The 57,671-nt window shown below is 60.6% G+C and carries 47 protein-coding genes, 1 tRNA gene and 1 pseudogene (1 of these 49 running past the window's edge); 22 read left to right on the top strand and 27 right to left on the bottom strand.

The genetic code is table 11. The features are described from left to right. The 6 genes from pmrB to GRH90_RS24050 all read right to left on the bottom strand — a co-directional run. Positions 1 to 431: the beginning of a two-component system sensor histidine kinase PmrB gene (pmrB, locus tag GRH90_RS24075; RefSeq protein WP_162368525.1), read on the bottom strand. Its footprint begins 655 nt before the window's first position; 431 of the gene's 1,086 nt are visible here — the first part of the coding sequence; its start codon is at positions 429 to 431; its stop codon lies off the left edge, out of view. Then, positions 428 to 1,105 (bottom strand): two-component system response regulator PmrA, encoded by a 678-nt coding sequence (pmrA, locus tag GRH90_RS24070; protein ID WP_162368524.1) that lies wholly within the window; start codon positions 1,103 to 1,105, stop codon positions 428 to 430. The genes pmrB and pmrA overlap by 4 nt, the downstream gene beginning before the upstream one ends. Then, positions 1,102 to 2,754: a phosphoethanolamine transferase EptA gene (gene eptA / locus GRH90_RS24065; protein ID WP_162368523.1), complete on the bottom strand. Its 1,653-nt coding sequence runs from the start codon at positions 2,752 to 2,754 to the stop codon at positions 1,102 to 1,104. The genes pmrA and eptA overlap by 4 nt, the downstream gene beginning before the upstream one ends. 194 nt (positions 2,755 to 2,948) lie before the next feature. Beyond that, positions 2,949 to 4,124 carry a DUF418 domain-containing protein YeiB gene (yeiB, locus tag GRH90_RS24060; protein WP_246236224.1) on the bottom strand — a complete coding sequence of 392 codons (1,176 nt, stop codon included), beginning with the start codon at positions 4,122 to 4,124 and terminating at the stop codon, positions 2,949 to 2,951. A 45-nt stretch (positions 4,125 to 4,169) separates the two neighbouring features. Beyond that, the gene (gene folE, locus GRH90_RS24055; protein ID WP_162368522.1) at positions 4,170 to 4,835 is read right to left on the bottom strand and encodes a GTP cyclohydrolase I FolE; all 666 of its coding nucleotides are present in this window, start codon (positions 4,833 to 4,835) and stop codon (positions 4,170 to 4,172) included. Positions 4,836 to 4,994: 159 nt separating this feature from the next. Beyond that, positions 4,995 to 6,119, bottom strand: coding sequence for a YbfB/YjiJ family MFS transporter (locus GRH90_RS24050; protein ID WP_162368521.1), 1,125 nt, complete (start codon positions 6,117 to 6,119; stop codon positions 4,995 to 4,997). A 102-nt stretch (positions 6,120 to 6,221) separates the two neighbouring features. Between GRH90_RS24050 and ptrR the strand changes: the two genes are divergently transcribed. Further along, positions 6,222 to 7,136, top strand: coding sequence for a putrescine utilization regulator PtrR (gene ptrR / locus GRH90_RS24045; protein ID WP_162368520.1), 915 nt, complete (start codon positions 6,222 to 6,224; stop codon positions 7,134 to 7,136). Continuing rightward, the gene (gene fghA / locus GRH90_RS24040; protein WP_162368519.1) at positions 7,136 to 7,984 is read left to right on the top strand and encodes an S-formylglutathione hydrolase; all 849 of its coding nucleotides are present in this window, start codon (positions 7,136 to 7,138) and stop codon (positions 7,982 to 7,984) included. Before ptrR ends, fghA begins: the two co-directional genes overlap by 1 nt. 161 nt (positions 7,985 to 8,145) lie before the next feature. On the opposite strand, the gene GRH90_RS24035 is transcribed toward fghA, so the two are convergent. The 3 genes from GRH90_RS24035 to yieE form a co-directional block, all read right to left on the bottom strand. Next, complete coding sequence (locus GRH90_RS24035) at positions 8,146 to 9,246, bottom strand: oxidoreductase (RefSeq protein WP_162368518.1); 1,101 nt, start codon at positions 9,244 to 9,246, stop codon at positions 8,146 to 8,148. 180 nt (positions 9,247 to 9,426) lie between these two features. Then, positions 9,427 to 10,959, bottom strand: a complete 1,533-nt coding sequence (locus tag GRH90_RS24030) for an amino acid permease (RefSeq protein WP_162368517.1) — start codon at positions 10,957 to 10,959, stop codon at positions 9,427 to 9,429. A 165-nt stretch (positions 10,960 to 11,124) separates the two neighbouring features. Next, complete coding sequence (gene yieE, locus GRH90_RS24025) at positions 11,125 to 12,009, bottom strand: DNA-binding transcriptional regulator YeiE (protein WP_162368516.1); 885 nt, start codon at positions 12,007 to 12,009, stop codon at positions 11,125 to 11,127. Positions 12,010 to 12,155: 146 nt separating this feature from the next. Here yieE and GRH90_RS24020 point away from each other — a divergent pair, with 146 nt between their 5' ends. Together GRH90_RS24020 and nfo are read left to right on the top strand one after the other, a co-directional pair. After that, on the top strand, positions 12,156 to 13,232 hold the full coding sequence (locus GRH90_RS24020; RefSeq protein WP_246236226.1) for a YeiH family protein: 1,077 nt from the start codon (positions 12,156 to 12,158) through the stop codon (positions 13,230 to 13,232). A 75-nt stretch (positions 13,233 to 13,307) separates the two neighbouring features. Beyond that, positions 13,308 to 14,165 carry a deoxyribonuclease IV gene (gene nfo, locus GRH90_RS24015; RefSeq protein WP_162368514.1) on the top strand — a complete coding sequence of 286 codons (858 nt, stop codon included), beginning with the start codon at positions 13,308 to 13,310 and terminating at the stop codon, positions 14,163 to 14,165. 218 nt (positions 14,166 to 14,383) lie between these two features. Here the strand turns inward: nfo and narI are convergent, their stop codons facing one another. From narI to GRH90_RS23990, 5 genes are all read right to left on the bottom strand, one after another. Beyond that, positions 14,384 to 15,061, bottom strand: a complete 678-nt coding sequence (gene narI / locus GRH90_RS24010) for a respiratory nitrate reductase subunit gamma (protein WP_162368513.1) — start codon at positions 15,059 to 15,061, stop codon at positions 14,384 to 14,386. Between the two features lie 2 nt (positions 15,062 to 15,063). Further along, positions 15,064 to 15,849, bottom strand: a complete 786-nt coding sequence (gene narJ, locus GRH90_RS24005; protein WP_162368512.1) for a nitrate reductase molybdenum cofactor assembly chaperone — start codon at positions 15,847 to 15,849, stop codon at positions 15,064 to 15,066. After that, positions 15,842 to 17,383 (bottom strand): nitrate reductase subunit beta, encoded by a 1,542-nt coding sequence (narH, locus tag GRH90_RS24000; protein ID WP_162368511.1) that lies wholly within the window; start codon positions 17,381 to 17,383, stop codon positions 15,842 to 15,844. The genes narJ and narH overlap by 8 nt, the downstream gene beginning before the upstream one ends. Next, on the bottom strand, positions 17,380 to 21,162 hold the full coding sequence (locus GRH90_RS23995; protein WP_162368510.1) for a nitrate reductase subunit alpha: 3,783 nt from the start codon (positions 21,160 to 21,162) through the stop codon (positions 17,380 to 17,382). Before GRH90_RS23995 ends, narH begins: the two co-directional genes overlap by 4 nt. A 99-nt stretch (positions 21,163 to 21,261) precedes the next feature. Beyond that, the gene (locus GRH90_RS23990) at positions 21,262 to 22,686 is read right to left on the bottom strand and encodes a NarK family nitrate/nitrite MFS transporter (protein ID WP_162368509.1); all 1,425 of its coding nucleotides are present in this window, start codon (positions 22,684 to 22,686) and stop codon (positions 21,262 to 21,264) included. 320 nt (positions 22,687 to 23,006) lie between these two features. Here GRH90_RS23990 and narX point away from each other — a divergent pair, with 320 nt between their 5' ends. Both narX and narL read left to right on the top strand, forming a co-directional pair. Then, positions 23,007 to 24,764 carry a nitrate/nitrite two-component system sensor histidine kinase NarX gene (gene narX / locus GRH90_RS23985; protein WP_162368508.1) on the top strand — a complete coding sequence of 586 codons (1,758 nt, stop codon included), beginning with the start codon at positions 23,007 to 23,009 and terminating at the stop codon, positions 24,762 to 24,764. Positions 24,765 to 24,776: 12 nt separating this feature from the next. Further along, entirely contained in the window at positions 24,777 to 25,427 is a 651-nt protein-coding gene (gene narL, locus GRH90_RS23980) for a two-component system response regulator NarL (RefSeq protein ID WP_162368507.1), read from the top strand. Positions 25,428 to 25,532: 105 nt separating this feature from the next. Here narL and fruA read toward each other — a convergent pair whose 3' ends face one another. The 4 genes from fruA to GRH90_RS23960 are packed head-to-tail and all read right to left on the bottom strand — an operon-like array spanning position 25,533 to position 29,647. After that, positions 25,533 to 27,230 carry a PTS fructose transporter subunit IIBC gene (gene fruA, locus GRH90_RS23975; RefSeq protein ID WP_162368506.1) on the bottom strand — a complete coding sequence of 566 codons (1,698 nt, stop codon included), beginning with the start codon at positions 27,228 to 27,230 and terminating at the stop codon, positions 25,533 to 25,535. Further along, the gene (fruK, locus tag GRH90_RS23970; RefSeq protein WP_162368505.1) at positions 27,227 to 28,183 is read right to left on the bottom strand and encodes a 1-phosphofructokinase; all 957 of its coding nucleotides are present in this window, start codon (positions 28,181 to 28,183) and stop codon (positions 27,227 to 27,229) included. Before fruK ends, fruA begins: the two co-directional genes overlap by 4 nt. Further along, complete coding sequence (gene fruB, locus GRH90_RS23965; RefSeq protein ID WP_162368504.1) at positions 28,180 to 29,313, bottom strand: fused PTS fructose transporter subunit IIA/HPr protein; 1,134 nt, start codon at positions 29,311 to 29,313, stop codon at positions 28,180 to 28,182. The genes fruK and fruB overlap by 4 nt, the downstream gene beginning before the upstream one ends. After that, positions 29,306 to 29,647: a hypothetical protein gene (locus tag GRH90_RS23960; RefSeq protein WP_162368503.1), complete on the bottom strand. Its 342-nt coding sequence runs from the start codon at positions 29,645 to 29,647 to the stop codon at positions 29,306 to 29,308. The genes fruB and GRH90_RS23960 overlap by 8 nt, the downstream gene beginning before the upstream one ends. Between GRH90_RS23960 and GRH90_RS23955 the strand changes: the two are divergent. The 10 genes and pseudogenes from GRH90_RS23955 to yejF all read left to right on the top strand — a co-directional run. Next, a pseudogene (locus GRH90_RS23955) lies at positions 29,642 to 30,817 on the top strand (sugar efflux transporter); the annotation flags it as partial. The gene GRH90_RS23960 and the pseudogene GRH90_RS23955 sit on opposite strands and share 6 nt — an antisense overlap. A gap of 105 nt (positions 30,818 to 30,922) precedes the next feature. Continuing rightward, the gene (gene yeiP / locus GRH90_RS23950; RefSeq protein WP_162368501.1) at positions 30,923 to 31,495 is read left to right on the top strand and encodes an elongation factor P-like protein YeiP; all 573 of its coding nucleotides are present in this window, start codon (positions 30,923 to 30,925) and stop codon (positions 31,493 to 31,495) included. 35 nt (positions 31,496 to 31,530) lie between these two features. Continuing rightward, on the top strand, positions 31,531 to 33,021 hold the full coding sequence (locus GRH90_RS23945) for a mannitol dehydrogenase family protein (RefSeq protein ID WP_162368500.1): 1,491 nt from the start codon (positions 31,531 to 31,533) through the stop codon (positions 33,019 to 33,021). Continuing rightward, complete coding sequence (locus GRH90_RS23940) at positions 33,018 to 33,998, top strand: CobW family GTP-binding protein (RefSeq protein ID WP_162368499.1); 981 nt, start codon at positions 33,018 to 33,020, stop codon at positions 33,996 to 33,998. Before GRH90_RS23945 ends, GRH90_RS23940 begins: the two co-directional genes overlap by 4 nt. A gap of 53 nt (positions 33,999 to 34,051) precedes the next feature. Beyond that, positions 34,052 to 34,783 (top strand): phosphatase PAP2 family protein, encoded by a 732-nt coding sequence (locus GRH90_RS23935; protein WP_162368498.1) that lies wholly within the window; start codon positions 34,052 to 34,054, stop codon positions 34,781 to 34,783. 389 nt (positions 34,784 to 35,172) lie between these two features. Beyond that, on the top strand, positions 35,173 to 35,778 hold the full coding sequence (gene mepS, locus GRH90_RS23930) for a bifunctional murein DD-endopeptidase/murein LD-carboxypeptidase (protein ID WP_162368497.1): 606 nt from the start codon (positions 35,173 to 35,175) through the stop codon (positions 35,776 to 35,778). Positions 35,779 to 36,539: 761 nt separating this feature from the next. Next, positions 36,540 to 38,351 (top strand): extracellular solute-binding protein, encoded by a 1,812-nt coding sequence (locus GRH90_RS23925; RefSeq protein ID WP_162368496.1) that lies wholly within the window; start codon positions 36,540 to 36,542, stop codon positions 38,349 to 38,351. A 77-nt stretch (positions 38,352 to 38,428) separates the two neighbouring features. After that, positions 38,429 to 39,523 (top strand): microcin C ABC transporter permease YejB, encoded by a 1,095-nt coding sequence (locus tag GRH90_RS23920; RefSeq protein ID WP_162368495.1) that lies wholly within the window; start codon positions 38,429 to 38,431, stop codon positions 39,521 to 39,523. After that, on the top strand, positions 39,520 to 40,545 hold the full coding sequence (locus tag GRH90_RS23915; RefSeq protein WP_162368494.1) for an ABC transporter permease: 1,026 nt from the start codon (positions 39,520 to 39,522) through the stop codon (positions 40,543 to 40,545). Before GRH90_RS23920 ends, GRH90_RS23915 begins: the two co-directional genes overlap by 4 nt. Before the next feature lie 3 nt (positions 40,546 to 40,548). Continuing rightward, positions 40,549 to 42,138, top strand: a complete 1,590-nt coding sequence (yejF, locus tag GRH90_RS23910; RefSeq protein WP_162368493.1) for a microcin C ABC transporter ATP-binding protein YejF — start codon at positions 40,549 to 40,551, stop codon at positions 42,136 to 42,138. A gap of 32 nt (positions 42,139 to 42,170) precedes the next feature. Here yejF and GRH90_RS23905 read toward each other — a convergent pair whose 3' ends face one another. The 6 genes from GRH90_RS23905 to rsuA form a co-directional block, all read right to left on the bottom strand. Then, positions 42,171 to 42,512, bottom strand: a complete 342-nt coding sequence (locus GRH90_RS23905) for a YejG family protein (RefSeq protein ID WP_162368492.1) — start codon at positions 42,510 to 42,512, stop codon at positions 42,171 to 42,173. A gap of 479 nt (positions 42,513 to 42,991) precedes the next feature. Continuing rightward, positions 42,992 to 44,230, bottom strand: coding sequence for an iron uptake transporter deferrochelatase/peroxidase subunit (gene efeB, locus GRH90_RS23900; RefSeq protein ID WP_178113359.1), 1,239 nt, complete (start codon positions 44,228 to 44,230; stop codon positions 42,992 to 42,994). A 55-nt stretch (positions 44,231 to 44,285) separates the two neighbouring features. Beyond that, positions 44,286 to 45,422: an iron uptake system protein EfeO gene (gene efeO / locus GRH90_RS23895; protein ID WP_162368490.1), complete on the bottom strand. Its 1,137-nt coding sequence runs from the start codon at positions 45,420 to 45,422 to the stop codon at positions 44,286 to 44,288. 37 nt (positions 45,423 to 45,459) lie between these two features. Further along, entirely contained in the window at positions 45,460 to 46,290 is an 831-nt protein-coding gene (gene efeU / locus GRH90_RS23890; RefSeq protein ID WP_162368489.1) for an iron uptake transporter permease EfeU, read from the bottom strand. Positions 46,291 to 46,515: 225 nt separating this feature from the next. After that, positions 46,516 to 47,718 carry a Bcr/CflA family multidrug efflux MFS transporter gene (locus GRH90_RS23885; protein WP_162368488.1) on the bottom strand — a complete coding sequence of 401 codons (1,203 nt, stop codon included), beginning with the start codon at positions 47,716 to 47,718 and terminating at the stop codon, positions 46,516 to 46,518. 68 nt (positions 47,719 to 47,786) lie between these two features. Further along, positions 47,787 to 48,497 carry a 16S rRNA pseudouridine(516) synthase RsuA gene (gene rsuA, locus GRH90_RS23880; RefSeq protein WP_162368487.1) on the bottom strand — a complete coding sequence of 237 codons (711 nt, stop codon included), beginning with the start codon at positions 48,495 to 48,497 and terminating at the stop codon, positions 47,787 to 47,789. A gap of 207 nt (positions 48,498 to 48,704) precedes the next feature. Between rsuA and radD the strand changes: the two genes are divergently transcribed. Beyond that, positions 48,705 to 50,465: a DNA repair helicase RadD gene (gene radD / locus GRH90_RS23875; RefSeq protein WP_162368486.1), complete on the top strand. Its 1,761-nt coding sequence runs from the start codon at positions 48,705 to 48,707 to the stop codon at positions 50,463 to 50,465. Positions 50,466 to 50,593: 128 nt separating this feature from the next. Beyond that, a complete protein-coding gene (gene rplY / locus GRH90_RS23870) occupies positions 50,594 to 50,878 on the top strand; it encodes a 50S ribosomal protein L25 (protein ID WP_162368485.1) in 285 nt (94 codons plus the stop codon). A 116-nt stretch (positions 50,879 to 50,994) separates the two neighbouring features. Here the strand turns inward: rplY and yejK are convergent, their stop codons facing one another. Then, positions 50,995 to 52,002: a nucleoid-associated protein YejK gene (gene yejK / locus GRH90_RS23865; protein WP_162368484.1), complete on the bottom strand. Its 1,008-nt coding sequence runs from the start codon at positions 52,000 to 52,002 to the stop codon at positions 50,995 to 50,997. A gap of 179 nt (positions 52,003 to 52,181) precedes the next feature. On the opposite strand from yejK, the gene GRH90_RS23860 reads away from it, so the two are divergent. The 4 genes from GRH90_RS23860 (at position 52,182) to GRH90_RS23845 (ending at position 55,814) form a co-directional block, all read left to right on the top strand. Continuing rightward, on the top strand, positions 52,182 to 52,409 hold the full coding sequence (locus GRH90_RS23860; protein ID WP_162368483.1) for a YejL family protein: 228 nt from the start codon (positions 52,182 to 52,184) through the stop codon (positions 52,407 to 52,409). A gap of 24 nt (positions 52,410 to 52,433) precedes the next feature. After that, positions 52,434 to 54,209 (top strand): LPS biosynthesis-modulating metalloenzyme YejM, encoded by a 1,776-nt coding sequence (gene yejM, locus GRH90_RS23855; protein WP_162368482.1) that lies wholly within the window; start codon positions 52,434 to 52,436, stop codon positions 54,207 to 54,209. 78 nt (positions 54,210 to 54,287) lie between these two features. After that, positions 54,288 to 54,364 (top strand) — tRNA-Pro (locus GRH90_RS23850). A gap of 217 nt (positions 54,365 to 54,581) precedes the next feature. After that, positions 54,582 to 55,814 (top strand): integrase domain-containing protein, encoded by a 1,233-nt coding sequence (locus GRH90_RS23845; protein WP_162368481.1) that lies wholly within the window; start codon positions 54,582 to 54,584, stop codon positions 55,812 to 55,814. Positions 55,815 to 56,409: 595 nt separating this feature from the next. Here GRH90_RS23845 and GRH90_RS26755 read toward each other — a convergent pair. Further along, positions 56,410 to 56,577 (bottom strand): DUF1367 family protein, encoded by a 168-nt coding sequence (locus GRH90_RS26755; protein ID WP_162368480.1) that lies wholly within the window; start codon positions 56,575 to 56,577, stop codon positions 56,410 to 56,412. 466 nt (positions 56,578 to 57,043) lie between these two features. Beyond that, a complete protein-coding gene (locus GRH90_RS26640; protein WP_312857218.1) occupies positions 57,044 to 57,538 on the bottom strand; it encodes a DNA cytosine methyltransferase in 495 nt (164 codons plus the stop codon). Positions 57,539 to 57,671: the final 133 nt, after the last annotated feature.

Below are 57,671 nucleotides of genomic sequence, written 5' to 3'. Positions count from 1 at the left end.
TGCTGCAGGGTGGCATTGAGGCGGAACAACAGTTGGTTCAGGCTGCGGGTGACGGCAATCACCTCGCGGATATTGCCGTGTTCCGGCAGCGGCTCGAAGCTTTCCGCGCTGCGGGAGCCAAGCGCATCCTGCAGGCGCGAGAGCGGCAGGGTTATCCAGTTCACCGCCTGGAAGCAGAAGAACAGCGTGAAGATGATCATCATCAGCGCCGGCACGCTCAGCGCGGCGATGGCTTCGCGTATCTCCTGGTTGACGTGCTCGTTGCGCACATTTTCCGCCAGCGTACGGTTGACCAGCAGGTCGATTTGCTCTTTGCTTTCATGCCATAACCAGATAACGGTAATCAGCTGGCAGCAGAGCAGGATAATGCCCAGCACCACGATAAGACGCCAGCGCATACTGGCCATCGGTCCGTCGGCGGGGGTTTTCATGACGGCTCGCCTTCGGCGGTTTTGGTCAGCAGGTAACCGAAGCCGCGCAGGGTACGGATACGCTCCTTGCCGATTTTCGCCCGCAGGTTATGGATATGCACCTCGAGCGAGTTGGATGACGGATCGTCATCCCAGTTGTAGAGATCCTGGTGCAGGATTTCGCGATGGATACGGTGCCCCGCCCGCAGCATCAGCCGGGAGAGAATGGCGAATTCCTTCGGCGTCAGTTCGATGATTTTGCCGTCCAGCGTCACTTCGTGGCTGGTTAAATCGAGGGAAATATTATCCACCCACAGCTGGTTATTACTTTTGCCCTGGTGACGGCGGATAATGGCCCGCACCCTGGCCAGCAGCTCGCTAAGGGCAAAGGGTTTGACCAGGTAATCGTCCGCCCCGAGGTTCAGGCCGCGCACCCGCTCGTCGACGCCGTCGCGCGCGGTCAGGATCAGCACCGGCACGTCGTTGCCCGCCCTGCGCCAGAGATTCAGCAGCGACATTCCGTCGCCGTCCGGCAGGCCCAGGTCGAGGATTGCCAGGCTGTAGGCGGTGCTGGCCATGAAATTTTCCGCCTCGCGCAGGTTGCCGGCGCTATCGCTGGCGTAGCCCTCCTGCTGCAGCGCCATCCGCAGGCCGTCCCGCAATAATTTGTCGTCTTCTATGATCAGTATTTTCATTGCTGCGCATCCCGGCAGGGTTGTAACACATCAAGATCCGGCTGATAGAGCTGCGTTTTGACGTCCACGAGTCCAAGCAACGTTGAGAAGAGATTATCTTGTGAGTAGGCCTGTCGTTTTGCCCGGTCTCGCAGGCAGTCTTCCCGGACGGCATGCGACTGGAGGTAGCCAGGCGACAACCATATCAGCATCGGGATATGGGTTTGCTGGGCCGGCGCCACGGCGTAAGGCATGCCGTGCAGATAGACGCCGTTCTCGCCCAGGGATTCGCCGTGATCGGACAGATAGACCAGGGCGGTATTGAACTTATCATTGTGAGCTTGCAGCAATTTTATGGTCTTATCAAGCATGTCGTCTATATAGACAATAGTATTGTCATAAGTGTTAACCAGCGCCTGGTTTGAGCAGGTTTGAATCTCATTGGTGTCGCAGGCCGGCGTAAAAGCGGCGGCGGTCTTCGGGTAGCGCTGATAATAGGCCGGGCCGTGGCTGCCGACGGTATGCAGCACAATGACCTGGTCGTTGTCGTGCGCGCCGATATAACCGTCCAGGTTGCGCAGCATGGCTTCATCCAGGCATACGCCTTCGGCGCAGAGTTCGGGCAAATGCCAGGTGCCGAGCTGCTCGGTGGGCACCCGCAGGCAAACCCCTTTGCAACCGCCGTCGTTTTCCCGCCACAGGACATCCACCCGCGCCCGCTGGATAATATCCAGCGCATTGCTCTGGCTGTCGGCCTTTGCGCCGTCGTAGCGCCGGCGCGTCATGCCGGAAAACATGCAGGGCACCGATACCGCGGTGGCGGTGCCGCAGGACGAGGTGTGCGGAAAATAAATCACGTTGTCCGCCGCCAGTTTGGGATTGGTCAACTTGCCATAGCCGCCCAGCGAGAAATCCTGCGCCCGGGAGGTCTCGCCCACCACCAGGATGATCAGGTTCTTTTTGTGATTATCATGGGCGGGGGGAACTTTACGCGCGTCCAGGCCGCGCTCGGCGAAGGGCATTTTTTGGACGTAATCATGTTTGTAATAGGAATAACTGCCGAGCACCATATCGCTGGGGACCAGGTTTTTGACCAGTTGCTGGTTATTCCTCATCAGCGAGGCATAGTCCTTATAAAAGAAGGTCGCCACCAGCGCGATAATGCACAGGGATAACAGAACATTCAGGATATGCAGCCCGATATTTTGCCAGGTGGGCGCCGTGGGTTTGACCTTGATCCACAGCACCAGCAGCGAGGGCAGGATGGCGAAAACCAGGAAGAACAGCGCCAGCCGCGGCGTCAGCAGCGTCACGCTCTCCACCAGCGTGGTATCGAGCGTGTTTTGGATCATGCCCCGATCGATGATGATGCCGTAGGTCTGCATAAAATACTGCGCCAGGGCGTCACAGATAAAAAACAGGATAACGATGGGCTTGCGTATATAAGGCAACAGGATCACGCTGAAGACCACATTCAGCGCGAACAGCAGGGTAAGCGGCATGCTGATAAAAAACAGCAGATTATCACCGACCGATATATCAACTAATTTTAAAACGTTTTTAAAATAGATGACATTTTGGAAAAACGTAATCACCAGCGCCACGATAATATTGAAAAACCACGGACTGACCGTCGGCCGCGGCGCGACTTTAGCAATGTTGAACCACATATTCAGGTTAGCTCTGGAAAATATTAGCGCCAGTTAACCATGATTGTATTAACCAAACCTTAAGCGCGGGCAAGCGCCTGATCTCTACCGCTGAATAAAAACCGTGGTGACGGGGTTCAACGGCCCGGGCCGGCGTTAAGCGGCCGCGGCCATAGGCGGCCGGGCCAGGTGTTCAACGCGAAGCGGCGGCGGCGTCAGCCGGCGGCGGGCATCGCGGCGCCGCCGGTCAGCCGGGTAAGCCGGCGCCATACCCACTCCATCGGCCCCTGTTTGAAAAAGCGCAGCCACAGGGCGGAAAACAGGATATTGGCCAGCCAGACGGGCGGCACCAGCAGCAGCAGGCCGGCGCGGCCAAAGGACAGAAACAGGCCGAACTGGTTAAACACCAGGGTGCATAACAGCGTTTGCAGCAGGTAATTGCTCAACGCCATGCGTCCGACGTTGCCGACCCAGCCGGCGGCGCGCAGGCCGCCGATGGCCGGCCAGAAACCATAGCACAGCGCCACGTAGCCGATCGCCTGGAACGGCGCGCCCAGCTCGCGGGGAATTTGCAGCAGGAACGCGCACCAGTGATAGGCCCAGCCCGACTGCCACTGCGCGACTACCGACGGCAGGTTGATCAACAGCCCAAGCGGGATAAGCCAGGCCGCCATACGCCGATAATGCGCGGGGCTTCTTTTGCCCGCCAGCCAGCCGCTGCGCATCAGCCCGGCGCCGATCAGCATGGCCCCGGCCAGCAGCCAGCCGTACTGCGCCGCCAGCGACATAAGGCTCGCCTGCAATAAATCCAGGCGTATCGCCCAGGCCTCGGGGCCGCCGGTGGTTTGCCAGTAATATTCGTAAATCCGGTCGGCCACGCCGGGCAGCCAGAAGCGCCCAGGCGGCGCGTCGGCCAGCATCGCCTGCATCAGCAGCAGGATGCCGAGGCCGATGGCGTACAGGGCGATGCCGGCGCCGATCAGGCGCCCGGGCGGTAGATCGTGGCGGATGGCGCCCAAACAGAGCAACCCCACCAGGCCGTAGTCCAGCAGGATATCGCCGTCCCAGAAGAAGATGCCGTGGATAAGCCCGAACGCCATCAGCCACAGCAGCCGCGAGCGTATCCAGCGACCACCGCGCGGGATAAGCATTTGCAGGCCGGCGCCGAAGAGCAGCGCGAACAGGGTCAGGAACTTGACCTGCGCCACCATATCCATCACCGCCCAGGTCCAGGCGTCGGCCAGGGACGGCGCGCCCATAAAGGCCGGATTGAGGTAGGCCGCCTTCGGCAGGCCGAAGGCGGTGATGTTCATCAGCAGGATGCCGAGAATCGCCATCCCCCGCGCGCAGTCCAGCATGGCGATGCGCTCGCGCATGGGCAACCTCTTCATTCAAACGGCGCGATCCGCGCCGCAACGTCTTAAGCCAGCGCCGCATCAGCCGTTGTGGTGGCGTACGGCCCGTAAAAATTCCTGGCGGGTATTCTGGCTGGATTTAAACAATCCGCCAAGCGAGGTGGTGGTGGTGGCGCTGGTGGCGTCGCGGATGCCGCGCGCTTTTACACAGTAGTGCACCGCGTCGATGGAGACCGCCACGTTCAGGGTGCCGAGCAGGGTTTGCAGCGCGACCAGGATTTGCTGCGTCAAACGCTCCTGCACCTGCGGGCGCTGGGCGAAAAACTGTACGATGCGATTGATTTTCGACAATCCGATCACGCTGTCCTTCGGGATATAGGCCACGGTGGCCTTGCCGTCGATAATCACAAAGTGGTGTTCGCAGGTGCTGGTCAGGGTGATATCCCGTACCGTAACCATTTCATCCACCTTCATCTTATTTTGAATCAGGGTGATTTTGGGGAAATTGGCGTAATCCAGGCCGGAAAAAATTTCATCAACATACATTTTGGCAATCCGATGCGGCGTTTCCGCCAGGCTGTCGTCGGATAGATCCAGGTTAAGCAAATTCATAATGGCGGTCATGTGCTCGGCAATCTGCCGTTTGCGGGTTTCCCCGTCCAGCACTTCGCCGCGCAGGGGCGTTTCGAGGCCGCGCGTCATTAAGGCTTCATGCACCAGTGCGGCTTCAGTTGTCAGCGATAGCATACTTTTTCTCCGGCAGGCCTATCTGCTCTTGATCTCATCGCGTCAAGATGCGCCCCCACTCTAGTGGAGAGCGCCGCGTTTATCCAGTGATTGTGTTTCATGTTGGATGAAATTGTCGCAGGTTTGGCCTGGTTGTCGCCGTTAAGCCCCCCACCCGGCTCAGGGCTGGCGCCATACCAGCGCGCCGGCCAGCGCCAGCGCCGCCGCCGCCGCCACCAGGGCCGGCTCCAGCCGGCCGGTCAGGGCGCTGGCCAGCGACGAAAGCATGGGGCCGGCCAACTGCCCCAGCGCGTAACCACAGGTCAGCAGGCCGGCCATATAGCGCATATGATCCGGCGCCTGGCGGCGGGCGCAGACCAGCGTCAGCTGCACCACGCTTAAAAACCCGCCGCCGGTGAGCAGCGCGCCGGTCATCAGTCCGCCGACGCCCGGCATGGCGATCATCAGGACGACGCCGATCGTTTGCGCCCACAGGGTCAGCGCCAGCCGTTTACCGGCGCTGAGGCAATGGCGGGTCAGGATGCCGACGCCGATGCCCGCCATGCTGGCGGCGCCGAACACCGGCCAGACCCAGTGGCCGGTTTCGCTGCCGGGAAAACGCGCGGCCGCCATCTGCGCCAGGAAGGTCGCAGGCAGGATATACCCGAAGCCCGCCAGCGAGTAGCTCCAGACCAGGTTTTTCAGCGCCGGGGTGAGCGCCGGCATGGCGTCGCGCGGTCCCCGGCGCGTCAGTTCGCCGCCGCGCGGCAGGTGGGGGCTGATGGCCGCCACCAGCACCAGCGCGGTGACGCCGTAGACCAGCCAGGCGTCGGCGACGTTAACGCCGAGACGATGCATGACCAGCGCCAGCAGGCCGCTGGCCAGGATGCCGGCGCCGGGACCGGCGAATACCGCCGCGCCGAGCGCCGGGCGGCGCAGCTGTACCAGCCGGTCGTTGGTCCAGGCCGCCACCAGCACCATGGCCCAGCCGCTGGCCGCGCCTATCAGCAGGCGCAGCAGGCCGTGCGCCAGCAGGCTATGGGTCTGGGCCGAAAGCAGCGTCAGCGCCACCGCGCCCCACAGCCCGATCCACAGCCGTTTTTCCAGTCCGTTCGCCGAACGCATGGCGTCGAAGGCGCCCAGCAGGTATCCCAGGTAATTACAGGTCGCCACCACCCCCGCCCCGGTAAGGGTCAGCTGCCCCGCGCCTATCATCAACGGCACCTGCGGCGTAAAGGCAAAACGCCCGATGCCCATCGCCACCAGCAGCGCCAGGAAGCCGCTCAGGGCCGCTTTTATTGCCATATCCTCTCCGGATGGTAGATTAATATTGCCAATAGCATGCACGATCAATAAACTCACTAAAAATGAATAATTAAGACCAAGTTAATTACAAATAGAGAACACATGGATCTGACCCAGCTGAAAATGTTCTGCGCCACCGCCGGTACCGGTTCGCTGGCGCGCGCCGCCGAGCTGTTGCACCGCGTGCCGTCCAACCTGACCACCCGGCTGCGCCAGCTGGAGCGGGAGCTGGGCGCCGATCTGTTTATTCGGGAAAAACAGCGCCTGCGGCTGTCGCCGATGGGGCATAATTTCCTGGGCTACGCGACGCGCATCCTGGCGCTGAGCGAGGAGGCCATCAGCATGACCCACGCCGGGGAGCCGACCGGCAATTTTGCCCTCGGCGCGATGGAAAGCACGGCGGCCATCCGCCTGCCCGCGCTGCTGGCCACCTACCATCAGCATTTCCCCCGGGTGTCCCTGTCGCTGGTGACCGGTTCCTCGGGGGATATGCTGGACGGCGTGCGCGCCGGGACCCTGGCCGCCGCCCTGGTGGACGGGCCGGTCAACTATCCTGAAATCAGCAGTTGTTTTAGCTTTGCCGAGACGTTGGTGCTGATTGCCGCGCTCGATCAGCCGCCGATTGACGGCCCGGCGGATATCGGCGGCAAGACGTTGTTTGCCTTTAGCCCCAGTTGCTCTTACCGCCGGCGCTTTGAAGGGTGGTTCCAAAATGAGGGGGTCGCCCCCGGGCCGATCCTGGAAATCCAGTCGTACCATACCATGCTGGCCTGCGTTGCCAGCGGCGCCGGCGTCGCCATGTTGCCGCTGGCGGTGTTGCGGCAGTTGCCGGACCGACAGCGGGTGTCGGTGCATGAGCTGCCGGCGGAAACCGCCGCGGCGGCTACCTGGCTGATCTGGCGCGCCGAGGCCTTTAGCCCCAACGTGGCGGCGCTGAAAAAATTCATTATGGAACAACAGCCGGCCGCGGCCGGGAACGGGTTTGCGCACAACGAGGTAATACTGGAGAATGTGTAATGGATGATAGGCCTGAGTGTATTGATGAGCATCTGCTGTTCGGCGGCCGGCAGTGTCGTTTTCGCCATCGCTCGGCGAGCACCGGCGGGCTGATGACCTATAGCCTGTTCGTCCCGCCCGCCGATCGGCACGCGGCGCCGCCGCATGTGGTGTTCTGGCTGTCGGGGCTGACCTGTAGCGATGAGAATTTTAGCCAAAAAAGCGGTGCCCAGCGGTTGGCCGCCGAGCTTAACCTGTTGTTGGTGATGCCGGACACCAGTCCGCGCGGCGAGGGGGTGCCGGATGACGCGGCCTATGATTTGGGCCAGGGCGCGGGGTTTTATGTCAACGCGACCCGGGAGCCGTGGGCCGGGCATTTCCGGATGTTCGACTATGTGGCCGATGAGCTGCCGGCGTTGGTGCGGCGACAGTTTGCGGTGAGCTCCCGGCAGTCCATCATGGGGCATTCGATGGGCGGCCACGGCGCGCTGATGTTGGCGTTGCGTTTTCCGGGGCGGTTTAGTTCCGTGTCGGCGTTTGCGCCCATCGTTAATCCGGCGCAGGTGCCCTGGGGGCGTAAGGCGTTCAGTGAGTATCTGGGCGATGACGAGCAGGCGTGGCTGGAATACGATAGTTGCCATTTGCTGGCGGGCGACGAGGCCCGGCGGTTGCCGATGCTGATAGACCAGGGCGATGGCGATCAATTCCTGGCGACGCAGCTGCAGCCGGCGAAGCTGGCGGAGGCGGCGCGTCGGAACAGCTGGCCGCTGACCCTGCGTATCCAGCCGGGCTATGATCATAGCTATTTCTTTATCGCCAGCTTTATCGAGGATCATCTGCGCTTCCACGCCGAACATCTTAACGGCTGACTCTCCGTTAGCGCCCGCCGGGTTTAAGCGCGGAGTTTGCGGACCTACCGCACCCTGGGGCGCTTCGGCGGCCTGACAAGGCCGCTCCGACCCCATCGGCGCGCGCTCCCTTGAACAGGCCGGTCCAGAATGCGGCGATCGTGGATGGGCGTTGCCTGCGTTTATTGCAGGATTGGGCTGCCGGCGACCTGTTCGACGTCGCGCAGCGCCTGCAGCAGGATGGCGTCATTTATCGTTATCGGCACCAGGTGGATGGATTCGCCGGTCTGGAGGGTGCGGGCGATAAGCTGGCCGATAGCGTCCCGATCGTTAATATCCACCCGCATGGCCGCCAGCGACGTCGGCAGGCCGAAACGGCCCCAGGCGGCGCTTAATTCGCGCAGCCAGTCGTGCCGTCCCAGCAGGGCGCACTGTACCAAAATGCCGTAGGCGACCTTGGTGCCGTGCAGGAAAGGCGCGGTGGCGGGCAGCGCCGTTAAGCCGTTATGCACCGCATGCGCGGCCGCCACGCGGGTATAGCGTTCGCCGAGGCCGCCCACCATGCCGCCGGCGGCAATGATGGCGTCCACCACGTCGAGGAAATCCTGGCTAAGCTCCCCCCGATCCAGCGCCTCCAGGGCGGCGGCGCTTTGGTTGAGCAATACATCGCGCGCCGCCAGCGCGGTCTGGAGTCCCAGGCGCACGGTGAGCGGCAGTGTTTCCGGTTCGGGGCTGAGCACCACCGCTTCATACCATTTTGCCAGCGTATCGCCGATGCCCGCCAGCAGGTAGGCTTTCGGCGCCGCCAGGATAATGCGCGGCTCCACCAGCACCAGGTGGTTGGCGTCGGCGAAGATTTCGAAGCGCAGGGCCTGTCCGGCGTCGTTGTACCAGACCGACAGCGGCGTCCAGGCGGCGCAGGTGGCGGCAATGGTGGGTATCGCCACCAGCGGGACGCCCAGGCGGCGGGCCACGACCTTGGCGGTATCCAGTACCGCCCCGCCGCCGACGCCTATCACCACCCGGCGATCGTCGCCGGCCCGGCGCGCCAGATCCGCAACGTCGCTTTCACTGCAGTGGCCGCCAAAACCGATGCGTAGCGCGCCGGGGGCGTCAAAGGCCGCCGGCAGGTAGGCGCGCGCCGACGCCAGCGCCCGCTGGCCATAAATCCACACCGCGTTTTCCAGCGCGTCCTCAGGATAAAATTGCGCCAGTTGTTCGATGGCGCCGGGGTAGGAGTAATAATTGTCGGGGGAAACCTGTACTCGGATTGCGTATGACATGCCTTGGCCTGTAAAAAATCGCGCGCCGGGCAAGCGTGCGTTAACGCCCCGGCCCGCGCTGGAAATGAGCAGGATATAATATTGGGTAACGGGGCAATGATTAAGCACTATTTCGGCATATGGAAAGCCGATCCCGGTATAAACGAAGGGCGCCGCGCCGCCCCAGGCGACCCCACGGTCCTAACGCGGCGGCGGTTCGGCGCGTCGCGTCGATGGTTGACCGGCGGCGTCCCGGCGTCCGGAGGCGGCGGGACGATCGGGGAAAATCATATCCTGGTAGCGCACCAGGCGGGAACCGTGGCGCCATTTGTAACCCAGCCAGATCGCCAGGAACAGCGGAATGCCGATATAGGTGGCGGTAACGCCGTACCAGTCGATGCGATCCTGTAAAAACGCCTGGTAGTTTTGCCCAAGCGTAATCAGCAGGCACAGCACAAAGGCGAACATCGGTCCCAGCGGGAAAAAGCCCGAGATATACGGCAGGTCGCCGAGCTCGCGGCCCTGGGCAATATAGCCTTTGCGGAAGCGATAATGGCTGATGGCGATGCCCAGCCAGGCGATAAAGCCGGTCATGCCCGAGGTGTTCAGCAGCCAGAGGTAGACCGTCTGGTTGCCGTACATCGAGGTTAGAAAGCACATGCCGGCCATGAGGGTGGTCAGGTACAGCGCGTTGCGCGGCACTCCGCCCCTGGACAATTTGGCGAAGATTTTCGGCGCCTTGCCTTCGCAGGCCAGCATATACAGCATCCTGGTGGAGGCGTACATGCCGGAGTTGCCGGCCGACAGCACCGCCGTCAGGATCACCGCGTTCATCACCGCGGCGGCCGACAGCAGCCCGGCGTTGCGGAATACCAGCGTAAACGGACTGACGGTAATATCCTTGACGTCATTGCGCAGCAGGTTCGGATCGGTATACGGAATGATCAGGCTGATAATCAGGATGGCCAGCACGTAGAACAGCAGGATGCGCCAGAACACCTGGCGCACCGCGCGCGGGATATTCTTGCCCGGATCGGCCGACTCGCCGGCGGCGATACCGATAAGCTCGGTGCCCTGGAAGGAAAAACCGACAATCATCGCCACCCCGATCATTGCCGGGAAGCCGCCGGCGAAGGGCGCGTCGCCCACCTGCCAGTTATGCCAGCCGGCGCCTTCGCCGCCGCGCAGGATGCCGGCAATCATCAGCACCCCCAACGCGATAAACACCACCACCGTGACCACCTTGATCAGAGAAAACCAGTACTCCGCCTCGCCGAACCCCTTCACCGAAATGGCGTTAAGCATAAACATAATGCCGAGAAACAGGGCGCTCCAGATCCAGCCGGGCACGGTGGGGAACCAGTAGTTCATCACCAGCTGCGACGCCACCAGATCGACGGCGATGGTCACCGCCCAGTTGTACCAGTAGTTCCAGCCCAGGGCAAAACCGAAGCCTTCCTCGACGTAGCGCGCGCCATAGGTGGCGAACGAGCCGGAAACCGGCATATACGCCGCCAGCTCGCCCAGGCAGGTCATCAGGAAATAGACCATCAGGCCGATCAGGATATAGGATAACAGCGCGCCGCCCGGCCCGGCCTGCGAGATGGTCGCCCCCGAGGCGACAAACAGCCCGGTGCCGATGGAGCCGCCGATGGCGATCATGGTGAGGTGACGCGCTTTGAGTTCACGTCGCAGACCCGGTGCGGCCTGGGGTTCGATGTGGTGTTGCGGCATGGTTGTTCAATCTGTCCGTGCAAAAAACGAGGGCGGATTGTAACAAATCAGGCCGTGGGATATAGCGCAACCCGCCGGTTATAAGAGACCTTCATAATCGGCGGTCAATTATAAGCTGCGCAGCGCAATATCGTCGTTTTTTCCAGCGCCGGCGGTCGGCGGCGTTCAGCGGGCGGGCAGGTTAAACCGGCGGCAATAGTCCTGGAAGCGCGCCAGCGCCTGGGAGAGATGCTTTTGGCGATGATGCACCAGGTAGAGGGTGCGCATCAGCGGCGGCAGCGGCAGGTCCAGCGTCACCAGAGTACCGAGCGCCAGGGCTTCCGCCACCACCCGCCGCGACAGGCAGCTGATGCCCAGGCCGTGGCGCACCGCGTGCTTGATGGCCTCGGAATTGCCCAGTTCCATTACCGGCAAAAAATGCGGCAGCCGGGCCAGCAGCAGGTAATCGACGATCTCCCGGGTGCCCGACCCCTGCTCGCGCAGGATCCACGGGGCGCCGGCCAGCTCATCCAGCGCCAGCCGCCGTCCGGCCAGCGGATTATCCGGCGCGGCAAAGACCACCAGTTCGTCCTGCAGCCAGGGCTGGGTGACCAGCTCCGGCTTGTGGCTCGGCCCCTCAATCAGCCCCAGGTCGACGCGAAAATCGATAACCGCGTTCACCACGTCCTGGCTGTTGCCCACCTGCAGTTCCAGCGAGGTGTCGGGGTAATCGCGGCGGTAGCCGGCAATCATTTCCGGCAGGATATAGTTGCCGATGGTGCTGCTGGCGAACAGACGCAGCGCGCCGTTGCCGCCGTGAAACAGCTGTTCGATCTCCATCACCCGTTCGCGCAGCGCCACCGCCTTGGGATAAAGCAGCCGGCCGTGCTCGTTGATCGCCAGCCGTTTACCCACCCGATCGAATAACTGCAGCGCCAGCTGGCTCTCCAGCTCGGTCAGCGCCGCGCTGACGGCGGACTGGGACAACGACAGCTCCGCGGCGGCCTGGATGGTGGAGCCGCTTTTAACCACTTCGGTAAAGACTTCAAGCTGGCGCAGGGTGATATGCATCGGGGGTTTTATCCTTGGACGATCTCTTAACCACTAATAGCGATAGGTTATAAACATATAATCAATTTCTCTTTTATGCCAGCGCCCATTACCCTGTTTTTATCCCCTGGCTTGTTATGGCATAAGAATGGAGCCCTCCCCCGATGATGTCCCTGCGCCTGTACCATGAACATCTGTTGCCCCCTACCCGCCTGGCCGGGCATTATCTGCCCGGACTGCTGCTGACGGCGGCCATCGCCCTGGTTGCCGTCAGCATCGGCGCCTTGCCCGCCGTGGCCAGCCTCGGCCTTGGCGCGCTGACGCTGGCGATACTGGCGGGCATCGTCCTGGGCAATAGCATCACGCCGGCATGGCATCGCCATTGTGACCATGGCGTGCAGTTCGCCAAGCAACGGCTGCTGCGCCTGGGCATTATCCTGTATGGCTTTCGGCTGACGTTCCAGCAAATCGGCGACGTCGGCGCCACCGGGGTGGTTATCGATGTGCTGATGCTTGCCTCGACGTTCCTGCTGGCCTGCTGGCTGGGCCGGCGGGTATTCGGGCTGGACCGGGATACCGCCATGCTTATCGGCGCCGGCAGCAGCATCTGCGGCGCGGCGGCGGTGCTGGCCACCGCGCCGGTATTGCGGGCGGACGCGGGCAAGGCGGCCGTGGCGGTAGCCACGGTGGTGCTGTTCGGCACCGCCGCCATCTTTATCTATCCGGCGCTGTTTGCGCTTAACGCCCATTATCATTGGCTGGCGTTCAGTGAAAAAAGCTTCGGCATTTTCACCGGTTCCACCCTGCACGAAGTGGCGCAGGTGGTGGCGGCCGGCCACGCCGTCGGCCCGGAGGCGGAAAACGCGGCGGTGATAAGCAAAATGATCCGGGTGATGCTGCTGGCCCCGTTCCTGCTGCTGCTGTCGGCCTGGCTGCAACGGCGCGCGCCCCGCGCCCGCGGCGCGGCAAACGCCCCGATCGTCTTTCCCTGGTTTGCCCTGGCGTTTATCGCCGTCGCCGGCCTGAACTCTTTCCACCTGTTGCCGCCGCGCCTTATCGCGACCCTCGATACCCTCGATACCTGGCTGCTGGCGATGGCCATGGCCGCCCTGGGCCTGACCACGCATAGCGGCGCGCTGCGGCGCGCGGGGCTGCGGCCGCTGCTGCTGGCGCTGGTATTGTTTCTCTGGCTGATAGCCGGCGGCGCCCTGGTAAACCTGGGTATTCACCGCCTGCTCGGCTGACGATGATGTTTTTTTCCCTTTCGGCCGGTTTAAGGGCATGATCGGGATAATAATAACGTCAAACAGGAGAAAGACATGAAGTTTATCGGTGCCCATGTAAGCGCGGCGGGCGGCGCGGATCGGGCGGTTATCCGCGCCCATGAGCTGGAAGCCACGGCGTTTGCGCTATTTACCAAGAACCAGCGCCAGTGGAAAGCGGCGGAGCTGAGCGAAGAGGATTGCGAGAAATTCCGCTCGGCCTGCGCGCAGTACCATTTTTCTCCCGACCACATCCTGCCCCACGACAGCTACCTGATTAACCTGGGACATCCGGTGACGGACGCGCTGGAAAAATCCCGCGACGCCTTTATCGACGAAATGACGCGCTGCCAGCAACTGGGGCTGACGCGGCTTAACTTCCATCCCGGCAGCCATCTGCAGCAGATGGATGAAGATAAGTGCCTGGCGCGCATCGCCGAGTCGATTAACTATGCGCTGGCGCGCACCAAGGGCGTGACGGCGGTGATCGAGAATACCGCCGGCCAGGGCAGCAACCTGGGCTTTCGCTTCGAGCACCTGGCGGCGATTATCGCCGGGGTGGAGGACAAAAGCCGGGTGGGCGTGTGTATCGATACCTGCCACGCCTTTGCCGCCGGTTACGATCTGCGCACCGGGGACGCCTGCAGGCATACCTTCACGCAGTTTGAGCATACCGTCGGTTTTTCCTACCTGCGCGGCATGCATCTTAACGATGCCAAAAGCGCGTTTAACAGCCGGGTCGATCGTCATCATAGCCTGGGGGAAGGCAATATCGGCAAAACCGCGTTCGCCTGGATCATGGCCGACCCGCGCTTTAACGATATCCCGATGATCCTGGAAACCGTCGAGCCGGAGATCTGGGCGCAGGAAATCGCCTGGCTGAAATCCATGGACCCCGATCGACAGGCGGCGTAACGGCCCGGCCGGGACCAGGCATGCGCCGCGCCGACGCCGCGCACTGCCTGGCGGCGCCCGGCAATGCCCGCCAGTGCCCGGCGCCGCAGGCATAGTGCCACGAATAGCGCCGCGAATAGTGCCGCGAATAGCGCCGCGAATAGCGCCGCGAATAGCGCCGCGAATAGCGCCGCGAATCGTGCCGCAAGAATAGTGCCGCATATAGCGCCGCAGTACCGTTACCGTCGGTTGCGCACCACCTGGTACCGGCGCGTCAGATACTCCACCGGCGCACTCCAGATATGCACCAGCCGGCAGAATGGAAACAGCACGAACAGCGTCATGCCGAGGATCAAATGCAGGCGGTAAATCAACGCCACCCCCGCCAGATGCGCCGACGCGCCCGGGTGGAACGTCACCACCGCCTGCGCCCAGCCCACCAGCTTCATCATTTCCACACCGTCCATATGCCGGCCGGACACCGGGATGGTCAGCAGGCCGAGGATAACCTGTACCACCAGCAGCGTCAGGATCAGGATATCCCCCACGCTCGACGTGGCGCGAATCCGCGGGTTAAGCAGCCGGCGTTTCAGCAGCAGGCCGCCGCCCGCCAGGGTTAACAGCCCGCAGACGCCCCCCGCCCCCATCGCCAGCTGTTGCTTCAGCGCCACGGACAAAAACGGCTCGTACATCCAGTGCGGGGTCAGCAGGCCGAGCAAATGACCGAAAAAAATGCCCAGGATGCCGATATGGAACAGATTGGACGCCAGGCGCATGCCTTTTTTATCCAGCATCTGGCTGGAGCCGGCGCGCCAGCTGTATTGGCCATAGTCGTAGCGCAGCCAGCTGCCAATCAGGAAGAGGGTGCCGGCCACGTAGGGATAGATATCAAAAAAGAACAGGTTAAGAAACGACATGGCTAATCTCCTTTCTTATCGGCGGCGCGACGGGGCATGCCGACCGGACCGCCGCTGTTTGCATGACGGCCGCCCGGGCCGGGATCGGTGCTGAAATCACTGCTGAGATACTGCGGGATCACCGCGCCGGCAAAGCGGCGCTGATGGCGGGCCTGCTCGCCCGTGGGGCAATCCGGCGGCGCCATGAATTTCACCTGTTCCTCCTCCCACACCGCGTCCAGCGCCGCCGGGGTATCATCCCGCGCCTCGCCGGCCACGGCGCGGTCCAGCCCGGCGCCGGGCAGTTCGCTGCCGGAAAGCGCCAACAGCACGTCGAACAACAGCGCGTAATGCTCGCGCCGCGCCCGCAGGCGGGCGCCGAGCAATGCCAGGATCGGCGCGATATCCGCCAGTCCCGCCCGCCCCTGGGCCTCCGTGCGGCTGGATAAATATTCCAGGTAAAGCGGCAGGAAATCCGGCAGTTCGCGGCTGTCCAGCTCCAGCCCGGCCGCCCGGTACTGCTCCAGCAGATCCACCATCGCCTGGCCGCGATCGCGCGATTCGCCGTGCACATGCTCAAACAGCAGCAGCGAGGTGGCGCGGCCGCGATCGAACAAGGCACAGTAGGCCTCCTGCGCGTCCAGCAGCGGCAGCGCGCAAAAACCGTCGATAAAACCGGTCAACCGCGCCGCCTGTTCCAGGGTTAATTCCCCGGCGGCGCCGGGCGCCCTCATCAGCTCCTCGCGGGCGGCCCACAGCGGTTCGTCCGGATAATCCAGCAAACGTCCGATAATCATCAGGCTAATCATGCGGCGTCCCACCGGTCTTGGCGCCGACGTCAACGGCGTCGATGCGCTTGCTGTTAAACAGATTAAAGCGGGTGTCGCTGCCGCGGCAGCCGTCGCCGAAGCTGAAACCGCAGCCCTTGCTTTCCGGGAACGCCTCGCGGGCCAGCTCGCGGTGACCGGAGGGGATGACAAAGCGGTCTTCATAGTTGGCGATGGCCAGGTAACGGTACATTTCGCGCGCCTGGGCCTCCGACAGCCCGACCTGCTCCAGCGCGCTGGTATCCACCCGGCCCTCCACGGTTTCGGCGCGCTTATAGTGGCGCATCGCCAGCAGGCGCCGCAGCGCCAGCAGCACCGGGGCGGTATCGCCGGCGGTCAGCATATTGGCCAGGTATTGCACCGGGATACGCAGGCTTTCCACGTCCGGCAGCACGCCGCTGTGCGGCAACGCGCCCGCGTCGTCGGCGGACTGGATGGGCGAGAGCGGCGGCACGTACCAGACCATCGGCAGCGTGCGGTACTCCGGATGCAGCGGCAACGCCAGCTTCCAGTCGACGGCCAGCTTATACACCGGCGATTTCTGCGCCGATTCGATCACGCCCTGGGGAATGCCGTCCGCCAGGGCCTGCGCGATCACCGCCGGGTCGGAGGGATCGAGGAAGATAGCCAGCTGGCTTTGGTACAGATCCTTATCCTGTTCCGCGGCGGCGGCCTGCCCTATCCGGTCGGCGTCATACAGCAGCACGCCCAGGTAGCGAATGCGCCCGACGCAGGTTTCCGAGCAGACCGTGGGCTGGCCGGACTCAATGCGTGGATAACAGAAAATGCATTTTTCCGATTTACCGCTTTTCCAGTTGAAATAGATCTTTTTATAGGGGCAGCCGGTCAGGCACATGCGCCAGCCGCGGCAGCGCTCCTGATCGATAAGCACGATGCCGTCCTCTTCGCGCTTGTAGATCGCGCCGCTCGGGCAGGTGGCCACGCAGGCCGGATTCAGGCAGTGCTCGCACAGGCGCGGCAGGTACATCATAAAGGTGTGTTCAAACTGGCCGTACATGGCCGTTTGCATATGCCCGAAGTTCTGGTCCCTGGCGCGATGCTCGAATTCGCCGCCGAGGATTTCCTCCCAGTTCGGGCCGCCGGTGATTTTTTTCATCCTCCGGCCGGTAATCAGCGAGCGTGGACGGGCGATGGGCTGATGCTTGCCCGCCGCCGCGGTGTGCAGGTTCCGGTAGTCATAATCGAAAGGTTCGTAGTAGTCGTCGATTTCCGGCGCGTGGGGATTGGCGAAAATTTGCGACAATACGCCGACCCGGCCGCCCATGCGCGGCTGCAGCCTGCCGTTGATTTTTCGGATCCACCCGCCCCGCCATTTTTCCTGATCCTCCCAGGCATGGGGATAACCGATGCCCGGCTTGCTTTCCACGTTGTTAAACCAGGCGTATTCCACGCCCTCGCGGCTGGTCCAGACGTTTTTGCAGGTGACCGAACAGGTGTGGCAACCGATACATTTGTCGAGGTTCAGCACCATGCCGACCTGGGAACGGATTTTCATTGTGCTTTCTCCCGCGTGCCGCGCGTCCCGGCGCGAGCATTGCCCTGGACATAGTCGTTATGTTCATCGTCCAGCCAGTCGATACGGTCCATTTTGCGCACCACCACGAATTCGTCGCGGTTGGAGCCGACGGTGCCGTAATAGTTGAAGCCATAGGCCAATTGGGCATAGCCGCCGATCATATGGGTCGGTTTCGGGCAGACGCGGGTGACGGAGTTATGGATGCCGCCGCGCTGGCCGGTGATTTCCGACCCCGGAATATTCACGATGCGCTCCTGGGCGTGGTACATCATGGTCATGCCGGCCGGCACGCGCTGGCTGACCACCGCGCGGGCGATCAGCGCCCCGTTGGCGTTAAACGCCTCGATCCAGTCGTTATCGGCAATGCCCAGCTGGCGGGCGTCGTCTTCGCTTAGCCAGACAATCGGCCCGCCGCGCGACAGGGTCAGCATCAGCAGGTTGTCGCTGAAGGTGGAATGGATGCCCCACTTCTGGTGCGGCGTCAGGAAATTGAGCGCCTTTTCCGGGTTGCCGTTGGGCTTGGCGTTGAGCAGCGGCGCGGCCGCGCGGGTATCGATGGGCGGACGGTAAACCAGCAGGCTTTCGCCGAAGGCGCGCATCCATTCATGATCCTGGTACAGCTGCTGGCGACCGGAGAGCGTGCGCCAGGGGATCAGCTCATGCACGTTGGTGTAGCCGGCGCTGTAGGATACATGTTCATCCTCCAGTCCGGACCAGGTAGGGCTGGAGATGATTTTGCGCGGCTGGGCCTGCACATCGCGAAAACGGATCTTCTCGTCTTCCTTGTTCAGCGCCAGGTGCCGGTGATCGCGTCCGGTCATGACGCCGAGCGCCGCCCAGGCTTTTACCGCCACCTGGCCGTTGGTCTCCGGCGCCAGGGATAAAATCACCTCGGCGGCGTCGATGGCGCTGTTGATGTTGGGACGTCCGGCGGCGGCGCCGTCGGTTTTGGTGAGGTTGAGTTTTTTCAGGAAATCAACTTCAACCTGGGTATTCCAGCCGATGCCTTTGCCGCCGTTGCCAAGCTGGTCCAGCAACGGCCCGAGCGAGGTAAACCGCTCATAGGTGTTCGGATAGTCGCGCTCCACCACCATGATATGCGGCGCGGTCTTGCCCGGGATCAGCTCGCACTCGCCTTTTTTCCAATCCTCCACCCCCAGCGGCTGCGCCAGTTCGGCGGCGGAGTCATGCTGGATCGGCAGGGTTACCACATCGGTCTCAAGGCCCAGGTGTCCCCGGCAGACCCGCGAGAACGTCCTGGCCAGGTCCTTGTAGATTTCCCAGTCGCTTTTCGAGTCCCAGGCCGGGTCCACCGCCGCCGACAGCGGATGGATAAAGGGATGCATATCGGACGTGTTCAAATCGTCTTTTTCATACCAGGTGGCGGTGGGCAGCACGATATCGGAATACAGGCAGGTGCTGGACATACGAAAATCCAGGGTCACCACCAGATCCAGCTTGCCTTCGCCGCCCTGGTCCCGCCACTCCACTTCTTCCGGCATGATGCCGCCCTGGCGGCCGAGGTCTTCGCCCTGGATGCCGTTTTCGGTGCCCAGCAGGTATTTGAGCATGTACTCGTGTCCCTTGCCGGACGACCCGAGCAGGTTTGAGCGCCAGACAAATAAATTGCGCGGGAAATTCTGCGGCGCGTCGGGCTGCTCGGCGGCAAAACGCAGCGCGCCGCTTTTCAGGCCCGCCACGGTATAGTCCACCGGCGACAGGCCGGCCGCCCTGGCCTGTGCCGCGATATGCAGCGGGTTGACGTTCAGCTGCGGCGCGGAGGGCAGCCAGCCCATGCGCTCGGCGCGCACGTTAAAGTCGATCAGGCTGCCGGTGTAACGCGCCCGGTCCGCCAGGGGCGACAGCAGTTCCTGCGGCGCCAGGGTTTCGTAGCGCCACTGGCTGGAATGGTTATAAAAGAACGAGGTACTGTTCATATGGCGCGGCGGGCGTTGCCAGTCCAGGCCGAACGCCAGCGGCAGCCAGCCGGTCTGCGGCCGCAGCTTTTCCTGGCCGACGTAGTGCGCCCAGCCGCCGCCGCTCTGGCCCACGCAGCCGCAGAACACCAGCATATTGATCAGCCCCCGGTAGCTCATGTCCATGTGATACCAGTGGTTCAGCCCGGCGCCGACGATAATCATCGAGCGGCCGTGGGTTTTTTCGGCGTTATCGGCAAACTCGCGCGCGATGCGGGCGATATTGTGGCGGGACACGCCGGTGATTTTTTCCGCCCAGGCCGGGGTATAGGCCTTGATATCGTCGTAGTCCCGCGCGCAGTTGTCGTCGTCCAGGCCGCGGTCAAGGCCGTAATTGGCCAGCATCAGGTCATAGATGCTGGTGACCAGCGCCTCGCCGCCGCCGGCCAGGGCCAGGCGCTTGACCGGCAGTTTGTGCAGCAGGATGTCGTTGAGCGGCACCGGGCTGAAATGCTCGCTCGGGGCGCCGCCGAAGTAGGGGAACCCCACCTCCACCACCCGATCGTGGCCGCCCAGCAGGCTGAGCTGTAGTTTTACCTCCCGTTGGCCGGCGCCGTCGCGCTGCTCCAGGTTCCATTTACCCTGCTCGCCCCAGCGGAAGCCGATAGACCCCTGCGGCGCCGTCAGCCCGCCGGTATTTTCATCAATGGCGACGGTTTTCCACTGCGGGTTATTGTCCTGGCCGAGACCGTCCACCAGATCGGCGGCGCGCAGCAGGCGGCCGGCGGCGTAATAACCCTCCGGCCGGGGTTCGAGCATGACCAGCATCGGCAGATCGCTGTAGCGCCTGACATAATCGAGGAAATAGTCGCTTTGCCGCCGCAGGTAAAATTCGCGCAAAATCACATGGCCCATCGCCAGCGCCATGGCGCTGTCGGTGCCCTGTTTCGGGCTGAGCCACTGGTCGCACAGCTTGGCGATTTCGGCGTAATCCGGGGTCACCGCCACGGTTTTGGTGCCTTTGTAGCGGGCTTCGGTAAAGAAATGGGCGTCCGGGGTGCGGGTTTGCGGCACGTTGGAGCCCCAGGCGATGATATACGACGAGTTATACCAGTCGGCGGACTCCGGCACGTCGGTTTGCTCGCCCCAGGTCATCGGCGAGGCCGGCGGCAGATCGCAGTACCAGTCGTAGAAACTCAGGCAGGCGCCGCCAATCAGGGAAAGATACCGCGCGCCGGCGGCGTAGGAAATCATCGACATGGCCGGGATCGGCGAAAAACCGATGATGCGGTCCGGCCCGTAGGTCTTGGCGGTATAGACGTTGGCGGCGGCGATCAGCTCGTTTACCTCGGGCCAGCTGGAGCGGATAAATCCGCCGCGCCCGCGCGCCTGTTTATAGCCTTGGGTGGCCGCCGGATCGTTCATAATGGCGGCCCAGGCGTCCACCGGGTCGTCGTGCCGCGCGCGGGCCTCGCGCCAGAGGGTGAGCAGCAGCTTGCGCATCAGCGGGTACTTCAGCCGGTTGGCGCTGTAGAGATACCAGGAGTAGCTCGCCCCCCGGGGGCACCCGCGCGGTTCATGGTTGGGCAGATCCGGGCGGGTGCGCGGATAGTCGGTTTGCTGGGTTTCCCAGGTGACCAGCCCGCTCTTGACGTAGATTTTCCAGCTGCATGAGCCGGTGCAGTTTACCCCATGGGTGGAACGCACGATTTTATCATGCTGCCAGCGGCTACGGTAGCCCTCTTCCCAATCGCGATTGGTGTTCATCGCCTGGCCGTGCCCGTCGGCAAAGGGTTGATCGAGCTGTTTAAAATAACGGAACCTGTCGAGGAAATGGCTCATCCGGTGTTCTCCTGCAAGGCAAGTCCCGGGGACTTGCGGTCATAATGGGAGCCTGGGCGCCGGGGTCGACGCTAGGTGGCGACTACGGGCGATACGGCGTCAGCGCGGCTTTTTAGTCGCCATGCCGCGATTGATGTTGCGGCCGTAGACCAGCCAGGTGACCAGCACGCACACCACGTAAAACACCAGGAACACTTTCATCGCGCCCGCCGGCGAGCCGGTCAGGGCCAGCGAGATGCCGAAGGCCTGGGGAATAAAAAAGCCGCCCGCCGCGCCGATGGCGGAAATAAACCCCAGGGAGGCGGCGGACTCGGTGGCCGCCTCGCGCTGCGCCTCTTCGTCCCTGCCGCCCCCGGCCTTGACCCGGTCCAGGGTGAGCTTGCGCAGGATCACCGCGATCATCTGGAACGTGGAGCCGCTGCCCAGGCCCGCCGTCAGGAACAGCAGCATAAACACGCCGAAAAAGGCGCCGAAGGCGCCGCCCTGTCCGCCCGACGGCAGGGTGAGGAACAGCAGCCCGGCGAACAGGGCCATCAGGATAAAGTTGGCCAGGGTCACGCGGATGCCGCCCAGGCGATCGGACAGCGCCCCGCCGGCCGAGCGCGCCAGCGCGCCGATCAGCGGACCAAAAAAGGCGTAATGCAGGATTTGCACCTCTGGAAACTGGGTTTTCGACAGCATGGCGAACCCGGCGGAAAAGCCGATAAACGAGCCGAAGGTCGCCAGGTAGAGAAAGCTTAAGATCCACATATGGCCGCGCTTGAGCACCACCATTTGCTTACGCAGCGACGCTTTGGCGGTGGCCAAATCGTTCATGCCGAACCAGGCTGCCCCGGCCGCGGCCAGCAGCAGCGGCACCCAGATCCAGGCGGCGTTTTCCAGCCACAGCCGGCTACCGTCCGCCAGCACCCGGCCGGTGCCGCCGAACAGGGCGAATATCGACGTGGAGACGGCCAGCGGCGCAATCAACTGCATGACGCTGACGCCCAGGTTGCCCATGCCGCCGTTCAGTCCCAGCGCCCCGCCCTGGCGGGCCTTGGGGAAAAAGAAGCTGATATTGGCCATGCTGGAGGCGAAGTTGGCGCCGGCAAAGCCGCACAGCAGCGCGATGGTGATAAACACGCCGTACGGGGTCTGCGGATCCTGCACCGCCACGCCCAGCCACAGGCAGGGGATCACCAGGAACAGCGTGCTGACGGCCGTCCAGCGGCGGCCGCCCACCAACGGCACCATAAAGGAGTAGGGCACCCGCAGGACGGCGCCCGACACCGCCGGCAGCGCGGTAAGCAGAAACAGCCGATCGGTGGAGAAATCAAAGCCCACTTTGTTCAGGTTGACCGCCACCGCGCTGAACAGCATCCAGACGCAAAACGACAGCAGCAGGCAATAAATGGAAATCCAGAGATTGCGGCGGGCCACCGGCTGTCCACGGGTGCGCCAGAACTCCGGCTGCTCCGGCTGCCAGTCCTCGATAACGGCGCCCCGGCGGCGCCCGGCTGCGGCTGGACGGGAAGGTTGTGTCATAAAAGCCTCGAACGAGTAGGGGATCTGTTGTTATATCCGCTACCCTAGGCAAGCGTGGCCGGGGTAAACTTGATGTGAATCAATGGATAATCCGTTAGCAAACGCGCCCTCGAGCCGGCGCTATCATTTGTAGGTAGTGCATTTTTTCAACGAAGACCCTATGATTCATTAGGTTATGCCGCGTCCAGGGCCAAGGGGGCAGCACCCGTCCCGTCGCCGGCTATTTGTGGGTACTCCCAAAGGGGTATAGGGTTAAAGGTCGCGATCGGGAAGAATACCCCACGCCCCCTTCTCTTCCGGTATCCGGGGAACTTTGCCTTATGACCAAACCGCTGTTTGCGCCATTATCCATCGTCCAGCAGGTGGCGCTGCTGATGCTGCTGTCGGGTATCCTGGGCGTCGGCGGCATGAGCCTGTCGTTATGGATGGCGCAGGGCATGCAGGGCAACGCCCATGCCATCAACAAAGCCGGTTCGCTGCGCATGCAGAGCTACCGGCTGCTGTCGCGGGTGCCGCTGGACCGGGACAGCGGGCCGCTTATCGCAGAGCTGGAGCGGGATCAGTTAAGCGACGATCTGCAACAGCCGGTGAAGCGCGAGCGCCTGACGCCACAATACCTGGCTCTGCGCGCCCACTGGCACACCACGCTTAAGCCGCTGCTGCTGCGCGCGCAACGTCCGGCGGACGCCGCCGGGGGCGTGGCGGAATTCGTGCGCCGGCTGGATGCGCTGGTGTCGGATCTCGATCGCAATACCGAGCGCAGGCTGACGCTGGTGGCCAGCGTGCAGAAAATCGTCATTGCCCTGACGCTGCTGGTACTGGCCGGCACCATTATCTACCTGCGCCGCCGCCTGCTGCGTCCCTGGCGGCGATTGCTCAACCAGGCCAGGGCGGTGAGCCGCGGCGATTTCAGCCAGCGCTATCCGCTGCCGGCCGGCGCCCGGCGGGGCGGACATCACGAAATGGATCAATTGGGTTTAACCCTGAACGGCATGTCGCAGTCGCTGTCGCAGATTTATGCCGAACTGGAGCAGCGGGTCGCGGATAAGACCGCCGATCTGCGGCAAAAAAACCGGGCGCTGGATTTCCTTTATCGCGCCAGCCGGCAATTGCATACCGGCGAGCCGTTGCCCGGCCGCCTGCATACGGTGCTGGAAGAATTGCAAATCTTGACCCCGCTGCGGGAAATCCAGATCCGGCTGTATGAAAATGACCATGATGCCGGGATAACCGAGACGGCGGGCGTCGTACCCGCGGCCGTGGTCCCGGTTGGGGACGAGGCGGAACAGCTCAGCTGGAGCCTGCATGATAAACTAGGCCAATACGGCATCATGCTGGCGCAATATCCGGCGCGGCACATCATGGACGACGCGCAGCGGCGGCTGGTGGCCACGCTTATCGAACAGCTGACCAGCACGCTGGCGCTGGAACGCCAGGCCGAACACCAACAGCAGTTGCTGCTGATGGCGGAGCGGACGGCCATCGCCGGCGAACTGCACGACAGCATCGCCCAATCGCTCTCCTGCCTGAAGCTGCAGATAGGCGTCCTGCAAATGCAAAGCGCGGACACCACGCCTGAAAACCAGCTGCTGATGCAGCAGATGCGCGACGAGCTCAATACCGCCTATCGCCAGCTGCGGGAACTGCTGACCACCTTTCGCCTGCGCCAGACCGAGCCGGGCCTGCGGGCGGCGCTGCAAACGACGGTGGAGGAGTTCTCGGCCCGGCTGGGATTCGCCATTGACTTCACCTATCGGCTGCCGGCGAAAACCGTCTCCTCCCATCAGGTTATCCACCTGACGCAAATTGCGCGCGAAGCGTTAACCAACATTGTCAAACACGCCGGCGCCAGCCGGGTCGCCGTCGCCGCCCGCCTTGAGGCGGACGGGCTGGTGCTCGACATCCGCGACAACGGCCGCGGCCTGCCGGACGAACATCAGCGCCAGCATCATTACGGACTGGTGATCATGCAGGATCGCGCCAGGAGCCTGCAAGGCCACTGCCGGGTCGCCAGGCTCGCCTGCGGCGGCACCGAAGTGCGGGTATACGTCCCGCGGCAGCCGGCGCCAACCCATTAACAGGAACACATCATGAGCGCGCCAGACGTCGCCACCATTTTATTGATTGACGATCACCCGATGCTGCGCAGCGGCGTCAGGCAGCTGATCGGCATGGACCCCGGCCTGAAGGTCATTGCCGAAGCCGCCAACGGCGAACTAGGCGTGCGGCTGGCCGAAGCGCTGGATCCGGATTTAATCCTGCTCGATTTGAAGATGCCGGGCATGAACGGACTGGATACGCTCGACAGCCTGCGCCGCCTCCCGCTTTCCGGGCGGATCGTGGTCTTCAGCGTCTCGAATCATGAGGATGACGTGATTACCGCCCTCAAGCGCGGCGCCGACGGTTACCTGCTCAAGGACATGGAGCCGGAGGATCTGCTGGCCGCCATCCGCCAGGCGGCGGCGGGCAAGATGGTATTAAGCGAGGCGTTGATGCCGGTGCTGGCGGCCAGCCTGCGCGAAGAGCGTCCCGGTGGCGAGCGTGATATCGGCCGGCTTACGCCGCGCGAGCGCGACATCCTGAAATTGATTGCCCATGGGCTGCCGAATAAAACCATCGCCCGCAGGCTTGACATCAGTGAAAGCACCGTGAAGGTACATGTAAAACATTTGCTGAAAAAAATGCGGCTGAAGTCGCGGGTCGAGGCCGCGGTGTGGGCGTTGCAAAACAAGACGTTCTGACATGGCGGGAAAAAATACGCCCCGCGCGGGACAGGGCCGCGCGCGGGGCGTTGATATAACCGGAGCCGAATCCGGCCCGCGCGACGTGCGCCGCGCGGCCGAACCTTACGCCAGGGCTTTCGCCAGTTCGGCGTCCGGACGTTTCAGCACCGAGTACATTACGCCCAGCAGCAGGGTACCGGCCGCGATGGCGATCAGGTAACCGACCACCGGCGTGATGGCGCCCGGGATCAGCAGCACAAACATGCCGCCGTGCGGGGCCATCAGCTTGGCGCCGAAGAACATCGACAGCGCGCCGGTGACGGCGCCGGAGATCATGCTCAGCGGGATAACCCGGAACGGATCGCGGGCGGCAAAGGGAATCGCCCCCTCGGAGATAAAGCACAGCCCGAGGACAAAGGCGGCCTTGCCGGCCTCGCGTTCAGGTTTATCAAACTTATTGCGCGCCAGCAGGGTGGCGACCGCGATGCCGAGCGGCGGCACCATGCCGGCGGCCATGATCGCCGCCATCGGCGCATAGGTTTGGGTACTGAGCAAGGCGACGCCGAAGGCGTAGGCGGCCTTGTTAATCGGCCCACCCATATCGCTGCACATCATGGCCCCGAGAATGGCGCCCAGCAGTATGGCGTTGGCGGTGCCCATCGACTGCAGCCAGTCGGTCAGCGCCGTCAACAGCTTGGCCACCGGGGTGCCCACCACGTAGATCATCACCAGGCCGGTCACCAGGCTGGCGATAAGCGGAATGATCAGTATCGGTTTCAACGCCGCCATGCTTTGCGGCAACGGCAGTTTGGTGCTGATAAGCTTGGCCACGTAGCCGGCCAGGAAACCGGCGATGATACCGCCGATAAACCCGGCGCCGGTGCTGACCGCCAGCATGCCGCCCACCAGCCCCGGGGTCAGGCCCGGACGGTCGGCGATGGAGAAGGCGATAAAGCCCGCCAGCACCGGCACCATCAGGGCAAACGCCGATTTGCCGCCGATTTGCATCAGCGCCGACGCCAGAGTGCCCGGCTGTTCAAAGGCATGGATACCGAAGATAAAGGATAAGGCGATGCACAGGCCGCCCGCCACCACCATCGGCAGCATATAGGACACGCCGGTCAGCAGATGGCGATACGGGCCGGGGGAGGTTTTTTTCTCTTGCCCGGACTCATTGTTGCCTTCCTGCGCCGCCGGCTGGTAGACCTTGGCCTCCACCAGCGCCTTATCCAGCTCCTGGGCGGTCTTTTTCAGCGCCAGGCCGGTGCTGGTGCGATACATTGGCTTACCGGCGAACTTGCTCAGGTCCACCTCGATATCGGCGGCGACGATCACCAGGTCAGCCTGGCGCACTTCTTCGTCGGTAATGGCGTTGCCCGCCCCCACCGAACCGCGGGTTTCCACCTTCACCCACCAGCCGCGTTTTTTGGCTTCGCCGTCGATGGCTTCCGCCGCCATATAGGTATGGGCCACGCCGGTCGGGCAGGCGGTAATGGCCACTATCCTTTTTGGCCCGCTGGCGGCAAGGGCGGTGGCGGGCGCGCTTTCAGCCGGCGCCTGGTAGAGGCTCGCCTCGGTTTTGGCGCGGGCGAGAAAATCCTGCGGCGCGCCGGCGGCCAGGGCGGCATCGCCGTAAAACACCCGTTTGCCGTTCAGGGCCGCGTCCGGGGTAAGATTGCCCACCACCACCACCAGTTCGGCGTCGGCGGCGGATTCAACCAGGGTCAAACCCGCTTTCGGCGCGGCGTCGACCACTAATTTTTTCACCAGATGGCTTCTTGCCTGCCCCAGTGAGCTGTCTATTTGCAGCAGCGTTTTCATTGTGCCTCCAACTGGTCATTAAAAGGTTTCAGATCGACCCGGGCCATCATGGCGGCCAACTGCGGCCGATCGGTAATGCCGACATTGCTCTGGCTGACCGCCAAAGCCGCCACGGCTGTCGCCAGGCGTAACGTATGTTCACTGGATTCGCGCATCAGCAGGCCGTAGATCAGCCCGCCGACCATGGAATCGCCGGCGCCGACGGTGCTGACCACTTCACAGGCCGGCGGCTTGGCAAGCCAGGCGCCCGAGGCGTTGACCCACAGCGCGCCTTCGGCGCCCAGCGAGATAACCACATGGGCGATGCCCTGTTCGCGCAGGGCGTGGGCGGCCACCACCACATCGGCCAGGGTCGGCAGCTTGCGCCCGGCCCAGATTTCCAGCTCGCGCCGGTTGGGTTTGACCAGCCAGGGCGCGGCCTTCAATCCGGCCACCAGCGCTTCGCGGCTGCTGTCGAAAATAATGCAGGGACAATGGCTGCGCAGCTTGATCATCCATTCGGTAAAGGCTTCCGGCGGCACGCCCGCCGGCAGGCTGCCGCTGACCGCCACCATATCGAACTGGCCCAGCCAGGTCAGCGAGTCGTTGACGAAACGCTCCCAATCCTGCGGCGTAACGTTAAAACCGGAAAAATTAAAATCGGTGACGTCCCCTTGCTTCTCGGTCAGCTTGACGTTGATGCGGGTGCGCCCCTGGACCACCTGGAAACGGTTGGCGATGCCCAGATCGCTGAACAGCAGCTGGAAGCCGTCCTGGTTTTCCTTGCCCAGGAAGCCGCCGACGGTGACGTCGATTCCCAGGTCCTTGAGGACCTTGGCGACATTGATCCCTTTGCCCGCGGCGTGCAGTCCGGTCGTTTGCACCAGGTTAACTTCCCCGCGTTCAATCTCGGGGCAATAGCCGACCAGGTCATAGGCCGGGTTCAGCGTAATGGTGGCTACACGTCTGCTCATGCCGCGCCCTCCCCAAGGCCCGAGGCAATGGCCTCGCCGATGGCTTTCAGCGCTTGTTCAGCATCATCGCCGTCGGCGGTGATGCGCAGGCGATGCCCGCTCTTCACGCCCAGGGCCACGACCTTCATCAGGCTGCGTCCGTTGGCCGGCTTGCCGGAGCCGTCAAGGTTGGTGACGGTAACGGCGCTGTTGAACTGTTTGATCACATTCACCAGGGCGGTGCCGGGACGGGCGTGCAGGCCGTGTTCGTTGCGCACCACGAATTCCGCGCTCAACAGCGACTCCCGCGCGGCGGTTTCGCCGCTGAGCAGGGCCAGCAGGCCGGGACCGTCGGCGGTCAGCAGGCGCGTCGCCTCGCCGGCCAGCAGCAGATCGCCCAGGACGTTCAGCACGTCAAGCGGCCGATCGTCCGCCATGGCGACGGTCACCAGCAACGCCACGCTTTCACCCTCTTCTGCAAACGGCGCCGCCGGGCGGCTGAGCGCCACGGCGCTGCCCAGATTACCGTGGGTACTGTCGTTGAGCCAAACGCCCTGCCCCAGGTTCAGGGGACGACCGCTTATCACTTCGCTGACAAAACCCGCGTCCACCGCGCCCGCCAGCTGCAGGCGGCCGGCGTTGAGCGCCTTAAGGGTGGTCATGTCGCTGGCGGGCACGTCCAGCGCCATCAGGGAGATATCGAACAGGAAAGGCGCGGGCTGTTTTTCACCGGTCAACGCGCCGCGCAGCTCTTCGGCCGAGGTGGTGGTGGCCAGGCCGGCCGCCACGCCGTCATCGCTCAGCACATGGGTAAGCTGGCGCAGCAACGCCAGATGTTCGTCGGAACGGGCGGCGATGCCGATCACCACATAGGCCGTCTGGCCTTCGCCCCAGTCGATCCCCTGCGGGAACTGGAATACCTGCACGCCGGTGTTCAGCACCAGGTCGCGGGTATCGGTGGTGCCGTGCGGAATGGCGATGCCGTTGCCCAAGAAGGTCGACGTCTGCTGCTCGCGGCGCATCATGCCGTCCACGTAGCCCGCGCCGACATAACCCGCCTGCGTCATGGCCGAGGCGACCTGGGTGATGGCCTCCTGCTTGTTCTGCGCATGGGCACCGAGATGAATATCTTTCAATGACAGATCAAACATACCTCTCCTCGCTTGTTGAAAGTTGAATCGTTTCAGCTGTGATGAACAATAAAAGCGATATCGTCTGGGCTTCCGCCCGCACAATGTCGCTGAAACGTTTCAATAAAGTCTCCGACGTTGCGGTAATGATTGCAAGCATCGTCGAATTATTCCTATCGAATCTTTGAAGCGCCGCACAGTTTATCTGCAGAAAGGCGGATGGCGATGTTTTTTGGCGCCAAAAGCTGAAGCCGGGCTGAAGCACCTTTATTTTCACCGCCTGCTGTTGTTTTTTGCCAACAGGCGTATCATGTCCGCGTCCATTCGAATTGATCCAGATTCCATCATCATGCATACGCCTATCGCCCTCTCGCGGCGCCTTCCGGATATGACCTCTGCGGCATTTCTGGCGATCGCTTTTCTCTCCGGCATCGCCGGCGCGCTACAGCTGCCCACCCTGAGCCTGTTCCTGTCCACTGAAGTGCTGGCCCGGCCGTTTATGGTGGGATTATTTTATACCGGCAGCGCGGCGATCGGCATCGCGGTCAGCCAGTTCCTGGCCGGACGTTCGGATAGAAAAGGCGATCGCAAGCAGCTGATCCTGCAATGCTGCCTGCTGGGCGCCGCGGGCTGCGTGCTGTTTGCCTTTAACCGCAGCTATTTTGTCCTGCTGGCGTGCGGCGTGTTGTTAACCAGCTTCGGGTCCACCGCCAACCCGCAGATGTTCGCCCTGGCACGCGAGCACGCCGACCAGACCGGCCGCGAGGCGGTGATGTTCAGCTCGGTGATGCGCGCCCAGGTGTCCCTGGCCTGGGTCGTCGGCCCGCCGCTGGCGTTTGCCCTGGCGCTGGGTTTTGGTTTCAAGATGATGTATATGATGGCCGCCGTCACCTTCGTGGTCTGCGGCGCAATGGTATGGCTGATGCTGCCGTCGATGCGCAAATCGGCGCTGAAAACCGCCGCGGTGCTGGAAGCGCCCCGTCGCAATCGCCGCGACGCCATGCTGCTGTTCGCCGCCTGCACCCTGATGTGGACCTGCAATTGCATGTACCTGATCAATATGCCGCTATATTTAATCCATGAGCTTATGCTGCCGGAAAAGCTGGCCGGGGTCATGATGGGCACCGCCGCGGGCCTCGAAATCCCGACCATGCTGGCGGCGGGTTATGTGTCCAGGCGTTTCGGCAACCGGCTGCTGATGCGCATCGCCGTCGCCGCCGGGCTGCTGTTTTACCTGGGGCTGCTGGTGTTTACCGCCCCCTTGGCGCTGCTGGCGCTGCAGTTGCTGAACGCGGTGTTTATCGGCATTTTGGCCGGCATCGGCATGATTTATTTCCAGGATCTGATGCCCGGCCAGGCCGGCGCCGCCACGACGCTATTTACCAACACCGGGCGGGTGGGCTGGATTATCGCCGGGTCGGTCGCGGGACTGATAGCGGAAATCTGGCGGTACCATACGGTGTTTTTCGTGGCGCTGCTAATGATTGCCGGCGCCGGTTATTGCATGTGGCGCATTCGTGATGTAGATTCGCCGCTGCCCCGCGACACGCGTACGATCCCCTTGCCTGAAGGCCCGGGCAACGGTAACGTGTCGCCTTAGACTCCGACACAATTATACAGGTCCACTTTGATGGCTAGAGCAAACGAAATTAAGCGCGGCATGGCGGTAAACTACAACGGTAAGTTACTGCTGGTGAAAGACATTGATATCCAGAGCCCGAGCGCGCGCGGGGCCAGTACGCTGTACAAGATGCGTTTTTCCGACGTCCGGACCGGCCTGAAGGTGGAAGAGCGCTTCAAGGGTGACGATATCCTGGAAACCATCAACCTGGTGCGGCGCTCGGTAACCTTTTCTTATATCGACGGCGAAGAATACGTCTTTATGGACGACGAGGACTATACCCCGTACCTGTTCAAGAAAGACCAGATAGAAGACGAACTGCTGTTTATCCCCGAAGGCGGCATCCCCGGCATGCAGGTGCTGACCCTGGAAGGCCAGGTGCTGGCGCTGGAACTACCGCAAACGGTGGATCTGGAAATTATCGAGACCACCCCGGGCATCAAAGGCGCGTCCGCCAGCGCCCGCACCAAGCCGGCGCTGATGAGCACCGGCCTGACCGTCTCGGTGCCGGAATATCTCAACAGCGGCGAGAAAATCCGTGTTCACGTGGCGGAACGTCGCTATATGAGCCGCGCCGACTAACCGTTTCCTTCGGCGGCCAAACAGGACGCATAACCATGACGACCATTGCCACGACATCTTTACCCGCCGGGGTGCAACGACCCGGCTACGATCGCGCCGGGCTCAAAAGCCGCGTCGTGCATATCGGCTTTGGCGCGTTTCACCGTGCCCACCAGGCGGTGATGACCGATCGGGTGCTTAATAGCCTCGGCGGCGATTGGGGCATCTGCGAGGTCAGCCTGCACAGCGCCGGTTTATTGCAGGCGCTGCGCGGCCAGGACCACCTGTTTACCGTGCTCGAAAAGGACGGCAACGGCAGGCAGGCGCGCATCATCGGCGCGGTAAACGAGTCGGTGATTGCCGCCATCGAGGGTATCGACGCGGTGTTGGAAAAACTGGCCGAGCCGCAGGTGGCCATCGTCTCGATGACCATCACTGAAAAAGGCTATTGCATCGAGCCGGGCAGCGGCGAGCTGGATCGCGCCAATCCGCGGATCCAGGCGGATATTCTTCATCCCGAAGCGCCGGGCACGGTACCCGGCCTGCTGGTGGAGGCGCTGCGCCGGCGTTATGCCCGCGGCCTGAAACCGCTGACCCTGCTGTCGTGCGATAACATTCCCGGCAACGGCCATGTCGTCAAACGGGCGGTGCTCGGCCTGGCGCAGGCCAGGGATCCGGCGCTGGCGGCCTGGATTGAGGGGCACGTCTCATTCCCGGCGACCATGGTCGATCGCATCGTGCCCGCGGCCACCGACGAAACGCTGGCGGAAATCACCGCTATCCTCGGCGTGGAGGACCCCTGCGCCATCGCCTGCGAACCTTTTATCCAGTGGGTTATCGAGGATAATTTTGTCGCCGGCCGGCCGGACTGGCAGCGCGCCGGCGCGCAGTTTGTCGCCGACGTCGCGCCTTACGAGGAGATGAAGCTGCGCATGCTGAACGGTAGCCACTCGTTCCTTGCCTGGCTGGGAAATCTTGCCGGCTACCAGCATATCAGCGACTGCATGGCGGACCCGTGCTACCGCGCCGCCGTGGCCGGGCTGATGGCGCGGGAGCAGGCGCCGACCCTGCGCCTGGGCGCTGATGAGGTGGACCTCGCCGCTTACGCCGCGCGGTTGCTCGAGCGCTTTGCCAACCCCGAGCTGAAGCACCGCACCTGGCAAATCGCCATGGACGGCACGCAAAAGCTGCCGCAGCGCATGCTGGACCCGGTGCGCTGGCATATCGCCCACGGCGACGTTTATCCCCTGCTGGCGCTGGGTATCGCCGGCTGGATGCGGTATGTGGGCGGGCGGGACGATCTTGGCGCGGAAATCGATATCCGCGATCCGCTGCGCGACGAGCTGCGGCGTATTGTGGACACCAGCCCCGAGGGCGAACCCCGGGTGCGGGCGCTGCTGGCGCTGCGCCAGGTGTTCGGCGCCGGCCTGGCGGACCATGACGGTTTTGTCGCCGCCGTGACCCAGGCCTACCTGGGCCTGGCGCGTAACGGCGCCAAAGCCACGGTGGCCGCCGCCCTTCCCGCGGGCGACCGGCGCCTGCCATGACCACCAAGACCACCCTGGTAACCGGTTTTCTCGGCAGCGGGAAAACCACCACTTTACTGCATCTGCTGGCGCAAAAACCGGCCGGCGAGCGCTGGGCCGTCCTGGTCAATGAATTTGGCGAGATTGGCGTTGACGGCGCGCTGCTGGCCGACAGCGGCGCGGTGCTCAAGGAGATTCCCGGCGGCTGCATGTGCTGCGTCAACGGCCTGCCGATGCAGGTCGGCCTCAATACCCTGCTGCAGCGCAACACCCCCGATCGGCTGCTGATCGAGCCGACCGGGCTTGGCCATCCAAAACAGATCCTCTCCCTGCTCACCTCGCCGGTCTATGAAAGCTGGCTGTCGCTGCGCGCCACCCTTTGCCTGCTGGACGCCCGCCAGCTTGGCGACGCCCGTTATAGCGACAATGAAAACTTCCGCGATCAGCTGGCCGCCGCCGACGTTATTATTGCCAATAAGCAGGACGGCTATCAGCCGCGGGATCGGTTGCTGCTGGCCGACTGGACCGCACGGCACGCCGGCGGCCGGCAGGTTATCGACGCCGTGCAGGGCCGGGTGCCGCTGGCGCTGCTCGACCTGTCGCGGATGAATACGCGCGCACTGCCGGACGGCGCCCACCACCACGGGCATGCCGCCCCCAGGGCGGGACTGGCGGCGCTGCGCCTGCCGGGCAACACCGGCTGGCGGCGGGCGCTTAACCAGGGCCAGGGCTATCATGCCTGCGGCTGGATTTTTGACGGCGCCACCACCTTTGACACCGTCGGCCTGCTGGAATGGGCGCGGCTGGCGCCGGTGGAACGGGTCAAGGGCGTGATGCGCATCCCCGAAGGCACCCTGCAGGTGAATCGGCAGGGACAGGATTTGCGTATCGAAACGCTCCCCGCGCCGCCGCCGGACAGCCGTATCGAGCTGATTCATCCGGCGTCCGCGGACTGGAACGCGCTGCAAACCTCTTTGTTGAAGATCCGTTTAAATTAGCAGGAATACTATATTTATATTAATCTATTTAGTTGTTTTATAGGTGCTGATTTATGCGTCGCTTATCGGCCATCCTGATGCTCAATATCTTAGGCATCGCGCTGTTCGCCTCCTGGTACCTGCCGGAAAATCACGGATTATGGTTGCGGCTGGACGAAGGCATCTTCCTGTACTTTAACCACTATATTGCCGGCAGCCACGCGTTTGCGGTATTACTGGCCATTACCAACTATCGCGCGTTCGATCTCATGTCCCTGCTGGCGATGGGCCTGCTCTACGTACATTATTTCCTGCGCACGCCGCCCCAGCGCCGCTACCAACTGATAAGCATCGGTATCGTCATGCTGCTCTCGGCGGTGGTGCTTAACCAACTGGGCCACCTGCTGCCGGGCAGCCGTCCCAGCCCGACGGTATTTTTCCAAAACGCCGACGGCGTGGTCCGGGTATCGCAGGTTACCGGTATTCCCACCAAAGACGCGTCGATGGACAGCTTCCCCGGCGACCACGGCATGATGCTGATGATATTTGCCGCGTATATGCTGCGCTATTTTGGCGGCAGGGCGTTCGCCTGCGGCATGGCTATCCTAGTGCTGTTCTCCCTTCCCAGGGTGATGATCGGCGCGCACTGGTTTAGCGATATCGCGGTGGGATCGCTGTCGGTGGTCCTGGTCGGCCTGAGCTGGTGGCTGGTGACCACGGCCAGCGATAAGGCGGTGATCTGGTGTAACCGCCGTTTGCCGGGTGAGCGCGACAGAAGTTATCAAGGCAATATCAATAGGAATTAATTATGTCGCCGGCGGCCGGTCGCCCGGCGCCAGGTTGCCGGAAGGTTGCCGGTTCTCCGCCCGCCGGCCGACCGCGATGCCGGCCCGCCGCCATTCCCTGAATCCGGGACGATCGTTTGATCCAATTCTTTACGTTTATTTTAATACTATTTCACATCATCAAAAGTTATAAATTAGACGATAAAAAACCTCGCTTTCCCTTATTCATTACGGTAACCTCGAATTCGCTGTACTTCTGGACTGATATTTTCCCGCCAATAAAAATGTGTGAGTAATACCACACAATGCGGGAATAACGGTTGGTCAATCAGTATTTGCACATTATTCTCGATTCGCTCGGTATTTTATAGCGGCACCGTCGCTAAGGACTTTAAGGGATAACACTTATAATGGTCAAATCTCAACCTATTTTGAGATATGTGCTGCGGTTCATCCCCGCAGTGGCGGTAGCGGTTATGCTTTCCGCCTGTAGTTCTCAGGGCAGTCAACAAACAGCTGAGATGCATGCAGTCAACGATAAAAGTGATTTTTTACTGCAAGCCTCTCAGGATCAATTCGAAGATATGGTCCGTAATGTCGATGTTAAGACGAAAATCATGGACCAATACGCCGTATGGAAAGGCGTTCGGTATCGTCTTGGCGGCAGCTCTAAACGCGGTATCGACTGTTCGGCTTTTGTGCAAAAGACGTTTCATGAACAGTTCGGCCTGGAATTGCCGCGCTCAAGCGGCGAGCAGCAGGAAGTCGGTGCTAAAATACAGCGCGCCAAGCTGCGCCCAGGCGATCTGGTGGTGTTCCATGCCGGTTCTACCGGGCGTCATATGGGGATTTACCTGGGCAACGATCAGTTCGTCCATGCGTCCACCACCAGCGGCGTAATGATTTCCAATCTGTCGGAAACCTACTGGAACAAGCGTTATCGTGAAGCGCGGCGGGTATTGAACAGCGAAGCCAAAGGTGCAATAACCACGGCAATGCGTAATAGCAATTCCTGATTAGTACCGGTTATTATTTAAACGTCCTGAATGCCGAACGAGATAAAAAGCCACCGGATGAGGTGGCTTTTTTTTAACCATTATTAAAGATTTGTATATCTGATTTTTTGCTTAATAGCTATTATCCGAACCAGATCACTATTCCAGCCGATATATTTCAAACTGCTTAACATAATTGCCTGCATGTTATCAACATATTAATCATTATAATCTACGTCATTTGTCGCCACTGCGGTGGGATTGCGGTAATTTCTTGCGCCCGTGATTGCTGCGGATTGGCTAATAATTAAGCACACCAATCTATCAGCGAAAACAATATATCCTCACGGCACCCCCTCCCTCCCGATCGGCTTTCCGGCTTATCAACGCGGCAGTTTCGCAGGGGCGCGGCTTTCGCTCAAGCCGATCGCCGCGCCATTGCCTGTTCGAGTCACGACAGCGCTGCGGCGCCTCCTGTTGATAGCTGCCGTTAAAAATTTCCAGCGACCAGATACCCTGATAACCGGTTTGCGCCGCCGCGCGGGCGATCGCCTCAGCTTTTCCGGCAGGCTGCCGGACAGGGTAGCGGTAGCCTTGCGCATCGGCGTTCTCGTTAAAAATGACTTAACCGTATAATAATCTGATTGATAATTTTGACATTTATGATAAAAAAACCGTTAATGGCACTATCGCAGGCCCTGGTATTATAGAACCTGTAGCGGACCCCTTTCAGCGACTTACCCTATGGTCGATATATTGCATTATCCCGGGAGCGTAACCTGATGTTTGCACGTGTTTGGATTGCGCTGGTTTTCAGCGTCGTCTCCCTAGGCCCGCGCGCCGAAACCATTAATGAAGGCTACGCTTTTGCGCTATTGGGCGAACCGAAATATCCCAGCGACTTTAGCCATTTTGATTACGTCAATCCCGCCGCGCCCAAGGGCGGCGGCGTCACCCTGGCGGCCATCGGCACCTTTGATAATTTCAACCGCTTTGCGCTGCGCGGCACGGCGGCGATGCGCACCGATCAGCTGTATGACGGTTTATTCATCACCTCGGACGATGAACTGGGCAGCTATTATCCCCTGGTGGCGGAGTCGGCGCGTTACGCCGCTGATTTTTCCTGGATGGAAATTGCCATCAATCCCCAGGCGCATTACCACAATCACCAGCCGATCACGGCCAAGGACGTCGCGTTTACCTTTGGCAAATTCATGACCGAAGGGGTGCCGCAGTTCCGGATTTATTACAAAGGCGTCACGGTAAAAGCCATCGCGCCGTTAACGGTGCGCTACGAGTTTCCCAAACCGGACAAGGATATGGCGCTGGGCCTGCTGACCCTGCCGGTGATGCCGGAAAGCTACTGGCAGCATCATAAGCTCGGCGACCCGCTGGGTTCCCCGCCGCCCGCCAGCGGACCTTACCGGATAACCTCCTGGCGCACCGGCCAGTACGTCACCTATACGCGGGTGAGGGATTACTGGGCGGCCAATCTGCCGGTCAATCGCGGCCGCAATAATTTCGACAGCATCCGGTATGATTATTACCTGGACGACAACGTGGCGCTGGAGGCGTTCAAAGCCGGCGCGTTTGATTTGCGTATCGAAAGCTCGCCCAAGCTATGGGCCACCCAATACCACGGCGGCAATATCAAACGCGGTTATATTATCAAGCAGGAAATCCCCAACGATGCGCCGGTCAATACCCCCTGGCTGGCGTTCAATATCCAGCGGCCGCTGTTTGCCGACCGGCGGGTGCGCGAGGCGCTGACGCTGGCGTTTGATTTTGAATGGATGAACAAGGCGCTGTTTTACCAGGGGTACCAGCGGGTCGACAGCTATTTTATCAATACCGACTACGCGGCGCGGGACTATCCGGGCGTGGACGAACTGGCGGCGCTGGCGCCGCTGAAAGGCCTGGTGCCGCCGGAGGTGTTTACCGAACGCTACCGGCCGCCGGTATCCGACGGCAGCGGCTATGACCGCAAAAACCTGCTTAAGGCGCTCGCGCTGCTAAAGCAGGCCGGATGGGAGTTAAAAGACCAGCAGTTGGTCAACGGTAAAACCGGCAAGCCGTTTACGTTTGAAATGATGCTGATGAGCGGCGGCAACAGCAGCAATTATATCCTGCCGTTCCAGCATAACCTGCAGCGCCTGGGCATCCGCATGACCATTCGCGAAGTGGACAACGCGCAGTTTACCAACCGCCTGCGCAAGCGCGATTTTGATATGATGCCGTCGAGCTATGCCGCTTTCCCCTACCCCAGCGGCGATTTACAAATCCTGTGGGGCAGCGCGTATGTGGAATCCACCTACAACCGTCCCGGCGTCAAGGATCCGGCGGTTGACCGCCTGATAAACGAAATCGTGCGCCACCAGGGGGATGAAAAGGCGCTGCTGCCGCTGGGGCGGGCGCTGGATCGGGTATTGACCTGGAATTATTTTATGATACCCCTGTGGTTTTCCCACCAGACCCGGCTGGCCTATTGGGATAAATTCGCCATGCCGGCGGTTAAGCCCACCTATGCGCTGGGTTTTGACGCCTGGTGGTATGATGTCAACCGGGCGGCCAGGCTGCCCGCTGAACGACGCTGACGACAAATGCCGTGCCGCCGCGACCATGCCATGCGGTCTACGCCTGAATATCGCCAAAGCTCTAAGGGAGGAGCCGCTTGCTATCTTATTTATTACGCCGCTTATTGCTGGTGATCCCTACATTATGGGCGATTATTACCCTGAACTTTTTTATCGTGCAAATCGCCCCCGGCGGTCCGGTGGATCAGGCCATCGCCGCCATTGAAATGGGACGGCAAAGCGGCTTCAGCGCCGGGTACAGCGACCCCGCCGCCCGCGTCCAGACGCTGCACGGCGGCCAGATTGGCGACAGCCAGTACCGGGGCGCCCGCGGGCTGGATCCGGAAGTGATCGAAGAGATCACCCGGCGCTACGGCTTCGATAAGCCGCTGCACGAGCGCTATTTCAGCATGCTGTGGAGTTACGTGCGTTTTGATTTCGGCGACAGCCTGTTTCGCGGCGCCTCGGTGATGCATTTAATCAAGGAAAGCATGCCGGTATCCATTACCCTGGGATTGTGGAGCACGCTGATTATCTACCTGGTGTCGATCCCGCTCGGCATTAAAAAAGCGGTGCGCAGCGGCAGCGCGTTTGACGTCTGGAGCAGCACGCTGATCATCATCGGTTACGCAATCCCGGCCTTTTTGTTCGCCATCCTGCTTATCGTGCTGTTTGCCGGCGGCAGCTATCTCGACTGGTTTCCGCTGCGCGGGCTGGTGTCGAGCCATTTCGACAGCCTGCCCTGGTATAAAAAAATCACCGATTATCTCTGGCATATTACGCTGCCGGTGCTGGCGACGGTGATCGGCGGTTTCGCCACCCTGACCATGCTGACCAAAAACGCCTTCCTGGACGAGATCCGCAAACAATACGTGGTCACCGCGCGCGCCAAAGGCCTGTCGGAAAACCAGATCCTCTACCGGCATGTGTTTCGCAACGCCATGCTGTTGGTGATCGCCGGTTTTCCCGCCACTTTTATCAGCATGTTTTTTACCGGTTCGCTGCTGATAGAAGTGATGTTTTCCCTGAACGGCCTCGGGCTCTTGGGTTATGACGCCACCCTGCAACGGGATTACCCGGTGATGTTCGGCACCCTGTATATTTTTACCCTGATCGGCCTGCTGCTCAATATTCTCAGCGATATGACCTATACGCTGGTCGATCCCCGTATTGATTTCGAGGGCCGCCAATGAGCCGGATGAGTTCGGTCAACCGGGCGCGCTGGGCGCGCTTTCGCCACAACCGACGGGGCTACTGGTCGTTATGGCTGTTCCTGCTGCTGTTTATCGTCAGCCTCGGCTCGGAGCTGGTGGCCAACGACAAACCCCTGCTGGTGCGTTACCAGGGGCGGTTTTATTCGCCGCTGCTGTTCAACTACAGCGAAACCACCTTCGGCGGCGAGCTGGCCACCCCGGCGGACTACCGCGATCCCTTTGTCGCCGGGCGGCTGGCCGAGCACGGCTGGGCGCTATGGGCGCCGATCCGCTATGACTACCGCACCATTAATTTTGCCACCGAGCGCCCCTTCCCCTCGCCGCCCACCACGCAAAACTGGCTGGGCACCGACAGCACCGGCAAGGATGTGCTGGCGAACTTATTATATGGTTTCCGGCTGTCGATGCTGTTCGGCCTGGCGCTGACCCTGCTGTCGAGCGCGATCGGCATTATCGCCGGCGCCAGCCAGGGTTATTACGGCGGCCGGCTGGACCTGTGGGGACAGCGTTTTATCGAGGTCTGGTCGGGCATGCCGACGCTGTTCTTGATTATATTATTATCAAGCGTGGTGCCGCCGGACTTCTGGTGGCTGCTGGGAATCACCGTCCTGTTCGGCTGGATGAGCCTGGTGGGCGTGGTGCGCGCGGAATTCCTGCGCACCCGCAACTTCGATTATATCCGCGCCGCGCAGGCCATGGGGGTCAGCGATCGGATGATTATGCTGCGCCATATGCTGCCCAACGCCATGGTGGCGACGCTGACCTTTTTGCCGTTTATCCTGTGCGGGTCCATTACCACCCTCACCTCGCTGGATTTCCTGGGTTTTGGCCTGCCCATCGGCTCGCCGTCGCTGGGCAACCTGCTGCTGGAAGGCAAGAATAATCTCCAGGCGCCCTGGCTCGGCATCACCGCCTTCATCACGCTGGCCCTGGTGCTGTCATTACTGATTTTTATCGGCGAAGCGGTGCGCGACGCCTTCGATCCCAGCAAGGCCCATTAACCTATGACCACACCGTTGCTAGAGATTAAGGAACTGAGCGTCGCCTTTCGCCAGGGGGATGAAACCCGCCTGGTGGTGGATCGGGTGTCGCTTACGCTTAACGCCGGCGAAACCCTGGCGCTGGTGGGCGAATCCGGCTCGGGCAAAAGCGTTACCGCCCTGTCGGTGCTGCGCCTGCTGCCGTCGCCGCCGGTGCTCTATCCCCAGGGCGATATCCTGTTCGCGGGCAAGAGCCTGCTGCATGCCGACGACGCGGCGCTGCGGCGGGTACGTGGCAATGACATCGCCATGATATTCCAGGAACCGATGTCGTCGCTTAATCCGCTGCACAGCGTGGAAAAACAGCTGCTGGAAGTGCTGGCGCTGCACCGGGACATGCACGGGGCCGAAGCCCATGCCGAAGTGCTCGCCAGCCTCGATCGGGTGGGCATCCGCCAGGCTAAATCCCGGCTGAAGGATTTCCCCCACCAGCTCTCCGGCGGCGAACGACAGCGGGTGATGATCGCCATGGCGCTGTTGACGCGGCCCAAACTGCTGATTGCCGACGAGCCGACCACCGCGCTGGACGTCACGGTCCAGGCGCAAATCCTGCGGCTACTGGCCGATCTGCGCCGGGAAATGGGCATGGCGCTGCTGTTTATTACCCATAACCTGAATATCGTCCGCCAGTTGGCTGATAACGTGGCGGTGATGCAAGAGGGCAAATGCGTGGAAATCAGTCCCTGCCAGACCCTGTTCAGCGCGCCCCGGCACCCTTATACCCGCCGGCTGCTGGCGGCGGAACCGGGCGGGCATCCGCCGCCGGTGCCGGCGGACGCGGCGCCGCTGCTGCGGGTGGACGGCCTGGGGGTGAATTTTTCCGTGCGGAGAGGGCTGTTTCGCCGCCAGGCGGCGCAAAAAAGCGCGGTGCGGGCGGTGACCTTCAGCCTGCGGCGCGGCGAAAGCCTGGGCCTGGTGGGCGAATCCGGTTCCGGCAAAAGCACCACCGCGCTGGCGGTCCTGCGGCTGCTGAAATCCGACGGGGAGATCTGGTTTGACGGCCAGCCGCTGCACACCTTTAACCGGCGGCGGATGCTGCCGCTGCGCCGCCGTATCCAGGTGGTGTTCCAGGATCCGAACTCGGCGCTTAATCCCCGGCTGACGGTGGCGGAAATCGTGGTGGAGGGACTGCGGGTGCATCATCGATATACGTCCGCGGAACAGGAGCAACGGGTGATTACCGCGCTGCAGGAAGTGGGATTGGATCCCGACACCCGCCATCGCTACCCGAACGAATTTTCCGGCGGGCAGCGCCAGCGCATCGCCATCGCCCGGGCGTTGATTTTGCAACCGGACGTGGTAATCCTCGATGAACCGACCTCGTCGCTGGACAGGTCGGTGCAGGCGCAGATCCTGCAATTGCTGAAATCGCTACAGGAAAAATACCATCTGACCTACCTGTTTATCAGCCACGATCTGCAGGTGGTGCGGGCAATGTGTCATCAGGTGATTGTCTTGCGGGAAGGCGAGGTGGTGGAACAGGGTGATTGCCGGCAGGTTTTCGACTCGCCGTCGGCGGACTATACCCGCCAGTTAATGCAAGCGGCCGGTTAGGCGCGGCGCTAAGGGGACCCGGCCAGGGCGCCTTATGAAAAGTAAGGAGCGGCGGCCGGTTCGGCGATGGCCACGCCCATGTTTTTCAGGCGGCACAGGCCGGTGCACTCATCGTCACGGTGCAAAAACAGGCAGGGCTGGCCTTCGCATTCCAGCACGGAGCAGGTGACCTGGATTTCCACCAGGGAGCGGGCCAGTTCACGCATCACTTCCCATGCGGCATCGCCTTCATGGCTTAGCAGCGTTAGGCCTATCAGCTCGTTGTCGTCCCCATCCGCCGTGGAGACAGGCTCGACTTTAATCCCGCTAAACCCATTCAGCCAGCGATAATGGCGGGGCAAACGATGCACCACGGATAACTGTAGATTTGTCACTCAACATCCCCAGACGAAAAAAATTAGCCAGTAACAATTTTATCACAACAATATAATCTTGACGTGACATTTGCAGCCAATTTGTTCACAAAAACAGCACACTTACAATTAAAACGCGATACAGATCTCTTTTTCGGCTTATATGTACCGCTTTAAACGCCGTAATACAACTCTTTTTTATGCATTTGCATAACTTTATACGAGCTTATTGTTTACATTTCACGAACAAGTTGGACATCAGCCTTCAGCCGACAGGCAACAACAGCCGCCGATAAAGACGTCGGGGATAGCGGCGGACTCGCGTCATGGGACACGAACGGGAATCAAACGGGTGGAGGGATAGCGCATGGGGGAGCGCCATAGCGTGCGGACAAGGACCGTGGTGTCAGCGGCAATGTGGGCAAACCTGATGCATTGGCGGCGTAGGCACATAGCGCCGCATGGGTGAGCCCTGCCCGGGTAAATCCTGGCGGACGGCGCTACGCCAGCAGCCCCTGAGCCAGGTAGCCGCCAGGGCCAGCCACGCCCGGCAGGGCAAAAAAATATCCCCCGCCGATCGGCTGGATATATTCCTCCAGCGCCTCACCGTTAAGCCGCTGCTGAACGGTAAGGAAACCCTTGGCCAAATCATGCTGGTAGCAGACGAACAATAGCCCCATATCCAGCTGTCCGGAGCGGGACACGCCCAGGGAATAGCTATAGCCCCGCCGCAGCATCAGGCTGTCCTGGGTGGCGGGCGTACGCGGATTGGCCAGGCGCATGTGGGCATCCAGCGGGATAACCCGGCCGTGGGGATCCTGGCCGTAATCGGGAACGTCGTGTTCCCGCGCCATACCCAACGGCGCGCCGGTACGTTTATCACGACCGAATATGGTCTGCTGTTCGTGCAGCGGCGTGCGATCCCAGGATTCGACGTGGAAACGGATGATACGTACCGCCTGATAGCTGCCGTTTACCGCCCAGGCCGGCTCGTCCGCGCCGGTCCCCACCCAGATCACCCGATCCATCAGCGCCGGGTCGCGGGTATCCGGATTCCCGGTGCCGTCCTTAAAGCCCAACAGGTTAATCGGCGTCTCCTTGCCCTGGCTGCGCGCCGCGCCGGCCGAGATAAATCCTTCCCGTTTCCAGCGCACGCCCAGCAAATCCGGGGTATGTTTAATGATATCCCTCAGCGCGTGGATCAGGGTGTCGCTGCCGTTGGCGCAGATCTGCACCAACAGATCGCCATGGCATAAATCGGCGTCCAGCGCATCGTTGGCAAAACGCGTCATTTTTTGCAGACGCCGGGGTTTTCGCGGCGCCAGGCCAAAACGCTGGTCAAACAGCGAATCGCCCACCGCGACAGTCATGGTGAGATTGTCCGGGGCTATGCGCTCGCCCAGGATGCCGGAATCCATCGGCGGCAATTTTTCATCCACCGCCGGCGCCCGCCCCCCCTCGGTCAAAAAGGCGATGCGATCGGTCAGCAGGCGGAATAACCGCCTGAGTGAATCTTTATCGTCGGCCAGCACGTCAAACGCCACCAGCATCATGGCCGCCTGCTGCGGCGTGGTGATGCCGGCCTGGTGAAGGCCGTAAAACGGCTGGCGCTGCCAGCGCGCATCGGGGGATAAGGTGCCGGGGGAATCACCGGCGGCCGGCGCCGCCGACGCGCCGCGCAGCGCCAGGGCGCCGCCGAGGGCCCCCAGCCCTTTCAACCAACGCCGCCGGGAGGGCATCGCCGCCGCCTCCCGTGGTTTTTTGTCTTTATCAGTACTCATGATGCGATAAATCCTACTCCAGGCCCAACACGCCGCGCAGCAGCGCCAGATCTTCCGCCAGGGTGGTGATCGGGCCTTTCAGCGCGGTACGATCCGCATCGGTCAGCTTATCATAGGATTCAAAGCCGTCTTTGGTGCGGTATTTCGCCAGCACTTTATCCACCTTGGCGAAGTTGCCGTCAATCTTCGCCAGCAGCGACGCATCGGCTTTTAGCAACAGCGGACGCAGCAGGTTGACGATCTTTTGCGCGCCGTCGATATTGGCCTGGAAATCGGATAAATCGGTACGGCTGTAACGGTCTTCCTCACCGCTGATTTTGCTGGAGGCCACTTCCTCGATCAGTCCGGCGGCGCCGCCGACCACTTTACTCGGCGGAAAGGTCAGGTCGCTAATACGTTTTTGCAGATCCTGGGTATCTTGATACAGCCGATCGGCAAACGGCGCGGTGCCGGCGGTGGTTTTATCGCTGAACAGGATTTTTTCCAGCCGGTGGAAGCCGGTAAATTTCGGATCGGCTGATTTCTGCTCGAAGTCGTCCTCGCGGGCATCGATGCTGCCGTCCAGGTCGGAGAACAGTTCGGCGATCGGCTCGATACGTTCATAATAAACGCGGGTCGAAGCGAACAGCTTCTGCGCGGTGGCCAGATCGCCCTTCTTTACCGCATCGGTAAAGGTCTTGGTATGGGTGACCAGTTCGCCGACCTGTTGCAGCACATAGACTTTATAGTCGGCAATCGGACCCACCAGCGCCATGGCATCCGGTTTGGCCGCGCCCGCGCCGCCGTCCGCCGATACCGTCAGCTTGCCTTTCGGGTTGCTCAGCAGGCCGCAGGTCATATCATATTCCCCCGGCTCCAGGGTGGCGGTCATCTTTTGGGTAAAGCCCGGCGCCACGTTTTCACGCTCCTCGACCACCATCACGCCCTTGAGTATTTCCCACTCCAGCCCTTTTTGACTGGCGTTATGGATAATAAACTGCGTTTTGCCCGGTTTTACCGTCAGCGCCATCGGCTCGCACTGTTTATCGTTAACGGTGATCTTGACCTGGGGCACCTCGGCCGCCGTCGCGGGCAAGGCCCACGACAACACCGGCGCCGCCAATAAGGCGGCAGGAAGAATGCGGCGACGGAAGCGTTGCATATTGGACATGTTTTTTACCCTGAATAGTGGAACAATTTAATGGAAATTATCCGGCGACGCGCGTCGTCCGGTTGCCCCGGGCTGGCAGGACAAACACCACCAGGGCCGGCACCAGATATAATAAGTACACTGCGACTTCACTGACGGTAGGCGCTTCCTGATAGCCGAGCAGCCCCTCAAGCAACGTGCCGAACAACGAATGGGTGGACAAGGTCGCGCTAAAATCAAACGCGATATCCTGGAAACCATTCCATAATCCCGCCTCGTGGAAAGCGCGAATCGCCCCGGCCGCCAGCCCCGCGGCCACAAACAGGATAAACAGGCTGGTCCATTTGAAGAACTTCTCCAGGCGCAGGCGGATGCCGCCGTAATACATCAGCATGCCTAAGACAATGGCGCTGGCCAATCCCAGCACCGCGCCGATGGGCGCCGCGATGCCCACGTCCTGCTGAAACGCCGCCAACAGGAAAAATACCGACTCAAGCCCCTCGCGGGCGACGGCGAAAAACACCATGCCCACCAGCGCCCACCCCTGCCCGTTGGCATTGCCCAGCGCCTGATCGACCGCGCTTTCCAACTGGGCTTTGATCGAACGGGACATTTTACGCATCCAGAACACCATCCAGGTCAGGATGATGACCGCCAGCACCGCCACGATGCCCTCGAACAGCTCCTGCTGCTTTTGCGGAAACTCGCCGGTGGTTTCATTAATGGCGATGCCCACCGCCAGGCACAGCAGCGCGGCGCTTATCACGCCCGCCCAGACCGCCTTCAGCCAGCGGCCGCGGCCGGTCTTCTTCAGGTAGCCGGCAATCAGGCTCACAATCAGCGCCGCCTCGAGGCCCTCGCGCAACATAATCAGAAAAGGCACAAACATACCTATTACCTCGGAGCTGTCAGGGGCGGTCAAAGAGTAAAGAAACGTCAATTAAAACGATATTGATTATCATTACGATGAAAAGAAACACAAGCGCAGATTTGCGACCATTTGTAACCAACCGGCTACAAACGGTCACAAAAAAAATAAAAGGTAAAGAGGCTCGCGGGGCAACGGCCCGCCGGCAGCGAACCTCAAAGCAGGCGTGTTAAAGACAGAGGCCGATCAGGCGGTACGCGCCGCCCGGCGCGGACGGCTGGCATACAGATAGCACAGCATCGCGCTGAGGGTGCAAAACGCCATGGACAGTACCATCGGCCAGGCGCTGGTAAAGGTTGCCAGCGACAACAGCCCGCCTATCACCGCGCCGACGCCGAACCGCAGGGTGCCGGCCAGCGACGACGCGGTCCCGGCCATATGCGGAAAATCATCCAGGATCACCGCCATACCGTTGGAGGTCACCATCGCCACGCAGCCGACAAACACCGCCACCCCGATGACCAACGGCCAAAATCCCAGGTTCATCCCGCAGACAATCAGCAGCCAGATGCCCATCAGCAACTGGATAAACAGCCCGAAACGGAACATCTTCTGCGCCCCGAAATACGCCACGCTCCGGCTGTTGATAAGCGTCATGATGAACAGGAACAACACGTTAAGGGCAAAATAGTAGCCGAAATTCTGCGGCGACACGCCGTTGAGATTGATATAGACAAACGGCCCCGCGCTCAGGAACGAAAACATCCCGGCAAAGGAAAAACCGCTGGCGAGCATATAGCTGAACACCCGCTTATGACGGAACAACGAGCCGAAGTTGCCGATGGTGGTGCGCAAGTTAAACGTTTGCCGCCGCTCCCTGGGCAGGGTTTCCCGGATGTAAAGCAGCACCAGCACGGTGGCGACCAGCGCCGTCAGGCTCATGATCCAGAAAATGGCGTGCCAGTTGAACACCACCAGCAGCGCGCCGCCGATGATTGGCGCCAGCAGCGGCGCCACGGTCATCACCAGCACCACAAACGACATCATGCGCGAAAAATCATCCTTGGTGAACATATCGCGCATCAGCGCATTGATCACCACGCTCGCGGCGGCGGCGGACAGGCCGTGCAAAAAACGCATATTAATCAGCTGATCAACCGACTGCGACAAGGCGCAGGCCGCGGCGGCGACGGCAAAAAAGAAGGTGCCGAACAAGATTACCGGCTTACGGCCCAGGCTATCGGCCAGCGGACCGTAAAACAGCTGGCCGACGGAAAACCCCAGCACATAGGCGCTCAGGGTCATCTGCACGCTGCCGGCGCTAACGCCGAACTCCGCGGCAATCAGCGGCATGGCCGGTAAATACATATCGATGGCCAGCGGCATCAGCATCGACAATAACCCAAGTATGATGATTAAACCGATATGGGATTTCCGGTCAGCTTGCACGTTGCACTACTCCTCGTTCATTCCTTCATCGATCCTTTACCGGCCGGGCACACCGCCCGCCGGCCTGGTTATGGGCGCGCGGGCGCGCCGACGCTTGCGATCTCATCGTCGGTCAGCGCGCGATATTCGCCGGGCGCTAAACCGGCGTCCAGCACGATGGCGCCGACGCGTTCACGATGCAGCGCCACCACATGGTTGCCCACGGCGGCAAACATTCTTTTCACCTGATGATAGCGCCCTTCGCTAATGGTCAGACGCACTTCCCGCTCGGCCAGTTGCTCCAGCCGCGCGGGACGGGTCGGCAGCTTTTCGCCGTTGAGCATCACCCCCTCGGTAAACTGACGCGCGATATCGCCGCCCAGCGGATCCTCAAGCGCCACCAGATAGGTTTTTTCGCAATGATGCCTGGGCGAGGTGATCCAATGAGACCACCGGCCGTCATCGGTCATCAGCACCAGGCCGGTGGTGTCTATGTCCAGGCGGCCGGCCGCGTGCAGCTTGTCCGGCACCGGTTCGTCCATAAAGTAGAGCACGGTGGGATGATCGGGATCGTCGGTGGAGCACACATACCCCTGGGGTTTATGCAGCATAAAATAACGCGGGGCGAGTATCTGGCGCAGGACCCGATCGTCAAAGCGGACCTCATGCTCCGCCCGCAGTTGGAACGCGCCCTGTTTAACCATGTCACCGTCGACGGTCACCCGCTTGGCGCGAAGTTCCCGTTGCACCAGCGCCCGGCTGATACCTAACTGTTGAGATAAAAATTTGTCCAGTCGCATTAACGTCGTTTTGCCTGTAATCTTGGAAAGCGCCCGGCGACCCTCCCCCCGCCCGCCGGCATCTGCGCGGCGCGCGGCCTGGCCATCAGCCTCGGGTCCGGGGATAGTGCGGGAAAGGCGGCGGATGCCGCATATGCTTATAATGTGAAGCAACAGTATAACGGGGCTTGCTTACGCAGCATAGCCGACAACGAGATTCATTTGGAAATGTCCTTCACCCTTCGTCCTTATCAGCGCGAGGCGGTCGACGCGGCGGTTGATCATTTTCGCCGCCACGACGCGCCGGCGGTTATCGTGCTGCCCACCGGCGCCGGCAAAAGCCTGGTTATCGCCGAGCTGGCACGCATGGCGCGCGGCCGGGTTTTGGTGCTGGCCCATGTCAAGGAACTGGTGGCGCAAAACCACGAAAAATTCCAGACGCTCGGGCTTATGGCGGATATTTTCGCCGCCGGGCTGCAACAGCGCGCCAGCCAGGGCAAAGTGGTGTTCGGCAGCGTGCAGTCGGTGGCGCGCAACCTGGCGTTGTTCGACGGGGCGTTCTCATTACTGATTATCGATGAGTGCCATCGGCTCGGCGACGGCGACGACAGCCAGTACCAGCAGGTTATCCGCCATTTGCGCCTGGCCCGGCCGGAGCTGCGCATCCTGGGGCTGACCGCTACCCCGTTCCGCCTCGGCAAGGGATGGATTTACCAATACCACCATCACGGCATGGTCCGGGGCGACGAGCGCTGTTTTTTCCGCGACTGCGTCTATGAGCTGCCGCTGCACTATATGATAAAACACGGCTTCCTGGTGCCGCCGGAGCGCCTGGATATGCCGGTACTGCATTACGATTTCAGCCGCCTGTCGCCCAATATCAACGGCTATTACGCCGAGTCTGAACTTAACCTGGAGCTGCGCCGGCAAAACCGCATTACGCCGCTTATCGTCGGCCAGATACGGGAATACGCGGCGGATAAGCGCGGCGTGATGATCTTCGCCGCCACCGTGGAGCACGCCCGCGAGATCCTCGGCCTGCTGCCGCCGGCGCAGGCGGCGTTAATCAGCGCCGAAACGCCGCAGGCGGAGCGCGACCGGCTGATCGCCGCTTTCCGGCAACAGTCGCTACGTTATGTGGTTAACGTCGCGGTGCTGACCACCGGCTTTGACGCCCCGCATGTGGATATGATTGCCATCCTGCGGCCCACCGAATCGGTCGGGCTGTACCAGCAGATTGTCGGGCGCGGCCTGCGGCTGTATCCCGGCAAGACCCAGTGCCTGATCCTGGACTACGCCGGCAACGGCCACGACCTGTTCTCGCCCGAGGTCGGCCAGGCCAAGCCCGCGGGATCCGGCACGCCGGTGCAGGTATTCTGCCCGGCCTGCGGCTTTGCCAACCAGTTCTGGGGCAAAACCACGGCGGAGGGCGAGGTTATCGAACACTACGGCCGCCGCTGCCAGGGCTTCGAAGAACAGGAGGACGGCGAACGCCGCCAGTGCGATTTTCGCTTCCGCTTCAAGATTTGCCCGGACTGCGGCGCCGAAAACGACATCGCCGCCAGGCGCTGCCATGAGTGCGATAAGATCCTGGTGGATCCCGACGATATGCTCAAGGCGGCGCTGCGGCTCAAGGACGCGCTGGTGCTGCGCTGCAGCGGCATGACCCTCGACAGCGGCCGCGACGACAAGGGCGAATGGCTCCGGGTCACCTACCATGACGAGGACGGCGCCGAGGTCGGCGAACGTTTCCGGCTGCATACCCCGCCCCAGCGGCGGGCGTTCGAGCACCGTTTTTTGCGCCAGCACCAACGGGCGCCGGGCGTGCCCTTTCTCTGGCGGACCGCCCTCGACATCCAGCTGGCCGCCGACCGGCTGCGCCAGCCGGATTTTGTCGTCGCCCGCCGCCAGGGCCACTTCTGGCAGGTGCGGGAAAAGATTTTCGACTACCAGGGACGCTTTCGCCTGGCCCACGAATTGCGCGGCTGAAGGGGTTTTGTTTGCCCCGGCAGGCTATTTCCGGTAGAATTCAGCCCGCTTTACTTTAAAGCACGTTTATCCAACCTGCTGCTGGGTCGCCTGTAGCGGGGTTACTTTTTTAAGTATCGAGAAAATACATGTTAATTATTAATGCAGAAGTGCGTAAAGATCAGGGTAAGGGTGCGAGCCGCCGCCTGCGTCTGGCGAATAAGTTTCCTGCTATCGTTTACGGTGGCGCCGAAGCGCCGGTCTCCATCGAGATGGACCACGAAATCGTGCTGAATACCCAGACTAAACCGGGTTTCTACAGCGACACATTATCGCTGGTTATCGACGGCGCCGAAACCAAGGTTAAGGTTCAGGCGGTACAACGCCATCCGTTCAAACCAAAACTGACTCATATCGACTTTGTCCGCGTTTAATCGCGTTTAAACCGATACGATGGGAGACGCCGCTTACGCGGCGTTTTTTTTTGCGCCCCGAAGCTCGCCATCCCCGCCTTGACACCGGCGTGTTCAAGGGAGGGCGTGCCGATAAGCTAGCTGCCGCCATTTTGCCGGCGCGCGAGCTGATCGCGCAGGTTCGGCGGCGTGCCTTTAATGGTCAGGGTATCGGTGGCCGGGTCCCAGAAAATACGCTCGCCCAGCAGCTGCGCGTCAAAATTCAGCGTGACGCCGCCGCCGCTGCCGGCATACTTGGTCAACTGCCGCAGGGTGCCGCGATCGGCCGGAAAGCGCTCTTCCAGCTCATAGCCCGCTTCGCTGGAAAACGCCTGGAAGGTCTTCTCGCCCACCGGCGGCAGGGTGCCAGACAGTTCGGCCACCTGGATCTCCTCACCCGCCGTCAGCTGATCCTTGCAATAGCTGTAAACCTGCTGACGAACATTTTGCCGCTCATTCTTATCGAGCTGGGCGTCGGCGCAGTAATCATCCACCGCCTGCAACAGCCCGCGATTTTGCGCCTTGGCATCCAGCCCTTCGCTGGCGGCGAGGAAATCCATAAAGAAATCAGACACCTTACGCCCCACCCGGCCCTTCAGGAACGTCAGGTAGCGGGTGGACTGCGGATTGGTATCCCATTCGGTCAGGTCGATACGCGCGACGATATCCGCATGGTTGATATCCAGATAGTGGGTGCTGCTGATATCAAGCTGCTCGTTAACCCGCATGCTGCTCAGGCTGTTAAGCACCGCAATCAGCAGATATTCCACCGCCAGATACCGGTACTGGCAAAACAGCACGACGCCGCCTTCGGCAAAGGGATATTTGGCCAGTTCGTCGCGCAGCCTGCCGGTGGCGGCGCGGGTAAAGGCGAGGAAGTCGTCGTCGCCCTTGCGGCAATTGCGCAGCGCGTGAGCCAGCTCGCTGCCTTCGTTAAACAGACCATAGGCTTTATTTTTCGCGCTATAGACCCGGTGCAGTTCCGCCATCATCTCTTCCACCGCCGCGCTGGGCGCCAGCAGTGAATCCCGCAATACCAGCTCCAGCGTTTGCTCGTCACGTTTGATAAGCTGATGCAACGCTATCTGGTCAATATCCAGACTCATGATTTATTCTCCTTCAGGCCAGGTGCGTATTCAAACACCGAATTGCCCGCAGCTCAACCGGTGTTGCCACGGGGCAGCACATTGCGGGGGGCGGCCAGGGTGAAAAACGATAAAAAAGCGGAAAAAGCGAAGTTGATACGGTAAGATAGCGGACTTTATCAGATCACTAAGAATATATTATGCCGCAAGCATCCCGTTATAGCGACGAACAGGTTGAAACATTGCTGAGCGAACTTTCGGCGGTGCTGGAAAAGCATCGTACGCCAACCGATTTGTCGTTGATGGTATTGGGTAATATGATTACCCATGTGATCAATACCAGCGTGGCGCCGGAACAGCGCAAAACCCTGGCAAACTCGTTCGGCGAGGCATTACTTTCCTCCGTCCGGACTCACGACACTCATTAATTGATTATCTGCCAAGACTGATTTATGGTGATAAATAGTCAGCGCTACCGTGACAAAGTTTCCCAAATGATCAGTTGGGGTCACTGGTTCGCCCTTTTCAACATCCTGCTTAGCCTCGGGCTTGGCAGCCGCTATCTATTTGTCGCCGATTGGCCGGGCTCGCTGCCGGGCCGCATTTACGCGTTTGCCAGCTGGCTCGGCCACTTCAGTTTTATCGGCTTCACGCTCTATCTGCTGATTATCTTCCCGCTGACCTTTGTGGTGATGTCGCAGCGCCTGCTGCGCTTTCTGTCGGCCATTGTCGCCACCGCCGGGCTCACGCTGCTGTTGGTGGATACCGAGGTATTTACCCGCTTCCACCTGCATCTTAACCCGGTGGTCTGGGAGCTGGTGGTCAACCCCGACGAGGGTGAACTGGCCCGCGACTGGCAGCTGATGTTTATCGGCATCCCGATCATTTTCCTTGTCGAGATGCTGTTCGCCACCTGGTCATGGCAAAAGCTGCGCAGCCTTAACCGGCGTAAAATCGGCAAACCCGTGGCCGTTTTACTTATCTGCGCCTTTTTTGCCTCGCATGTGATTTATATCTGGGCGGACGCCAATTTTTACCGGCCGATTACCATGCAGCGCTCCAACCTGCCGCTATCCTACCCCATGACCGCGCGCCGCTTCCTGGAACGGCATGGCCTGCTGGATGCGCAGGAATATGAACGCCGCCTGGTGCGGCAGGGCAACCCCGAAGCAGTGGCGGTGGAATATCCGTTAAGCGCGGTGCAGTTCCAGAATAAAGGCAGCGGTTATAACCTGCTGATTATCGCCACGGGCGCGCTGCGCAACGATACCGTCGATCAGCGTATGCCGGCGTTAAAGCAGTTCGCCGCGGACAACGTGCGGTTCACTAACCATTTCAGCACCGGCAATCACGCGGATACCGGGCTGTTCGGTCTGTTTTACGGCATTTCGTCTTCTTATATGGACGGCATCATGGCGGCGCGCAAGACCTCGGTGTTATTCGACGCGCTCGGCAAGCAGGGCTATCAGCTGGGCCTGTTCTCCTCCAACGGCTTTAGCAGCCCGCTGGACAGGCAGGCGCTGCTGACCGATTTCAGCCTGCCGGAACCCGTCAACCAGACCGACGGCCAGACCGCCCAGCAATGGCAACAGTGGCGCGCGGCGTTCAGCGGCGGCGCGCCCTGGTTCTCTTACGTGGAATTCAGCGGCACCGACGTCGCCGCCGGCCTGAACAACACCCCTGCCCTGGCGCCGCATTACCAGCAGGGCGCGCAGCGCCTGGACGGCTATATCGACCAGATGATCGCCACGCTGCGCGCCAAGGGCGACCTGGAGCATACGGTGGTGGTGATCACCGCCGCCAACGGCCTGGAGCTGAACGACAGGAAAAACGGCCATCGGGAAGCCGGCACGCGTCTTAACCGCTACCAGCTGCAGGTGCCGCTTATCGTCCACTGGCCGGGCACGCCGGCGCAGGTGGTGGATAAGCTGACTTACCATAATGACGTCACCGCCACCCTGATGCAGCGCCTGCTGCATGTCGCCACCGATGCCAGCGATTATACCCAGGGCGAGGATCTGTTCGCGCCAAGACGGGGTAACGATTGGGTGGTCAGCGGCGATAGCGGCACGCTGGTCATCAATACCCCGACGCAGACCATCGTGCTGCAAAGCAACGGCGACTACCGTACCTATGACCTGAACGGCGATATTATTCGCCATGCAAAACCGCAGCTGGCGCTGCTTTTACAGGTGCTGACGGATGAGAAACGCTTTATTGCCAATTAACTGCTTAAATCTAAGGCAGTCAATTCAACGTGCTATTGCAATCAACGCAATAAAAGGTAGTATAGGCGCCCATACAGTCGGCATGTAGCGCAGCATGGTAGCGCACCGTCATGGGGTGTCGGGGGTCGGAGGTTCGAATCCTCTCATGCCGACCAATACATCCCAAGGTTTTGTCCATAGATGTCCAGACAAGGCCAGTAAGAAATTAAAAAACAGCAAGTTATCATGACTTGCTGTTTTTTATTGTCCAATGCATTCCTCCTTGATACAGTAAAATCCACAGTTTTTAGGCATATCTTTGGGCATAGGCATGGCCGGATGGATGATTCGCTATGCCTAACCCGCAAGTCATTTTGCGTGGGGGAATGGCATATGGCTCGTCAAACCAAACCGCTGAACAATACCGAGGTCAAAAACGTCAGGGCACCCGCCCGCCCGCAGGTTCTCTATGATGGCGATGGCTTGGAGCTTCAGGTGACGCCAACCGGATCTAAACTCTGGCGTTTGCGTTATTACCGGCCCCATACCCGCAAACGGGCGATGATGAGCCTGGGCGCATATCCCGCTGTCTCCCTGGCTGATGCCCGCCAGCTGCGCGAACAAGCGCGTACCCTCCTTAGCAAATATATCGACCCGCAGGAACATCAACGTAGCGAACAGCTACGGCAGAAACAGGCCCGTGAAAGTACCTTCGAGATAGTCACCGCTGATTGGTACAAAACCAAGCAATCCGCCGGGTTGGCAGAACATACCCTGAATGATATCTGGCGCTCCCTGAGCAAATATGTGTTCCCACATATTGGTTCCCTGGGCATCGCCAGTATCACCGCCCAGCAGTTTATTGGCGCACTGGAGCCTACGCGTGCCGCCGGCAAGCTGGAAACAGTAAAACGGCTTACGCAGCGCATCAATGAAGTGATGGACTATGCGCTAAATGCCGGACTGGTCACCACCAATCCGGCGGCCCGCATTGGCCGGGTGTTTGAAAAGCCCAAAGTCCGGCACCGCCCTGCCCTGCGTCCTGAACAAATGCCGGACCTGATGCGTGCCTTGTCTGTGGCCAGTATCCACCGTCAAACCCGCTGCGTGATTGAATGGCAGTTGCTGACCATGACCCGACCGGCGGAAGCGTCCAGCGCAAGTTGGGCCGATATTGATTTCACCGCCAGGGAATGGCATATCCCGGCGGGACGGATGAAGATGAAGCGCGAGCATGTTATCCCGCTTTCGCCGCAGGCGCTCCGCTTGCTTGAGGTAATGCGGCCTATCAGCCAGCACCGGGAATATGTCTTCCCCAGTAACCGGCATCCCCTAGAGCCGATGAGCAGCCAGACAGCCAACATGGCGCTCAAGCGGATGGGGTTCAAGGATGTGCTGGTTGCCCATGGTATGCGGGCTATGGCGTCAACCGCGCTCAATGAGCAGGGGTTTCCCCCGGACGTTATCGAAGCCGCGCTGGCACATATCGATACGAATGAGGTGCGCCGGGCTTATAACCGGGCGCAGTATTTACAGCAGCGCCGGGAAATGATGGACTGGTGGGGAAATTATGTCGAGCAGGCCGCCACCGGCAATCTCAGCATCGCGGTGGCGCTGGGTGCGTGATAATAGGGAGGGACAGGCCTCTTGCTCTTGACCTGCTCCCCATTTTTCTCCCCACTTTTATGGCGTCCAGATTATCCCCCACCTGTTTTCCGGTGATACAGGCTCAACCCAGGCAGAATGTGGCTTTCGGGCTAGTACCCCACTTTTTGTCTATATATAGCCGGAAAGTGGGGGGAAATCGTGATTGATAAGCGGCTCTCCCCACAGGGTTCCACTTGGGTGCCACTTACTCCACCGCTTTATCCGAAACTGACTGGGGTACCTGTTCATTGGTTTCGCCTGCGTAGATCTTACAGCCGAGTACAAGCACCTCTTTAATGGTTTCATACAAAAGACAGCTATCATAAGAGCGGGCCGGCTGCTAGTCTGAATGACTTCAGAGAGATACATAGCCCGGACAATATTGGATAAGCGGGAAGGTCCAAACATGAGATTAGAAGCGTGTTGACCAGCGCCCTAACCGGTTCTACACTAATGAATCTCAAATGGTGTAGTCCCGATGCCAAGGTTTCGGCAAACAATACAGCCCTAGGCCGCTAGCCAGGCAATATATATCAGATCTGATTTGTTCATAATCCTTAATTAGCATAGCTCATCAGCTATGAGACGGAGTCCTAGACGGCTTGCTGATTGTTAAAGTTTTAGAAATGATGAAAGTCCCCAGCATATTATTGGTGGTTTTGTATAAGGCTTTAAAATCCGTTTCATTCATTTTGGCAAATGAGACCGATCTCGGGGATTTCATCACGGAGACGTCAGGCATTATATAAGCATCTTAATAGCCAGCCTCATCGGTGACACAGTGGCGAAACGCTTCGAAGGATTCCACGCCGGAGATATTGGCAGATCACTTGCTGTTTACCGTTACTAGGTACTCATCAGCCGCCGCCAATATCGCCGACACTCTTCCAGCGTAGCTGGGAAAGAAATTGGATATAGCAATGCGCCAGCCATCGATCTACTGACGAAATGGCGCTACCACTTTAAGGTTTAACAGTAATCTAAGCTAAAATATTGTAGAGAAATATATTTTCGGTAAAAATAAGGGTACGTGTTTTTTGAATTCTCCGGTCAGTATTTCACCAAGTTTAATATGTAAATCGGTGTATTCAACAATATCAGGCGTGACCAGATTAATTGTATTGACAGCGGATTTAATAAAAAAACTAACCAGTTTCACTTATGAAATTAGCATAAAAGCGAAGTTCAAAAACCTAAAAAATTCTAAGTCAAACCTCAATTTTACTCTGTTTTTTTAGAGCATCTATACATGCTAAAGCCATTTTTTTTGCAAATAAGCAAGGTAAAGCATTACCTATTATACGGCACACACTATCAACAGAGGAAGCTTTGAATTTATAAGAAGCAGGGAACGTTTGTAGTAAAGCTGCCTCTCGTATAGAAATGGTTCTTAATTTATCAGGGTGCCCAAAACGACCTTTACTAAGAGTTGTGCATCCACCTGTTATTGTCGGAGATGGCTTATCCCAAGACATCCTGCCATAAACATTACTGAAACCTTCATTTTTACCTTTATGACAATCAGGTCTTAATCTATCAGGTAAATCAAATCGTGAACCACCTGCTTTAATAAACTTTAACCTATCAATTGTTATTTGGTTTAATGCCCTGGTAACATGCCAATTGTAATGTTGCGGACCGCCCAATTTATAGGTCTCGGGCAACGGCAACGGTTCGGTTGGTAATGAAAGAACATCGCGCACGGTGGCCCATCGGTCAGTGTCAAGGTTGTTGTCATCCCCTGCTGATTTAGGCTGCCTGTTTTTCCCGCTCAGGATTAAGTGTCACGGTACTTATTGGTTGCCAGTTTCTTGTTCCACCGCTCCAACGTTCTGG

Source organism: Acerihabitans arboris (genome assembly GCF_010131535.1).
GTDB classification, from domain to species: domain Bacteria; phylum Pseudomonadota; class Gammaproteobacteria; order Enterobacterales; family Enterobacteriaceae; genus Acerihabitans; species Acerihabitans arboris.
Note: the sequence above shows the minus strand (reverse complement) of the source record. Positions and strands in the feature narration are given on the sequence as shown.

What these genes read in the sequence shown, in the direction of transcription:
- pmrA (WP_162368524.1), bottom strand. Translation starts at nt 1,105, where the DNA reads ATGAAAATACTGATCATAGAAGACGACAAATTATTGCGGGACGGCCTG.
- eptA (WP_162368523.1), bottom strand. Translation starts at nt 2,754, where the DNA reads ATGTGGTTCAACATTGCTAAAGTCGCGCCGCGGCCGACGGTCAGTCCG.
- yeiB (WP_246236224.1), bottom strand. Translation starts at nt 4,124, where the DNA reads ATGAAGAGGTTGCCCATGCGCGAGCGCATCGCCATGCTGGACTGCGCG.
- folE (WP_162368522.1), bottom strand. Translation starts at nt 4,835, where the DNA reads ATGCTATCGCTGACAACTGAAGCCGCACTGGTGCATGAAGCCTTAATG.
- GRH90_RS24050 (WP_162368521.1), bottom strand. Translation starts at nt 6,119, where the DNA reads ATGGCAATAAAAGCGGCCCTGAGCGGCTTCCTGGCGCTGCTGGTGGCG.
- ptrR (WP_162368520.1), top strand. Translation starts at nt 6,222, where the DNA reads ATGGATCTGACCCAGCTGAAAATGTTCTGCGCCACCGCCGGTACCGGT.
- fghA (WP_162368519.1), top strand. Translation starts at nt 7,136, where the DNA reads ATGGATGATAGGCCTGAGTGTATTGATGAGCATCTGCTGTTCGGCGGC.
- GRH90_RS24035 (WP_162368518.1), bottom strand. Translation starts at nt 9,246, where the DNA reads ATGTCATACGCAATCCGAGTACAGGTTTCCCCCGACAATTATTACTCC.
- GRH90_RS24030 (WP_162368517.1), bottom strand. Translation starts at nt 10,959, where the DNA reads ATGCCGCAACACCACATCGAACCCCAGGCCGCACCGGGTCTGCGACGT.
- yieE (WP_162368516.1), bottom strand. Translation starts at nt 12,009, where the DNA reads ATGCATATCACCCTGCGCCAGCTTGAAGTCTTTACCGAAGTGGTTAAA.
- GRH90_RS24020 (WP_246236226.1), top strand. Translation starts at nt 12,156, where the DNA reads ATGTCCCTGCGCCTGTACCATGAACATCTGTTGCCCCCTACCCGCCTG.
- nfo (WP_162368514.1), top strand. Translation starts at nt 13,308, where the DNA reads ATGAAGTTTATCGGTGCCCATGTAAGCGCGGCGGGCGGCGCGGATCGG.
- narI (WP_162368513.1), bottom strand. Translation starts at nt 15,061, where the DNA reads ATGTCGTTTCTTAACCTGTTCTTTTTTGATATCTATCCCTACGTGGCC.
- narJ (WP_162368512.1), bottom strand. Translation starts at nt 15,849, where the DNA reads ATGATTAGCCTGATGATTATCGGACGTTTGCTGGATTATCCGGACGAA.
- narH (WP_162368511.1), bottom strand. Translation starts at nt 17,383, where the DNA reads ATGAAAATCCGTTCCCAGGTCGGCATGGTGCTGAACCTCGACAAATGT.
- GRH90_RS23995 (WP_162368510.1), bottom strand. Translation starts at nt 21,162, where the DNA reads ATGAGCCATTTCCTCGACAGGTTCCGTTATTTTAAACAGCTCGATCAA.
- GRH90_RS23990 (WP_162368509.1), bottom strand. Translation starts at nt 22,686, where the DNA reads ATGACACAACCTTCCCGTCCAGCCGCAGCCGGGCGCCGCCGGGGCGCC.
- narX (WP_162368508.1), top strand. Translation starts at nt 23,007, where the DNA reads ATGACCAAACCGCTGTTTGCGCCATTATCCATCGTCCAGCAGGTGGCG.
- narL (WP_162368507.1), top strand. Translation starts at nt 24,777, where the DNA reads ATGAGCGCGCCAGACGTCGCCACCATTTTATTGATTGACGATCACCCG.
- fruA (WP_162368506.1), bottom strand. Translation starts at nt 27,230, where the DNA reads ATGAAAACGCTGCTGCAAATAGACAGCTCACTGGGGCAGGCAAGAAGC.
- fruK (WP_162368505.1), bottom strand. Translation starts at nt 28,183, where the DNA reads ATGAGCAGACGTGTAGCCACCATTACGCTGAACCCGGCCTATGACCTG.
- fruB (WP_162368504.1), bottom strand. Translation starts at nt 29,313, where the DNA reads ATGTTTGATCTGTCATTGAAAGATATTCATCTCGGTGCCCATGCGCAG.
- GRH90_RS23960 (WP_162368503.1), bottom strand. Translation starts at nt 29,647, where the DNA reads ATGCATGATGATGGAATCTGGATCAATTCGAATGGACGCGGACATGAT.
- yeiP (WP_162368501.1), top strand. Translation starts at nt 30,923, where the DNA reads ATGGCTAGAGCAAACGAAATTAAGCGCGGCATGGCGGTAAACTACAAC.
- GRH90_RS23945 (WP_162368500.1), top strand. Translation starts at nt 31,531, where the DNA reads ATGACGACCATTGCCACGACATCTTTACCCGCCGGGGTGCAACGACCC.
- GRH90_RS23940 (WP_162368499.1), top strand. Translation starts at nt 33,018, where the DNA reads ATGACCACCAAGACCACCCTGGTAACCGGTTTTCTCGGCAGCGGGAAA.
- GRH90_RS23935 (WP_162368498.1), top strand. Translation starts at nt 34,052, where the DNA reads ATGCGTCGCTTATCGGCCATCCTGATGCTCAATATCTTAGGCATCGCG.
- mepS (WP_162368497.1), top strand. Translation starts at nt 35,173, where the DNA reads ATGGTCAAATCTCAACCTATTTTGAGATATGTGCTGCGGTTCATCCCC.
- GRH90_RS23925 (WP_162368496.1), top strand. Translation starts at nt 36,540, where the DNA reads ATGTTTGCACGTGTTTGGATTGCGCTGGTTTTCAGCGTCGTCTCCCTA.
- GRH90_RS23915 (WP_162368494.1), top strand. Translation starts at nt 39,520, where the DNA reads ATGAGCCGGATGAGTTCGGTCAACCGGGCGCGCTGGGCGCGCTTTCGC.
- yejF (WP_162368493.1), top strand. Translation starts at nt 40,549, where the DNA reads ATGACCACACCGTTGCTAGAGATTAAGGAACTGAGCGTCGCCTTTCGC.
- efeB (WP_178113359.1), bottom strand. Translation starts at nt 44,230, where the DNA reads ATGCCCTCCCGGCGGCGTTGGTTGAAAGGGCTGGGGGCCCTCGGCGGC.
- efeO (WP_162368490.1), bottom strand. Translation starts at nt 45,422, where the DNA reads ATGTCCAATATGCAACGCTTCCGTCGCCGCATTCTTCCTGCCGCCTTA.
- efeU (WP_162368489.1), bottom strand. Translation starts at nt 46,290, where the DNA reads ATGTTTGTGCCTTTTCTGATTATGTTGCGCGAGGGCCTCGAGGCGGCG.
- rsuA (WP_162368487.1), bottom strand. Translation starts at nt 48,497, where the DNA reads ATGCGACTGGACAAATTTTTATCTCAACAGTTAGGTATCAGCCGGGCG.
- radD (WP_162368486.1), top strand. Translation starts at nt 48,705, where the DNA reads ATGTCCTTCACCCTTCGTCCTTATCAGCGCGAGGCGGTCGACGCGGCG.
- rplY (WP_162368485.1), top strand. Translation starts at nt 50,594, where the DNA reads ATGTTAATTATTAATGCAGAAGTGCGTAAAGATCAGGGTAAGGGTGCG.
- yejK (WP_162368484.1), bottom strand. Translation starts at nt 52,002, where the DNA reads ATGAGTCTGGATATTGACCAGATAGCGTTGCATCAGCTTATCAAACGT.
- GRH90_RS23860 (WP_162368483.1), top strand. Translation starts at nt 52,182, where the DNA reads ATGCCGCAAGCATCCCGTTATAGCGACGAACAGGTTGAAACATTGCTG.
- yejM (WP_162368482.1), top strand. Translation starts at nt 52,434, where the DNA reads ATGGTGATAAATAGTCAGCGCTACCGTGACAAAGTTTCCCAAATGATC.
- GRH90_RS23845 (WP_162368481.1), top strand. Translation starts at nt 54,582, where the DNA reads ATGGCTCGTCAAACCAAACCGCTGAACAATACCGAGGTCAAAAACGTC.
- GRH90_RS26755 (WP_162368480.1), bottom strand. Translation starts at nt 56,577, where the DNA reads ATGCCTGACGTCTCCGTGATGAAATCCCCGAGATCGGTCTCATTTGCC.